The following is a 57352-nucleotide window of genomic DNA, read 5'->3' as shown; positions in this document are numbered from 1 at the left end:
CGCTGGCGTCGATGGTCTGGTCGGCCGTGAAGCCGGCCGGCGCGCTGCCCACCGCCAGCACTTTGCCGTCGGCGATGTAGAGGTCGTTCTTGCCGTCGATGCCGTTGGCCGGATCGATCAGGTGGCCGTTTTTAATGTGTAGTTTCATGCCTGCGTTCATCCCTGCGTCCCCGCCACTATGCTCATTACCGCCATGCGTACTGCGATCCCGAAAGTCACCTGCGGCAGTATCACCGCCTGCGGGCCGTCCGCCACCGCCGAGTCGATCTCGACGCCGCGGTTCATCGGACCCGGGTGCATGACGATCGCGTCCGGCTTGGCCAGCGCCAGGCGTTCCGGCGTCAGGCCGTAGCTCTTGAAGTATTCCTGCGCCGACGGCAGCAGCGCGCCGCTCATGCGCTCGTTCTGCAGGCGCAGCATGATGATGACGTCGACGCCCTTCAAGCCCTCTTCCATATTGGTGAAGGTGCGTACGCCCATCTGCTCCAGGCCGCCCGGCAGCAGCGTGTGCGGGCCGATGGCGCGCACTTCCGGCACGCCCAGCGTGGTCAGCGCGTGGATGTCGGAACGGGCCACGCGGCTGTGCAGGATGTCGCCGACAATCGCCACCGTCAGGTTGGTGAAGTCCTTCTTGTAGTGGCGGATGGTGTACATGTCCAGCAAGCCTTGCGTCGGGTGCGCGTGGCGGCCGTCGCCGGCGTTGACCACGTGCACGTGCGACTGCTTGGTGTCGTGCAGGTGCTTGGCGATCAGGTAGGGCGCGCCCGACTGCGCATGGCGCACCACGAACATATCGGCGTGCATGGCCGACAGGTTGTCGATGGTGTCGAGCAGCGATTCGCCCTTGCTGGCGGACGAGGCCTGGATGTTCAGGTTAATTACGTCGGCCGACAAACGCTTCGAGGCGATCTCGAAGGTGGTGCGGGTGCGCGTGGAGTTCTCGAAGAACAGGTTGAACACCGACTTGCCGCGCATCAGCGGGACTTTCTTGACGTCGCGGTCGGAGATGCCGACGAACGACGAGGCGGTGTCCAGGATGTGGTTGACGATGGACTTAGGCAGTCCCTCGATCGACAGCAAGTGCTGGAGCTCGCCGTGTTTATTCAGTTGCGGATTAAGCATGGTTTTATTCTATGGTTAGCGTAAATTTTCCATCGTCGGCGCGCTTGAGCACCAGCGCCTGTCCCGGCGGCACCTGCACGTGCGCGGCGACGAAATCGGCAGCCACCGGCAGCTGGCGCTCGCCACGGTCGACCAGCGCGGCCAGCATGATGCGCGCCGGACGGCCGTAGTCGAACAGCTCGTTGATCGCGGCACGGGTGGTGCGGCCGGTGTACAGCACGTCGTCCACCAGCAGCAGGTTGGCGGCCGCCACTTCGAAACCGATATTGGTCGGCTTGACGTCGGCGGGCAAGCCCTTCTTGGCGTAATCGTCGCGATAGAAGGACACGTCCAGCACGCCGCAGCGGGCGGACAGGCCGAGGTCGGCCGCGAGGCGCTCGGCGATCCAGGCGCCGCCGGAGTGGATGCCGACGATGGCGACATCGGCCACGCCGGCCAGGCCGGCTTTGACGTCGGCCAGCAAGGTCGCGTACAGCGCTTCGGCGTCGAGTTGGTTGGGGTTCAGTGTGGACATGGGATTCAGTGGGTGTCGAAATATTGTTGCAGGATGATGGCGGCCGCGCGGTCGTCGATGACCTCGCCGCGCTTGGCTGAGATCACGGCCGACGAATAGCGCTCGTCGACCAGTTCCACCGGCAGGCTGAAGCGGCCGTGCAATTGGTTGGCGAACTTGCGCGCGCGCGCCGTCATCTCGTGTTCGGCGCCGTCCGGATGCATGGGCAGGCCGACCACCAGCCGGGCCGGCTTCCATTCTTCCAGCAGCGCGCCGATGTCGGCAAAGCGGGTGGCGTTGTCGATGGCGCTGATGACTTTAACGGGCTCGGCCTGGCGGATCATCGTATTGCCCATGGCTACACCGATGCGTTTGACGCCGAAGTCGAAAGCGAAGATGGTCTCGATGGTCATTTAGGCGTGACCCGCCTCGGAGGTCAACATCAGCGGGTCGATGCCCAGCAGGCGCATGGCGGCCGTGTAGCGGTCTTCGATGGGCAGCTTGAACAGGATGTCGGGATCGGCGCCGACGGTCAGCCAGCCGTTGCGGCTGATTTCGTCCTCCAGCTGGCCAGGACTCCAGCCCGAGTAGCCGATCGACACCAGCATGCGCTGCGGGCCGTCGCCGGCGGCCACGGCCTCCAGCACGTCGATCGAGGTGGTGAAGGCCACGTCCTTGGTGACGGTCAGCGACGATGAATAGCGCTGGCCCGGCGTGTGCAGCACGAAGCCGCGGTCGTCCTGCACCGGGCCGCCGAACATGATGGGGGCGTCGACATCGACGCCGGCTTCCAGCTTGAGGTCGATGCGCTCGAACAGCACTTCCATCGTCATGTCGGTCGGCTTGTTGATGACCACGCCCAGCACGCCGTTTTCATTGTGCTCGCACACATACACCACGGTGCCGCCGAAAATCGGATCTTGCATGGAAGGCATTGCAATCAGGAAATGATTTGCCAGGTTGAGCGTCGTGGCCGTGCCGCTGCCGGTGGCTTCCAGGGGATCGCCGGTTTCCTGCAGCAGGCCGGGTACAGGGAGAGTTTTGCCGATTTTGCTTTTCTTCATATGCGTGTTCTTTCTGTGCTGCTGACAATTACTGTAGTATTCGCGCGGCTAGCAACTCTGTCTAAGCGATAGTTTACACTGAATTGCGGAAGCGGCCATGTTTGCGTTCCCCCACGAGATTGACACAGACTGAATGAAACTGAATTCCTCCCTGGTCTGGCTGCGCCGCGATTTGCGCGTTTTCGACCATGTCGCCCTGAACCAGGCGCTGCAGAACAGCGCCCGCGTGTATTGCGTTTTCGTCTACGACACCACCATCCTGGACGGCCTGCCAAGGCGCGACCGGCGGGTCGACTTCATCCATGCCAGCATCGCCGAAGTGTCGGCGGAATTGCAACAGCTGGGCGGCCACCTGATCGTCAAACACGCCGACGCGGCCGCCGCGATCCCGGCGCTGGCCGCCGAACTGGGCGTGGACGCCGTATTCTGCAACCACGACTATGAACCGCAGGCCATCGCCCGCGACGCCGCCGTGGAGCGCGCGCTGCGCGCCGACGGCCGCCAGTTCTTCAGCTACAAAGACCAGGTGATCTTCGAGAAAAGCGAAGTGCTGTCGCAGACCGGCGGCGTGTTCTCGGTCTACACGCCGTACAAGAACGCCTGGCTGAAGAGGCTCGACGCCGATCCGTCGGTGCTGGCGCCCTACCATATCGAACCGCACGCCGCGCGTCTGGCGCCGCCGCCGGCCGGCGCCCCGGCGCTGCCGACGCTGGCCGAACTCGGCTTCGAGCCCAGCAATCTGGCCGAACTGAAGATCCCGACCGGCATGTCCGGCGCGGCCCAGTTGTTCGAAGACTTCCTGCCGCGCATCGCCGGCTACAAGGATGCGCGCGACTATCCATCCGTGAAGGGACCGTCCTACCTGTCGCTGCACTTCCGCTTCGGCACGCTGTCGGTGCGGCATCTGGTGCGGACGGTGGTGGACCTGATGGCGCGCGGCGCCGGCGGCGAAGGCGCGCCCGTGTGGCTGGCGGAATTGATCTGGCGCGAGTTCTACGCCATGATCCTGTACCACAACCCACACGTGGTGGGCGGCGCCTACAAGCCCGCCTACGACGCCATCCAGTGGGAAACCGGACCGCAAGCCGACGAGCTGTTCGCCGCCTGGTGCGAAGGCCGCACCGGCTATCCGCTGGTCGACGCCGCCATGGCCCAGATCAACCAGACCGGCTATATGCACAACCGCCTGCGCATGGTCACGGCCTGCTTCCTGATCAAGGACCTGGGCATAGACTGGCGCCGTGGCGAGGCCTATTTCGCGCTGCACCTGAACGACTTCGACCTGGCGTCCAACAACGGCGGCTGGCAGTGGGCCTCGTCGTCCGGCTGCGACGCCCAGCCCTACTTCCGCATCTTCAACCCGGTCACGCAATCGGAAAAATTCGACAGCAAGGGCAAGTTCATCCGCCGCTACCTGCCGCAGCTGAAGGATTTGACCGACAAGGAAATCCACGCCCCATGGCTGGCACCACGCATGCTGCCGCTCGACTACCCCGAGCCGCTGGTCATGCACGACGAGGCGCGCAAGCGCACGCTGGAACGCTACGCGGTGGTGAAAAAGACGGACTGAAGTATTTGTGAGCGATTTGTGGGACGCTCGAAACGACACTGGGAACACCGGGACTGCCGCAAGCAGGCCCGACGTCACCATTCCCAATGTCTACAGGAGTTCCCATGTTGCAAGTACCAACCGCCCCAACCCCGCTGCTTGGTTCCATCGTCTGCACGCCCGCCGTGGCCGCCATCGGCGACAGCATCTGCGTCGAAGTGAAGGCGCCCAACGGCCAGTCCTACGATAACAACGAAAGCGGCAACATCTGCATCAACGGCGTACCCGGCTCCAAGCAGTACCTGGTGTGGAACCGCGCCGGCAAGAAGAGCATCACCGTCACCGCCGGCAAGCGCGGCGCCATCGAGAAGCTGAAAGCTGAAGTCCAGATCAACGCCCCGGCCGACGGCAAGCAGCCGCCGGTGCTGACGGTGCGCACCGCCCCGCACAATCCGACCGCGATGATACTGACGGTTCAGAATGCGCCCGAACGCCGCACCCAGGGCACGCCGCGCCCGCGCATCGAGATCAAGCCGCGCACCCCGGCCGTACCCTCCGGTCCCATCCTGCCGCGCAAGACGCCGATGAGCGCGCAGACCATCAGCGCGCGCGACGCCGCCAGCCATCCCATCCTGGTGAGCACCGCGCCGCCGCGCGCCGCCATCAACGCCGGCGGCGGCGCCACCGCCGCCGTCTACAACTGGCAGCTGGGCGCGGTCGCGCTGGGCAGCACCCATCCGACCTTGCAGCACGACTTCGCCGCCCAGCTCAATCCCAACCGGCCGCACACGGTGTTCCATGTGCAGGTGACGGTGCAGCAGCCGGGCGATGCGCCGCGCGTGATCCAGCGCAGCGTCAGCGTGGCCAATCCCTACTTCCTGGCGCGCCAGCGCGGCGTGCTGCAACCGCCGGTGGAAAGCAGCGACTTCAGCGCACAGTTCATCGACGGCAGCTACCGCGCCAGCTTCATCGTGCGCAATCCGGAGGCGTTCAACGTCGCGCTGAACAGCATGCAGCTGGAGCTGGCCTATGAAGACGGCCCGCGCGAATTCGAGCTGCGTCCCGCCAGCGGCTGCAACTTCACGCTGAAGGCCCAGGCCACCACCCGCATCGACGTCGCCATCCCGAAAGCGCAAATGCCGCAGCAGGCCATCGCCTTCAGCGTGCATTACAAGGGCACGGCGCCGAACGGCCTGCCGGTGCGTGTCAGCGCGCACTTCGACCTGCCCCAGCACATGAGCAGGAAGCTGCTGGTCAACGCCGCCGCGCAGACCATGCTGGACAACCTGGCCAGCAACCAGCTGGTCGCCAACCCCACCTCGATCACGCTGGAGGAAGTGTCGCACCTGGGCCGCTACGGCATGCTGCCAGTGCAGGCGCTGACGGCGATGGACATGCACGTGGAGCCGCCGTTCCCGGTCGAGGGCCAGGAATGCAATCCATGGAACCTGCCGGACCACATCCCCGACGGCATGTTCTGCATGCCGACCCAGGAAAAAAAATGGATGCAGATGAAGCCGCGCTTCATGAACGCCAAGAAGGGCGATTTGATCCTCAACCCCAGCAACGGCAGCCTGATCTCCGCCGTGCTGCAAACGGTGACGCCGCCGCAGCGCTATTCGCACTCCGGCATCATGACCCGCAACCATGACGAGATCACCCACTCCACCGCATCGGAAGACCGCCTGGTCGAATTCATCGGCGGCGACGGCGCCCGTCCCGACGTGCTCAAATACCTGTGGCCGGGCGTGGTGACGCAGACCGTCGAACACGCGGTCGACGGCGAAGACATGGTCGATCCCGAAACCGGCAAGAAGCATTCGATCGCCGGCTTCGCCACCATCGAATCGAAACTCGACCTGGGCGGCGTGGCGCCGGAGATCGTGCCGGCCATGGTGGTCAAGCCCGATCCGCTGAAGGAAACGCTGGAGATCCGCCAGACGCTGCACGGCATCGCCGACTTCGCCGCGCAGCAGGCCGGCAAGAGCCACTACCGCTTCTACTGCTACACCAAGCCCGCCATCGGCCTGACCGATAAGGCGCCGGCCAGCGCCAAGTGGGCCGCCAACACTTTCCCCACCGTGTGCTCGTCGCTGCTGTGGATGTCGATCCGGCAGTCCGGCGTGCCGATGGAAGGCGGCATGCTGGAACAGAGCGACCTGGCCGCCGGCGCGCAGATCGTGCCGTCGACGCCGGACGGCTTGTACGTCTACCAGTCCGACGAACGCATCGCCGCCGGCGAGATCCTGTACTCGAAGATCCACGAGATGGTGCTGGAGAGCGCCGGCTGGCTGGGCAACGCGCTGACCGACGCCGCCGACGATACCGCCAACCAGATGCTCAACGCCTTCGCCTCCGACTGGTGCGAGACCGACGCCAAGGACTCCGACGCCTGGCGCCAGACCGGCGACGCCAACGCCGTCAGCCCCGCCAACCTGTGCTTCTTCGACGCCCCACTGTACGGCTACGCGGAACCGCTGATCTACCGGCCGGCGCGCTTCGAGGAAGTGACCATCTACAAATGGAAGAAGGTGGCGCAGACCGGCACGCTGCACGGCGTGGTGCATTCCGAGGGCAAGCCGGCGGCCGGCGTCAACGTGCAGCTGTCGCAGAACCAATTCACCCACACCGCCGCCGACGGCAGCTTCACGCTGACCGGCGTACCGGTCGGCAGCGTGCTGGTGACGGCGGACAAGCAGGCGTGGCACGGCGAGGCGTCGGTGACGGTGGTGGCCAACAAGACCGCCGAAGTGACGGTGGACCTGAAACCGCCACCGCACTGGTTCCGCCGCGTGACCATCGACGGCTGGATGGCGACCACCGATTATGAATTCGCCGCCGCGGCTTATCCGCACAGTGTGGGCGACTTCTACAACATCGCCCAACTGGGGCCGTCGTCCAGCACCCATGTGGTCAAGGTGTTCGACCAGGTGGCCGACGACGCGATGGGACGCCTGATCCTGACGCTGGACCTGCTGGCCAACGACGTTATCCAGGTCAAGGCCACGCTGCGCTGCTACGGCGAAGGCTATGCCGACGGCGACAACTACCAGGAAGGCCATCTGGCGCCGTTCACCATCGGCCCGAACAAGGGCGGCACGTGGTGGATGTTCGTCGACGGCGACAACTACGCCGAGGCGCACTTCACGCTGACCAACAAGGTCGATCCGGTCTGACCCCCGCCGTCATTCCCGCGAAAGCGGGAATCCATGCGCCCATTTCGGACGCGTTCTATGGATTCCCGCCTGCGCGGGAATGACTATGGCCGCCCCTTGCAGCACGATAGTTGTCGAAATAAAAGATTTGTTCTTTTTATAATCAGACTTAAACTAGTGGTTCCGCGTAGTCCGCTTCAAGGAACCGCATCATGGCATCCCTCGCCAAAACTTCCCGTCCCGTCGCCCGCCTGATCGGCCGCCACAACGCCGTGCAGACCGTGCTCGACTCCCCCGCCACGCTGACCTGGATTTCCGCGCCTGCCGGCTCCGGCAAGACCAGCCTGGGACTGGAGTTCTGCGCAGCAGCCGGCCCCACCGTGGCCTGGCTGCGGCTGGACGAAGCGGACATCGACCCGGCCAGCTTCCTGCTGTACTTCGAACAGGCCATCGTCAACGGCGGCGTGGCGCCCGGCTGGCAACCGCCGCCACTGCTGCGCGAACACCTGCCCGCACTGCAAGGCTACCTGCGGCTGTACGCGCGCTCATTGGGCGCGGCGCTGGCGCCGGCCAGCTGCATCGTCATGGACGACGCCCACCGCTGCCAGGACGCGCCCTTCTTCCGCCAGTTCCTCGAAACGCTGGCGACCGAACTGCCGCCGGCCAGCAAGGTCGTGGTGCTGAGCCGCGCACTGCCGCCGGCCGCCTGCGCGCGCCTGCTGGCGCACGGCGACATGCATGAACTGGACAGCGCGGCGCTAGCCTTCACCCGCGACGAAACCGAAATTCTGCTCAATGTGCTGGGCATAGGCCACGCCGAAACCGTGGCCGACAGCGTCTACACTTTCACGCGCGGCTGGGCCGCCGGCATCGCGCTGGTGGCCTCATGGCTCAAGCGCCGCCCCGGCGCCGCGCTGGCGGCGGAGGATGTGCTGTCGGAAGCGATGGTCGGCTACCTGGCCGAGGAAGTGTTCAGCGCCTACACCGACGAGGAACGCGCCACGCTGCTGGCGGTCTGCTGGCTGCCGCACTTCAGCGGCGCGTGGGCGGCCGCGCTGTCCGGCGCACCGCACGCGGCGGACATCGTCGCCCGGCTGGCCGCGCAGGGTGCGTTGATCTACGAATACCCCGGCCGCCAGTACGCGCTGCATCCGCTGTTCCAGGGCTTCCTGCGCAAATGGGCCGCCACCCGCGTCGACGGCGCGCAGCGCAGCGCGTGGATCGCCGGCTGCATCGAGACCCTGCTGGCTGACGGCAGCGGCGACGCCGCCATCAAGCTGGCACTGGAGCACGGCATGCCCGAGCGCGCCGCAGGCCTGATCGAAGAACGCGCCGAAGCCATGCTGGCCAGCGCCCGCCACACCACGCTGGCGCGCTGGATCGACGCGCTGCCCGAAGCGCAGCGCAGCCCGTGGCACCACTACTGGCTGGGCATGGCCGTGTTCCTGAGCGACACCGCGCGCGCCCGCGCCGCCCTGCTCAAGGCGCTGCAAGCGTTCACGGAACGGCAGCAGCCCATGCACCGCTTCCTGGCGCTGGGCGCCATCATCAGCTCCTACTTCTTCGACGGCGCAGCCGAGCAGCCGCTGCGCGCCTTCCTGCAGCAGCACGTCGACCCGGCGGCGGACTACGAGCGCCTGCCCGATCCCAGCCAGAAGGCGCACCTGACCCACGCCGTCTGGAGCGGCTTGTTCATGACCGATCCCGCCCACCAGGACATGGACCTGTGGGAGCAGCGCGCGCTGGACGTGGTGCGCCAGTCGTCCGATCCCACGCTGAAGGTGCGGCTGGGCGCGATGCTGGGCCAGCACTACTACCAGTCCGGCCGCTACGCCGCGGTACGCGCGGTGCGCGTGCTGCTGGACGCCCTGCCAGAAGCGGCCTCACTGCCACCGTATGCGCGCTACCTGTCGCACCTGGTGCAGATGTACGACGCGCTGGCGGGCATGGACCACGCCCGCTTCGACGGCGTCTTCGCCGCCTGCCGCGCCAGTTCGGAAAGCAGCGGCATCCGCATCATGGACGCCCACTACGTGCTGCTGTACGCGGCCGCCTGCCTGCTGCGCGGAGAACTCGACAAGGCCGCCGCCGCGACCACCGAAGTGGCCGCGCAAACGCCACCCCAGCATCACAACCTGGTGGCCCATCTCCAGCTGACGCAGACCTGGCTGGCCAGCTGCCAGGGCGACGGCCACGGCGCGCTGGAACATGCGCGGCTCGCGCACGAAGCGGCGCTGCGTTTCGGCAGCGTGCCGTACGAGATCTACGCGCAGACGGCCAGCTGCGTCGCCTACACGCTGCTGGACCGCGCACGCTGCGCGGCCGAAACCGCCGTGCTGCGCCAGCATGCGGCCGACTACAACTCGCCGCTGGCGGAGACCTGGGCCGACCTGCTGGAAGTATGGTTGCTCATCACCGGCGCCGACGGCCAGGCGCAAACGCTGCAACAGCTGCAACGCGCGCAACCAGTGCAGCTGCTGCTGGCGCAGGACAAGCTGCGTCGCGCACTGAACCACATCGCATCGCAAGGCGGCGGCTACCTGACCTTCGCCACGCCGCGCATCCTGCAGCCGCTGTGCACCCACGCGCTGGCCGCCGGCATCATCCCCGGCGCGGCCAACATGCTGATACGCGCCTGGCGCCTGATGCCGCCGGACGATGCCGGCGACAACTGGCCATGGCCGGTGCAGATACGCAGCTTCGGCGGCTTCGAGCTGCGCATCGCCGGCGAGCCGCTGCGCTCGCAGGGCAAGTCCAAGCACCGCCAGCTCGACATCCTGAAACTGATCGCCGCGCACGCGCCCAACAGCATCTCGCTGGAGCGCGCCGCCGAACTGCTGTGGCCCGACGCCGACGGCGACACCGCGCGCCATGCGCTGGAGACCACGCTGTCACGGCTGCGCGCAACGGTGGGCGCCGGCTGCATCCTGCTGGAACAAGGCGCGCTGTCGCTGGCGCCGCAGCAGTGCTGGAGCGACACGGCGGCGCTGGAGCGGCTGCTGCCACGCCTGCACACGCTGACGCAGAAATGGGCCGACGCCGGCATCGACGCCGCGCAGTCGCACGAGGCGGCGCTACTGTCGGCCGCCACGCAGGTGCTGTCGCTGTATCGGGGAGAACTGCTGCACGGGGAAGGCGCGCCGTGGCTGATGGCGCGGCGCGAACTATGGCGCGGCAAACTGGCGCGCGCACTGGGCGACGCAGGGCGACAACTGGCGCAAGCCGGCCGCACGAGCGCCGCCGCGCAGCTGCTGGAACGGGCGCTGGAAGCAGACCCGTATTGCAAGGTGCTCAGCGCGGACCTGATGCGCCTTCATCTGGACGACGCGCGATTCGAAGAGGGATTGTCGGTGTATCGGCGCTATCAACGCATGGCATTGAGCGCCCTGGGCGCACCGGTGGCGCCGGAGATCGAAGCGCTGGCGCAGCAGCTGATGACCGTTGCGGCAGGCGCCGCGCAGTCCAACCCCGCCCACTACAGCGGCAAGGCCGGACCGACGCGAACTACATGATGTACTTCAGATGCTCGGCCGGGATATTCATGGCCTTGGCCAGTTCGGGATTGGCGCGGATCTGCTCCGCCGCGCCTTCCATCGCCGGCACCTCATGCACGTCGGCGCGAGTGGTGCGAGCCTCCGCCGCGCCGCCTTCGGTGCGACGCCCCACCTTCTGCATGTCCGGCGACAGGCGCAGCACCACGCCGCCTTTGTCGCGGGTTGCGTTGAGCAGCGTGCCGTTATGGTCGTTGTGCACATTCAGGCCCGTGTAGCCAGCCTCGCGCAGCAGCGCGGAGATGTCCTCGACCAGTTTTTGATCCTTATCCATGTTCATTTTCCTTTTAAGCTAAGAGCAGACCAAGCGACACATCGGCGCTGGCGTTTTGTACGAATGGGCCGGCAGTCTTGGTGCCGTTACCGGGCAAGAAATACGGCTTGGAGAATTTGACGTTGGCGATCGCCGACGTCAGTTGCGGCAGCAGATCCTGCACCTGCTTGCGCACAGCCGGCATGGCGGCCTTCAGCGCATCGGAAGCGGGACCGGCGCAGAACGGCGCACCGCCGTCGAACGAGAACCAGCTGCCGTCGACCGTCACATGCAGATGCTTCTGGCCGTCGAGGAACATGAACAGGAACACCGAGATGGTGCCGTCGATATCGCTGCAGAACCACGGGGTTTCGATATGGAAGTCGAAATTGACCTTGGCCAGCATGTCGAAAGGTTTGTGCGCGGCGGGCGACTGGGCGAAGTACGGAACGCTGATCCACGGCATGGCTTGCACGCGGATGCCGCTGGTGAGCGAAGCGCCGGCGGCGATCAGTTGCTTGGCGACCATGCCGACGTTGGCGTTGGTGTTAATCAGCTTGCCGAGATCGACCAGGTTCTCGCCGTTGGGACGGTGGACGGTGAACACGCCGCTGCCCGGAGCCGATTCGGAGAACGGCTGGTCTGCCGCGCTGACAGTATTCTGGCCGACAAAGACGCCGTTGAAGAACCCCTGTATGAATGAGTAAGTGCTAGTGACTGACATGATGCTTTCTTCCTGTAGAGATGTAGCGCCATCGATGGAATATCGTTGACCGCTGGAAGAACGATAATCTTGTCGTACCCACAAATGACTTGCAAATGCCCAGGGCAAGCTCGCGCCGCGCGTCACGCCAGCGGAGGTAGACTATGTGCTCGTCCAATAAAGGAGATGGAAGATGAAAAAGAACACGCTCTGCCTGTGGTACGACCATGACGCGGAAGAAGCCGCCCACTTCTACGCCCGCACTTTCCCCGACAGCACAGTCGGCGCCGTGCACCGCGCACCATCCGATTTCCCGGGCGGGAAAGCGGATACTGTTTTGACAGTCGAGTTCACCGTGTGCGGCATACCGTGCATCGGCCTCAATGGCGGCAAGGCCTTCAAGCACAGCGAAGCCTTCTCGTTCCAGATCGCCACCGACAATCAGGAAGAAACCGACCGCTACTGGAACGCCATCGTCGGCAACGGCGGCGCGGAGAGCGCTTGCGGCTGGTGCAAGGATAAATGGGGTCTGTCGTGGCAAATCACGCCGCGCGTACTGACCGACGCCATGGCCAAAGGCGGAGACGTCGCCAAGCGCGCGTTCGCGGCGATGATGGAGATGCGCAAGATCGATGTCGCCAAGATCGAAGCGGCGGTGCGCGGCTAAGCCGATACCTCCGGTGTTGTGTCGCAATACTTGCGATCCGTTCCAACACACGGATATAGCCAGCGGCAATAATCGAACTCTTGAAAAGGAGTCTGCGATGAAAAGAACTATTGCCCTGGCCTCGTTTATCCTGTTCGCGCCTTGTGTCGTGCAAGCTGCCGATCCCGAGCTATTTCACCTGGCCGTCGCGGATGTGCCGGTTGAAAACGGCAAGGTGCTCAACATGGAGTTTCAGGAAGTCGCGCGCGAGGCAGAGACATCCACCGTGCAGGTGACGCGGCGCTCCGGCGGATCGGTATCGTCGTCCATGTTCATCCTGCGCGGCATGTGCGGGCTGGCGCGTGCGCGAGGCAAGAAAAATTTCGTCCCCGAGCAGGTCGTGGGAGACACCAATCGCTTCACCGTGACCTTCCCCGACACACCGCCCGATCCCGAATCCCGCAAAGGCTTCACGATGGCTCAGTGTGATCTGATGCGGTACTGATATCGCCGTCGAACCAAACGTCTTCATAGTTCGGGGCAAGCAGCACGCGCCAGCCTGGTGGCAAAGCCAGGTAAGGGACGATTTCCGGGCAACGTTCAGCTAAATGTTCAACGTGAAGTGGCTGATAAAAATCGTCATCCGTTGAATACTCACCGCAGTAAATATACCAGCCGCACGTACCGTTTTCCGGGCGAAGTCGCACGGCGTGAAGCGGCACATTTCCTAACGTCCCTAGCGCAATCCCCACCTTTTCCCCAAGATCGGGTGGCATGTAATCCGTGCCGAAACGTCGGCAAATTTCGCTTGAGTCGTTTTGCATAATTAAGCAGATTCGGTGTATTGGGTTCTGAATGGCGGCTTCTGACCAAGAGACATCAAGCAAAAACGAAAGCAGAAACTATAGCTACGGCCATAATGCTACCAACGAGACCTATCTCCAAAATTCGGATTCTTGGCCTGGGCTTTTCGATCTTAAAATAGCCTATCAATCCTAGCAAACTGCCGCCTGCAGAAAATACGCCGCCAACGACAACACAAAGGGAAAGCAAGGCGACGATAGCGGTCCCGCAAACAAAGCCGCCATTGCCAGCCTGCGTCCTGGCCCACTGTGAGAACAGCCAATTCTGATACGCGAAGTAGACCAACGGAGCAATGGATATAGCACCGAGCATTAGAGACCAGAATCGCAAAGACTTCACTAGTTTAAAAAGTTTCATCAAAAAAATCAGCGCTTACTTTTCTGGCGGTGGGGTCAAGTCTGACATTCGGACACGAAGTCAGCCATATAGGGACTAACAGTAGAGCTCGTGTCCGAATGTCAGACTTGACCCCGCTGCTCGACGGCGGTCTTGATATCGATGAGGTCTTGCATGACGGCCTTCTTCGCCACGCCTTTGAAGAATAAGCTCATTGGTATCGACATCAGTTTCGCAACCACGCCTTGAGGCTGAGAGATGTGCGTCTCCGCCAGCGTGGCGCCGTCGCTGCTCTCGGCTATGCGCTTAATGCACAGGAAGACAAAGCCATCGCTTTCCGCTTTGGTGGTGTAGGTCTCGTTCTCGACCGCCTCGGTGATCCACTTTTCCGCTGTAGCTGGTTTTCCGAACAGCATGCGGGTTTCACGCCACCGCAGTCCTACCAGCCCGCTCGCCGGCTTCTCGACGATCTCGATATCGTCAATGCCGCTGATGGTTTTCGCGGCATTTTCGATATCGGTGATCGTGGCCCAAACTGCGGCCCTGGATGCGTTGATCGCAATTTGAACATCAACAATCACGACGCTGTTCCGCGCAACAGCCCCTCGATCGCATCCAGCAGCACCGGCTCCTGGAACGGTTTGCCGAAGTAGGCGTTCACACCCAGTTGCAGCGCGTAGTTGCGGTGCTTGTCGGCACTGCGGGATGTAATCATGATGATGGGGATGTCCCGCGTGCGCTCATCGCCGCGCACGTTGCGCGTCAGGTCGAAGCCGTCCATGCGCGGCATCTCGATATCGACCAGCATCAGGTCCGGCCGGACGCCTTGCAGCTGCTCCAGCGCGTCCACACCGTCCTTCGCCAGCACCACGTTGTAGCCTTCGCGCTCCAGCAGGCGCTGCGTCACGCGGCGCACGGTCATCGAATCGTCAACCACCATGATCGAGCGGCCTTGCTGGCCAGGCGCCGGGCTGTCGCCAACCGCTTGCGCAAAGTGCTGCTTCATCTCGGGATGATGCGCGAGGTGCTGCGCCAGCGCCACCGGGTTCAGGATCAGGACGATGTCGCCGGAACCCAGCACCGTGGCGCCGGCAATGCCGACCATGCGCGCCAGCTGCGGGCCGATGTTCTTGATGACGACCTCGCGGTTGCCCAACACTTCATCGACACGCACCGCCAGCCGCTCGTTGCCGTTCTTGAGCATCATCACAGGAGCCGAGCGCTGCGCAGGCGGTTGCGCCGCCGCGTCGCCCAGCAATGCAGGCAGGTAGTGCAGCTCGGCGTGCTGGCCCTGGATAGGCACATAGCCGTTGTGGTGCGCTTCAACCAGCGCGGCGTCCTTCATCTGCAGCACCTGCTCGACCAGGATGGCCGGCAGCGCGTAGGTCTTGCCTGCCGCGGAAATCAGCACGACCTGCGTGACGGCCAGCGTCAACGGCAGATGGATGGTGAAGCGCGTGCCTTTGCCGCGTTCGGAGAACATGTCGACGCGCCCGCCCAGCGCCTGCGCTTCCGACTGCACGACGTCCATGCCGACGCCACGGCCGGACAGCTCCGTCAACGATTCGGCGGTGGAGAAGCCGGGTTCGAAAATCAGGTCGGCGATCTGGGCGTCGGTGACTTCTTCGTCTTCTTGCAGCAGGCCGTTGCTGATCGCCTTGGCGCGGATGCGCTCCAGATCGAGGCCGGCGCCGTCGTCGGTAAATTCGATGACAACCTCATTGCCCTGTTGCGTGACCTGCACCAGCAGTTCGCCGGTTTCGTTCTTGCATGCTTCAGTGCGGGCAGTACGCGATTCCACGCCGTGCGCGATCGCGTTGCGCAGCAGGTGTTCGAATGGCGCGGCCATGCGTTCCAGCACGCTGCGGTCGACTTCCACCGCGCTGCCGCGGATGTCGAGGTTGACGCGCTTGTCGACTTCCTTGGCGCTCTGGCGGGCGACGCGGAACAGGCGTTCGGAGATGCTGGCGAATGGCACCATACGCACGCGCATCAGATCGCGTTGCAGGTCCCGTGTGAGGCGGGCTTGCAGCACCAGATCGTCGCCGGCGCTGTCGACGCTGCGGGTCAGGCTTTCGTGGAAGGAGGCGACGTCGTTGACGCTTTCCGCCATCATGCGGGTCAGTTCCTGCAGGCGCGTGAAGCGGTCGAATTCAAGCGGGTCGAATTCGCGCTCGCTGGAGATCGACATGCGGGAGGCGATCTGCGATTCTGCCTGCATTTCGACTTCGCGCAGTTGGCGGCGCAAGCGGGTCAGGTTTTCGGAGAAGTCGAATAACGAGGCACGCAGGGTTTCGACTTCGTTTTCCAGCTTGGAACGGGAGATCGATACTTCGCCGGCCTGGTTCACCAGGCGGTCGAGGATGTCGGCGCGGACGCGGACCAGAGGGGACTTCGTGCCGGTTTGCAGGTCGTCGGCCGGGGTGTGCGGGGAGGCTGCGGCTCCTGCAGCGGCGAGGCTTGCTGCGGCTGCGTCGCCGGCGGTGCTGGCGGCGCCGGTGGCGTCTGCGGTGAGGTCCGTGGCGATGTCGCTGGTGCCGGCGATGGCTGGCGTGCCCGCGTCCAGTTTGGTGACGTCGGCGGCCAGGCCGGTGCTGACGGCTTGCTGCAATGCGTCCGGGTGTTGGAGCTGTTCGAACAGCAGCAGTGCGTGGTCGTAGTGAGCCAGCAGTTCGTCGAACGCTTGCGGCGTGGCGGAACCGGCGTGCACCATGTTTTCAATGTGCGTTTCGATTTCGTGGGCGTGCTGGCCCAGGCGCATTGCGCCGGCCATGCGGGCGCTGCCCTTCACGGTATGCAGGAGCCGCAGCAGGCTTTGGGCGTGCGTGGTGTCGGCAGGGGTGTGCTGCCAGGCGCGCAGCGCTTCGCCGACTTGCGGCAGCAGATCCGCGCCTTCTTCCAGGAAGACGGGCAGCAGGTCGGCGTCCAGTTCGTCGTGGAAGATGGCTGGGGCGGCAGCCAGGATTTCGGGTTCGGCAGGAGGGAGTTCGAGGATCTCGGCGTCTAGCTCCGGCTCGGGTTCCGGTTCGGGCGCCAGCTCAGGCAGCGGCTCTGGCTCTGGCTCCGGCTCCGGCTCGGGCGGCGGCGCGACGAATGGCGGCGGAAGCTCGGACTCTGGCTCTGGCTCCGGCTCGGCGACAGCGGGCGCTGGCGCCGGTTCAGGTTCCTGAGCCAGCGGTTCTGCTATCTTGAGCGGTGGCTCGGCGAAGGCATCGTCAAACGCGGCGTTGAACAGGTCATCGATGCTGTCATCTGCACGCGCTTCGGTCTTTTTCGACGCAGGCGTAGCTGCGGGCGCATCCGATTCCGGCACGCTGCCGCTGATCGCATCAAACGTCTCGCGGAACAGCTTGTCCATCGCCGACTCCACCGGCGCAGGCGGCGCAGACGTGATGTCGTGCATCGTCTCCGCGACCAGATCGTCCAGTCGTGCCTCGATATCGTTGCTGGCCGCAGGCGGTGCAGCTTCCAGCTCCGCACGCAGATCGTGCAGCGCCGTAATCAACTCCGGCTGCGCGGCCGGCATGTCGCCCGCCGCAAAACTCTGCAGCATCTGGCGGATGCGTTCTATCGTAAAGTCCAGCAGATCATGCTGCACCTGATCCAGATGCGGCGCAGGCGGCAGCAAGGCCTGTAGCGTGGACTCCAGCGCCAGCGCCAATTCGCGCAAGGCCTTGAAACCCACCGTGCCCGAAGTACCGGCCAGGGTATGCGAAGCCTGCAACGCCTCCGCGTTCACCGGCCGGCGCGGCTCATGGCGCCATTCGCCAAAGTCCTGCGTCAGCAGGCGCACCAGTTCATCCGTCTCGTGCAGATAGATGTTGTACAGCGGCAGAGCGATTTCCAGCTCGCCGATATGCTTGACGTTGTCGTCGCGCGGCACCAGCGGCGCGATGGTCGGGAACTCGATGACGTTGCCGACAGCGGTAACCACCGGCGGCGCAGGCAGCTCCGTCAAAGGCGGCAGCTCGACCGCCTCCGGCTCTTCAGTGGCAGCAAAATCTGGCTCCTCAACCACGGCCTGCGCGGCCTCCTCCACCGGCACCGGTGAAGGCTCCGCAGCCGACGGCGCATCGATGACGAACCCGCCGCCATCCTGCACACGCGCAGCCGCAGCCACCAGCGCCTCTGCATTGCGCGCTGAAACGCCAGTGGCGACCAACTCCGCCACCCACGCCCCCATCTGCCGCGCCGCCTCGTTCAGCAAATCAAATAGCGCATCCGTCGCCGGCCGCGCTTCCGCCAGCCACACATTCATCACCCGTTCAATGCCATGCGCCGCATCGGCAAACTGGTTCAGGCCCACCATCCGCCCGCTGCCCTTGAGCGTGTGGAAGGAGCGCCGCAGCATGGTCAGGTTCTCTTCACTGCCCGACTCCGCGCGCGGCTTGGCCAGCGTCGCATCGACGAACTGCAGCACCTCCTGCGCCTCGGAGATAAAGATCTCCAGCAGCTCCGCCTCCACCGCCGCATCGCTGCTGGCCGGCGCTGGCGCCTCGACCGGCATCGCCACCGGCGCGGGCGCAGGCACCTGATCCTCCAGCACCGGGATCGATTCCGAAGCCGGCATCTTCTTGAACGGCACCGAACGGAAAGTGCCATGCTCCGCATCGAACGCAAAGCGCTCGCGTGCACCGGCCGCGTTCTGCGCCAGCATATCAACAAAGAAGCCCAGCGCACCGACGTTCTGCGCGATATCGTCCAACGCCTTCGGCTCCAGCGACGGATCGCCCTCGCCCGACGCCAGCGCATGCACCGCCGCCTTCACATGCCGCGCCGCTTGCGTCGCATCGTCCTGGTCCAGGATCGCCAGCGCGCCCTGCAACTGGTGCAGCACCGGATCCAGGTCCACCAGCGACGGCCGCTTCGACGGATCGGCGTAGTACTCATCGAGCACCTTCTCCACCTGCCGCAGGCCGGTTTTCATCTCCATCGCCAGCGCGACGACCGTGTCGTCCTGCTGCATTTGCTGCGCCAGACCGCTCTGCCATTGCGCCGGTTCCGGCGGCGTGTCGCCGGACACCAGCGCCAGCAAGCGCGCGCCTATCGTATCGGCATGCGCCGCGAAATCGCCGGGCAAATGGCGGATCTGCTCCAGCCCATGCTCGGCAAACAGCAGCGCGGTCGCCATCTCCAGCGCCAGCTCTTCGCTGCGGCCGGCGGAGATGGCGGTGCGCGCCACATCGGCCAGCTGCCGCAGCAGCACGCTCAGCGCGGGTATCTCCAGCTGATCGCAAGCCCCGGCCACCTCGGCCAGCGCACCACCGAAGGCCGCGTCAAGCGACGGATCGATTTCCGCTCCGGCCAGCCTGTCCCAGCTTGCCTTGGCCTTGGCCATGCCGGCCTTGGCGCGCTCCAGCGCATCGAGGTCAATCTGGCCGTAGCGACGGCGTTCATAATCGGATGGCACCAAACCGTCCAGCGCAAACACGCGACGCAACTGCTGCACCGTTTCCGACGCCGACGCAGGACCGGCAGCGGCGATGAAGAACAGCGCGTCACGCAGCATCGCATCCGGCTGCGCGGCGGCGCCCTGGCTCAAGCGGCGTATCTGCAAATTGATCAGGCCAAACAGCTGCTTGACATACAAGCCGCCCGCCAGCTCGCCGCTGGCCACCAGTTCGGCGAAAGCCTGCATCGCCAGCCAGAAGGTGTGCGCCTTGGCGTCCTGCTGCGCGGCGGCGACCAGCTTCACGGCGTCGAGCAGCGCGGCGGCATGCTCCTGCTGTTGCGCCGCTTCGGTGCTCTTCAGGTATGGCAGCAGCGATTTTTCAAACCGCTGGCGATACGCCGCATAGTCGACGACCGGCGCCTCGCCCACAGGCGGCAGCCCAGCGCCGCGCGACAGATCGGGATAGAACAGATCGGCCGGATGGATGCGCTCCACGCCCATCATCTCCTGCACCGCGCGGTAGTACGGGAACAGCTTGACCGGCTGCGACGGCGCACCTTCCAGCAGCTCCTGCAAATACTCGACCAGCGCCTGATACAGCTCCGCCAGCGTCTGCGCATGGTCGGTGCTGCATTTGAGCGTGCCGGCCTTGAAGCGGTCCAGCGCCTCCTCGGCCACCTGCGTCATCAGGCCGACGCCGTCCACGTCCACCATCATCAGCGCGCCGTGCGCCTGATGCAGATGCGACTTGGCGTGCTGCAGCTGGGTCGCCTGATCTTCCGGCGCCCGGCCACCCGCTTCGAACAGGGCGGTTTTCGAGCGTGCCAGCGACTCGCGGATTTCCACCATCACCCACGACAAAGGGCCGGTATCGAACTGCGGTTGCGGCGGATTCGGAAAATCAGTTGTGGTCATGCTTGCCTCGGCCTTTCAATGATGGGCGGTTCAGGACGCGATACGGAATCGCGCCACCGAGTTTTTCAATTCCTGCGCCAGCACTGACAGCTTGTGAATCGATTGCGCGGTTTGCTGGGTGCCGTCCTGGGTTTGCTCCGTCACCGTCAAAATATGTTGGATGTTCTGCGCCACGCCGCTCGCCGACGTGGCCTGCTGGCCGGTCGCCATCGAGATGCCGGAGATCAGCTCGGCCAGGCGGTTCGACACCTGCGAGATGTCGTTCAGCGCCGCGCCGGCCGCGTCGGACAGGCGCGCGCCTTCGACCACGCCCTGCGTCGACTTCTCCATTGCCGCCACGGCGTCGTGGGTATCGGTTTGAATCGTGCGTACCAGCGCGCCGATCTGCTTGGCCGCTTCGGCCGAGCGTTCGGCCAGGCGCTGCACCTCTTCCGCCACCACCGAGAAGCCGCGCCCCGCCTCGCCGGCCGATGCGGCCTGGATCGCCGCGTTCAGCGCCAGCACGTTGGTCTGTTCGGTGATGTCGGAAATGAGTTCGGTGATCTCGCCGATCTCCTGCGACGATTCGCCCAGGCGCTTGATGCGCTTGGACGTATCCTGGATCTGCTCGCGGATTTCGTGCATGCCCTTGATGGCGTTTTCCACCGCCGTCGCGCCCTGCTGCGCCGCCGCCACCGATTGCCGCGCCACGTCGGCCGATTCGCTGGCCGAGCGCGATACGTCGGTAATCTCGTTGGCCATCTTGACCACCGTGGCCGACGCATCCTGGATCTCGCGCGACTGCTGCTGGGATGCCAGCAGCAGATCGCTGGAGATGCTCTGCGCGTGGGTGGACGCCTTGGTCACCTGCTCGGCGGTGGCGGTCACGCGGCCGACCAGGCCGCGCAGCTCTTCCACCGTGTAGTTGACCGAGTCGGCGATGGCGCCGGTGATGTCCTCGGACACCGTGGCCTGCACCGTCAAGTCACCGTCCGCCACTTCCTGCAGCTCGTTCATCAGGCGCAGAATCGCCGCCTGATTCTGGTCGTTCATGGCCTTGGCTTCCTCTTCCTTGCGCTGCGACTGCTGGCGCATGGATTCCGCTTCCTGGCGGCGGCGGTCGGCGCCACGGGTGCGGTTGTACGAATCCATCAGCAGCACGCGGCCGATGGCCGCCGCCGACACCAGCGTCAGCATGCCGCCGGCCACCATCAGCCAGAAGGTCATGCCCAGCGAATCCTGGTCTTCGCGGTAGGCTTGCTGGAGCACCGACAGGCGCTGGCGCAACGCCTCGTTGTCATTGAAGATCAACTGTTCGGCGTTCTTGGCGGCGCCGAATTTATCGAGCTTGTCGAGGATGGCCGACACCAGCTTCTGGTATTCCTCGAATTCGGTTTTCAGCGCGGTGAACTTGTCGCGCAGGTCCGGCTCGCGCACAGCGGCCAGTCCCAGCGGCGCGCTGCCGTTGAGGAAGCCGTCGACGGTGTTACGGAACACGGTGGTGTCGCGGCCCAGCTGGAACGCGGTTTCCGAGCTGATGCCGCCGGCGGTGAGGAATTCGCCGGCGCTGCGGCTCATGCGCTGGGTCAGCATGGTCAGCTTGCCGAGCGCCGCGATCTCGCGCGCCGATCCGCCGCGCTGCACCTTGAGCGCGGAGATGTCTTCGGTGCGGTTGAGCAGGGCCGGCGACATGTCGTTGAGCTTTTTCAGCGTCTTATCGACGCCGCTCAAGTCGGCCTTCAGCAGCAGGATGGTGCCGGCCGCGATGTCGGACGGGCCCCACTGCTTGCGCGCCGCCGCCACCACGGGCGCCAGCGCGGAAATCGGTTCGCCGATCTCACGGCCCTGATAGCGGCCGCCGCGCGTCATCAGCGCGAAGTCGTTGCTCAATTCCTTGCGGCTTTCCTCCAGCTGGCGGAAGCCTTCGGCGCTGCCCTGCACCGCATTCGGCGTCGCCTTGCCGATGCGCTGCGAGTGCATCAGCGCATCGCTGGCGACCTGGGTCTGGGTGGAGCGGTTGGCGCTGTGGATGGTGTTGAGCGCGACGAACAAGGCGCTCAGCGCCAGGCTGACCGCCAATGCCGTCGAGAGTATGCTCAGCTGGCGCTGCGCCGGCAGGTGGCCGATCAGCGGCAGCTTGAAGCCGGTCCCCGGCTCGGCTGCGGCGACGGGAGCGCCGCCGCGACGGCCCAGCGCATCGCGCAGGCGCAGCGGCGCGGCGCTGTCCGCGCTATCGGCGGCGGCGGACGGCGGGTCCGCTGCGATGGCAGTGTGCAGAAACTGCGAATCGCCCGCTTCGCCCAATTCTGAATTCGCTGCCATGTCCTGGCCGGCATTCCGGTTGCCACGCGAGAAAAAACCCATCTTGAAAGCCATGCCACCCTCTCCGGATTAGTTGCGGTCTACACCAGTATGCCGCCCTTACAAACCAACTTGCAGAAAACGCGATTCACGTACCAGCTGCGCCAGGTCGATGCGGGTCCATTGCTGGCCTTCGCCGTCGGTGAAGTGCTGGCTGCTCCATTCGGGTCCGGCGCCGGCCGGCGCTTCCACTGCCTGCATATCTGTCAGCTTGCGCAGGCCCAGCACGCGTTCGGCCAGCAGCGCGCAATTGAAGCCCAGCGTGGGAGCGAAGGTAATCAGGCGGCGTTCGGATGCCGCCGCGTCGCCTGCGGCCTGGCCCTGGTAGCGCGCCAGGTCGATCACGCCGGTCAGATTGCCGCGAATATTGGCCAGGCCCTGATACCAATCCTGCGCCAGCGGCACCGGCGTCACCGGCTGCACCGGCACGATTTCACTGATCTGGGTCAAGTCCAGCAAACAGTGGCGGCCGCCGATCATCACGCCAAGCTCACGGCCGGCGGCAGCGGGACCGGTTTTGGCGGCCTGCATGCGCTCCAGCAGCTGCACCTGATACTGGCGCAGACGGCTGCGGCGTTCCGGGCCGGCCGGTGTGGATGGAGTGTCGGGCGCCTGGCTGCTCATCGCTTAGCCGAGGGCGGCGATTTTGGCCAGCAGCTCGGCCGCGTCGACCGGCTTGACCAGGTAGTCGCGCGCACCCTGGCGCAGGCCCCAGATACGGTCGGTCTCCTGGTTCTTGCTGGAGCAGATAATCACCGGCACGTCCTGCAGCTCGGGATCGCGGGCGATCGAGCGCGTGACCTGGAAGCCGTTCGCGCCCGGCATGACCACGTCCATCAGGATCAGCTGGGGTTTGTCGGCCTTGATCTTGGCCAGCGCCTCCTCGCCGTTTTCGGCGGTGGAAACGGTAAAACCGTTTTTGACCAGGATGTCGGTCAGGTAGTAACGCTCCGTGGGCGAATCGTCGACGATCAGAATTCTTTGTATGGTCATGGTATTCCCCTGAAGCTTATTCTTGTGTAGCGACGGCGCCGCCGCCGGTGTGCTCGCGCACAGCGGCCAGCAGGCTGTCTTTGGTAAAAGGTTTGGTCAGATAGGCGGCCGAGCCGACCATGGCGCCGCGCGCGCGGTCGAACAGGCCGTCCTTGGACGACAGCATCAGCACCGGCGTGGCGTGGAACTTCGCGCTTTTTTTGATCAGCGCGCAGGTCTGGTAGCCGTCCAGCCGTGGCATTAAAATATCGCAGAAGACCAGCGCCGGATGGTGGTCGTTGATCTTGGCCAGCGCGTCGAATCCATCCTCGGCCAGCACCACCTGGTAGCCTGCCTGGGTCAGGAAGATCTCGGCCGAACGACGTATCGTGCTGCTGTCGTCGATCACCATGATTTTCAGGGCATTAGCGTGCGGCGCGGTCGTCGTCATAATCGGTTCGCTGGAATGGTGGCTACACCATAGCATAGCCAGGCGGCGGCTGGCGCGATAGTCGCAATAGTGGCCATGCCTGGCCATGCGCCGTGCAGCCGGGGGCGGGGAATCAGATGGCTACCATCTCGAAATCGTCCTTGCGGGCGCCGCATTCCGGGCAGCTCCAGTTCATCGGCACGTCCGCCCAGCGGGTGCCCGGGGCGATGCCTTCGTCCGGCAAACCGGTTTCCTCGTCGTAGATCCAGCCACAGATCAGGCACATCCAGGTCTGGAACTCCTGCGTTGTTTCATTGCTACTCACGTTCTGCCACCCTTCAATCAAGTAAAATGCTGAATTAGGTATCTTAATCTACCCGCCGTGCAAAACCAAACTTCTCCTCTCATATTAAGCTTCGGCGCCGCCGATCCGGCCGGCGCGATCGGCGTCCAGGCCGACCTGGCGGTATTTTCCGCCCTCTCCTGCACCGGCCTTGCCGTGACCACCGCGTTGCTGATCGGCGACAGTGCCCGCGTCGAAGACGCCCAGGACATCGACCCTGACTGGGTCTCCGACCAGGCACGCGTGGTGCTGGAGGATATGACCATGGCCGCCTTCAAGGTCGGCGCGCTGACCAATATCGAGCAGGTGGCGGCCATCGCCGAGATCCTGTCCGACTATCCGGATGCGCCGCTGATACTCGATCCGTTCAGCTCCCGCCTGCCCGATCCGGCCGACGCCGACGAAGCCGAGGAACTGCTGACGGCTTTGCGCCAGCTGCTGGTGCCGCAGGCCACGTTGCTGATGCTGTCGCAGGTGGAGCTGGGCCGGCTGGCCGAAACCTGGCGCGAAGGCGCCGAAGACACGATGGAGTCGGACGTCGAGCACCTGCTGGCCCTGGGCTGCGAATTCGTGCTCGTCACCGGCACCCAGGCCGGCGCGCCGCAGGGCGAAGCGGCCGCACCGAACACCCTGGCCAACACCCTGTTCGGCGCCGACGGCATGATCAGCCACGACGCCTGGCAGCACATGCCCGGCCCCTTCCTCGGCGCGGGCGGCACGCTGTCGGCGGCGATCACCGCCTTCATGGCGCGCGGCGCCGAAGTGCCGGGCGCGGTGGCGGCGGCGCAGGAGTACACCGTCGGCGCGCTGGCGCACGCCCATCGCTACGGCATGGGCAAGTTTATCCCGAACCGTTTTTTCCATATGCAGCAGGCTTTACCAACTTGATATTGAAGATGCCATCATGACTACGACTTCGCAGAACCAGGTTTCAAAAAACGACGAGTTGTTCGAACGCGCCCAGAAAACCACGCCCGGCGGCGTCAACTCGCCGGTGCGCGCTTTCCGCTCGGTAGGCGGCACGCCGCGCTTCATCACCCGCGCCGAAGGCCCGTACTTCTGGGACGCGGACGACAAGCGCTACATCGACTACATCGGTTCCTGGGGTCCGGCGATCGTCGGCCACGCGCATCCGGTGGTGGTCAAGGCGGTGCAGGAAGCGGCCGCGCGCGGCCTGTCGTTCGGCGCGCCGACCGAAGGCGAGATCCTGATGGCCGAAGAAATCTGCCGCCTGGTGCCGTCGATCGAGCAGGTGCGCCTGGTTTCGTCGGGCACCGAGGCGACCATGAGCGCGTTGCGCCTGGCGCGCGGCGCCACGGGCCGCGACAAGATCATCAAGTTCGAAGGCTGCTACCACGGCCACGCCGATTCGCTGCTGGTCAAGGCGGGCAGCGGCCTGCTCACCTTCGGCAATCCGACATCGGCCGGCGTGCCGGAGGACTTCGTCAAGCACACGCTGGTGCTGGACTATAACAATGTGGCCCAGCTGGAGCAGGCCTTCGCGGAATTCGGCGACGAAATCGCCTGCGTGATCGTCGAGCCGGTGGCCGGCAATATGAACCTGATCAAGGCCACCGAGGCCTTCCTGCAGGCGATGCGTACGCTGTGCACCAAGCATGGCTCGGTGCTGATCTTCGACGAAGTGATGTGCGGCTTCCGCGTGGCGCTGGGCGGCGCGCAGGAACTGTACGGCATCAAGCCGGACCTGACGGCGCTGGGTAAGGTGATCGGCGGCGGCCTGCCGGTGGCGGCCTTCGGCGGCAGCGCCGAGTTGATGAGCAAGATGGCGCCGCTGGGCGCCGTCTACCAGGCGGGCACTTTGTCGGGCAATCCGGTGGCGGTGGCGGCGGGCATGACGACGCTGAAGATCATCCAGCAGCCGGGCTTCTACGAGCAGTTGAGCGCGACGGCTGCGCGTCTGGCGGCCGGTTTGACCAAGGCGGCCAAGGATGCGGGCATCGTGTTCTGCGCGGATGCGGTGGGCGGCATGTTCGGCCTGTACTTCAGCGAGACGCCGCCGAACAACTACGCCGAGATGATGGCGGGCGACCGCGCGCGCTTCAACGTGTTCTTCCACGCGATGCTGGATGAAGGCGTGTACTTCGCGCCGGCCGCGTTCGAGGCGGGCTTCGTCTCGGCGCAGCACAGCGATGCGGTGATCGACGAAACCATCGCCGCCGCCGCCCGCGTGTTCAAGAAGCTGGCAGCTTAAATCTCGTCTTCCTCGTCCTCTTCGGACAGCTGGATCACGCCGGTGTTGAAGTTGTATTCGAACAGGTCGCCGTAGCGGCCCCACTCGATGGCCACGCGCAGTGCGCGCTCGGCCTCTTCTTCACTGAGCGTGAAGCGCAGCAGCTTGAGGAACAGATCCTCCGGCAAGTCGCCCGACTTGTCCTGCTGCAGACCATGGCAGATGTAGGCGATCAGCGGCACATGCTCCAGCAGCTGCTTGCCGAAGATCTCCTGGCGCTCGGTGTTGGTCGCCGCGGCGTAGCGGCCGCCCAGGTCCGTCAGCAGGATGTCGCCGTTGGTCAGGTAGGCAAAGCCCAGCAGGATCAAGCCATTCAGCACTTCCAGCAGCTCGGCGTCGGTCAGCTCCGTCTCTTCGGCCAGCTGCGGCAGGTCGGCGCGGCCGGAGAACGGCTCCTCGCCCAGCAGCTCCAGGATACCTTCCATGTGCGCGATGTCGGCCTGCGGCAGACGGTCGCCCAGCTGCAGCTTGACTTCCTTCTCGCTGATCAGGCCACGGCGGCCGGCGCCGGCGGTCATCAGCTCATACACCTTGTCGATCAGCTGGCGCACTTCCGGCCCTTCGGCCTTGCGCGGCTGCGGCAGCGATATCGGCAGCTCGGCGCGCACGCGGCCAGGGTCGCTGGCGAAGATCAGCACGCGGTCGGCCATCATCACCGCTTCCTCGATATTGTGCGACACCACCAGGATCGCCTTGGTCGGGATCTGGCCGGACTGCCACAGCTCCAGGATCTCTTCGCGCAGGCGCTCGCCGGTCAGCACGTCCAGCGCGGAAAACGCTTCGTCCATCAGCAGCACTTCCGGCTCCATCACCAGCGCGCGGGCGATGCCGACGCGCTGGCGCATGCCGCCCGACAGCTCGCGCGGCAGCGCGCCTTCAAAGCCCGACAGGCCGATCAAGTCGATCACCTTTTCGGCGCGGCGCGCGCGCTCGTCGGCCGGCATGCCCTGCGCCTCCAGCCCCAGCTCGACGTTCTTCTGCACCGTCAGCCACGGGAACAGCGCGAACGACTGGAACACCATGCGGATACCGCGCGCCGTGCCGTACAGCGGCATGCCGCGATACAGCACCTGGCCTTCATCGGCCTGTATCAGGCCCGCCATGATGCGCAGCATGGTCGATTTGCCGGAGCCGGACTGGCCCAGCAACGCGACGATCTCGCCTTCGTTCAGCGTGAAGTCCACGCCTTCCAGCACCGAGCGCGCGGAGCCGTCGGCGGCACGAAAGTGTTTGCCGACCGATTTCAGTTCGACGATAGGAGTGCTCATAATTCGATCCTAGAAATGCAGCCGGCTCTCGGCCATGGTGTACAGGCGGCGCCAGACGAAGTGGTTGAAGCCCATGACGAAGATGCACATGATGCCGATGCCCAGCGCGATGCGCGGGAAGTCGCCGGCGGTGGTCATCTCCTGGATGTAGCTGCCGATGCCGTGGGCCTTCAATGTGGTCGGCCCCCAGCTGACGTATTCGGCCACGATGCTGGCGTTCCACGAGCCGCCGGTGGCGGTGATGGCGCCGGTGACGAAGCTGGGGAAGATCGCCGGCAGCAGGTAGCGGCGCCATTTGAGCCAGCCGGTCAGACCGAAGTTCTTGGCGGCGTGACGCAGCTCGGTCGGTATCGTCGAGGCGCCGGCGATCACGTTGAACAGCAGGTACCACTGGGTACCGAGGATCATCAGCGGCGACAGCCAGATGTCCGGGTTCAGGTGGTAGCGCACGATCAGCACCACCGCCACCGGGAACACCAGATTGGTCGGGAAGGCGGCCAGGAACTGCGCCACCGCCTGCGTGCGCGAGGCCCAGCGCGGATTCATGCCGATCCACACGCCGACCGGCACCCACACCAGCGCGGCCAATGCCAGCAACAGGATCACGCGCGCCAGCGTGTACAGGCCAAGCACGAACACATGCCCTACTTCGGCCCAACCCACTTCGGTGCTGATGAAGTGGCCCAGGCTCCACAAGGCGTAGAACACCACGGCGGCGATCACCGCATCCCACACGCGCTGCGGCACCATCGACGGCTGGTCGCGGCGGGCGCGGATCGAGGTGCCGTCGTGGCCGAGGCGGAACAGCGCGATGGAGCGCGACAGCATGGCGCCGAACCATTCGACCATGGCCTGTGTGCGCTCGGTGCGGCGCAGCCAGGTGAGCAGCCACGATTGCTGCGCCGTGTCGCTGCCGGTTTCCTCGAAGCGGAACTTGTCGGCCCAGGCCAGCAAAGGGCGGAAGAACAGCTGGTCGTACATCAGCACCGCCACCAGCATGGCGCCGATGGCCCAGCCGATGGCGCCCATGTCGCTCTTGGCGATGGCCAGCGCGATGTAGGAACCGATGCCGGGCAGCTTGATGTCCTGGCCGGAGACGGAAATCGCTTCCGACGCCACCACGAAGAACCAGCCGCCGGACATCGACATCATCATGTTCCACAGCAGGCCGGGCATGGCGAACGGCAGTTCCAGGCGCCAGAAGCGCTGCCAGCCCGACAGCTGGAACACGCTGGCCGCCTCCGACAGTTCGGCCGGCACGGAGCGGAAGCCCTGGTAGGCGGAAAACGCCATGTTCCAGGCTTGCGAGGTGAAGATGGCGAAGATGGCGGCGCATTCCACGCCCAGCAGGTTGCCGGGGAAGAGCGCAATGAAGGCCGTCACGGTGATCGACAGGAAGCCCAGGATGGGGATCGATTGCAGGATGTCGAGCAGCGGCACCAGCACTTTTTCGGCCAGCCGGTATTTGGTGGTGAGGGCGGCGAACACGCAGCTGAACACCACCGACAGACCGAGCGCGATGAACATGCGCAGCGTGGTGCGCAGCAGGTAGTAAGGCAGGTAGCTCGGCTCCAGCGACAACGGCAAGGCCTGGCCCAGTTCATACGGGCGGGCCATTTGCTGGCTGCCGTAGGCCATCAGGACGAACAGCGCCAGCACGATGGGCAGCAGGGCCCAGTCCCAGCGGTTGCCGCCGGCTTCGACCACCTGACGGGGGAAAAATTGCCGTTTCTTGATCATGTATGTGCTTTCTTCGGCCAGAATACCCGATGCGAATGACCGGAGAATGACGCAGGCCGCCATTCTAAAGGATATCGTAAGTCAAATTTATTACAGTCGTGAAAGTTGGTGACTATTGGCGGCCCTAGTAGCGGGCATAATTCAGTGACTATCGAATCAATATTGCGGGTTATGAAACTGATCGCCGAAAAACGCTCCAAAACGGACAAGTACGACGTGCTGCGCTTCGTGCGCAACAATGGCAGCTGTACCGACACGGTGATGCCGCGCCAGGGTATTTTGCCGCATGACCTGCTGCATTATGTGGTGGAGTCGGCGCTGCCGCTGCGGCACGGCTTCCTCAGCCTGCTGGCGCGCGGCGCCGATGCGCAGTTCGTCATGGAGGCGGTGCACGACGCCGCCAACCAGGATGTGGCGACCGAGGCGGTGCAGGCGGAAGCGATCGTCGAGGGTTTGCAGGCGCAGCTGTGGTCGGGCAGGTTCGACGAGGCAGCCTTCCTGGCCGGCGCCGCCTCGGCCTGCACGGCGCGCGACAAGCAACCCTTCGACTTCAGCAAGATCGGCATCGACATCAAGGCGGCCCTGTACGACCGCGCGCTGTCGCTGAACGAAAAATGGAATACAGCGCCCTACTTCAGCACGCTGTCGCTGGAGTTCAGCCCGCAGCCGGTTTGACTTTGCCCGCGGTCTCGCAAGCAGACGAGGCCGGCGCGGCGCCGCGGTTCAGCAGCGGCACGGACATCAGCCAGCCGCGCAGGGTTTTCAGCAAAGAGCGCCCGCACTGTTCATTTACCAGCTGGGCCCGCTCCACGACTTCCTGCTTGCCCTGGCGATAGCGGAACGTACGGAAAGCGGAAGGCGGCGCGGCCGCCGCTTCCGCCGCTTGACCGAGGGCGATGTCCAGCGACATGGCCATCAGGCTTGCGCTCTCGGTCTTCAACTCCTGCCCCAGGTTGTCGTGCCAGTAAGCCGACAGGTCGCCGTGCTCGCGCACCTGGGACACCACCCGCACCATGTTCTGGTAACTGGGCTGTTTCGGCGCCGCGCCCGGCTTATAAATCTGCACCTGGTTTTCCAGCACCAGCGCGCTCTGGTCCTGGGTCATGTAAAACACCGGCGTGCTTTCCACCACCCAGCCTGCACCGCCCGCCTCCTCGGCGCCGATCACTTTGCGGTCGTGGCCAAAGGCGGTTTGCGGCAGTGCGCTCGCCAGCAGTTCGCGGTGGCCATAGCCGGTCAAAATACCCTGATAGGGCAGCAGCACCTTGTCTGCCTCGATCTCGATCTTGCTCTTCTCGTCGTTGCGGCTGGAATTGACCAGCGCACTGTGCGTCGCGATCGCGACCAGCAGTCCGGCCACGCCCGGCGCCGGATACAGCATGGTTCCCGGTCCTTGTCCGGCGCCGTCAAGATTGAGCACGCCCTTGAAAGCGACCTGGTCCTTCTGAGGCAAACGCAGCGCCCAGTCCGGCGACGGCATTTGTGCGGATGCCACGCCCGACAGGCATGCCAGCACGCCTGCGCGCAGGAGAATATGCGAAATGGTCATGCTAGCTCTTCCTGGCCACGACAGCGGCCTGCAGGGTATTAGTTGACGAAGGGTTGCACCAGGCTGTCGCGGGCGCCTTCGATGGCTTGGAAGTAAGCGTTGCTCAGGCTGGGGAAGGCTGGCGCTTCGTCCCAGGCGCCGTTGGCGCTCTTGCTTTGCTTGAGCGGCAAGTACCATTCATAGGTATTGGTTTTCAGGTCGACCAGATAGGCGGAACCGGTCACCACACCCTTCGGATCGCTGGTCGGCACATAGGCCGAGTAATTGCGCGAGATCCCCACTTCGACGATGTCGATCACCAGTATCTTATCCAGCTTGTATTTTTTCTGCAGCGCAGAAAAGTCTTTGAGGGCCAGGTTGGGGCCCTGGGTCGAGGCGTTCGGCAGCTCGGCGATCTTGACGGCGTCATCGATCACGGTGACCTTCTGACCTTTCTTGCGCAGCACGTCCGCCAGCTCGCCTTTGACGAGCAGCAGGTCATCCGACGGCAGGGCCTGGGCGTGTTTGGTGAGCGAGGAGTTGGCCATCGATGCGGCCGCCATGCACAGCAGGCATCCAGCGCCAGGGAAGCTGGTGTCGACTTTGGGCAGCGTGCCCATCATCACGCCGATGTGCGCATCCCCCGCCGATGGCAGCGCCGTCGGGCTCAAGGCCACGGGCATTTGCGGCGCGGTGGCACAACCGGTCAGCAAGGCAAGGCTGGACAACAACGTGAGGAAGATACGGCTTTTCATGAATGGTTCCTGGAAGTGGATGGGATGTATGGTTGTATATTGCTAAAACCATTATATCCCACAGGAAACTAATTTCCAGAAACCATATAAAATAAAATTACCAAATATGGCAATATTTTTATTTCAGCCATCCACGGCGGCGGAAGTACCAGAACGGGGCGATGGCGCTGGTAATCATCAGCACGATGGCGAACGGGTAGCCCAGCTGCCATTCCAGCTCCGGCAGCCACTTGAAGTTCATGCCGTAGATCGAAGCGATCAGGGTCGGCGGCAGGAAGGCCACGCTGGCCACCGAGAAGATCTTGATGATCTTGTTCTGGTTGATGTTGATGAAGCCGACCGTGGCGTCCATCAGGAAGTTGATCTTGTCGAACAGGAAGGACGTGTGGCCGTCCAGCGATTCGATGTCGCGCAGAATCTGGCGCGCTTCCTCGAACTGTTCCGAATTGAGCAAACGCCCGCGCATCAAAAAGCTGACCGCGCGCCGCGTATCCATCATGTTGCGGCGGATGCGGCCGTTCAAGTCTTCCTCGTGGGCGATGGCGTTCAGCGCGGCGGCCGCGTCCTGGTCGGTGAACTCTTCCTGCAGCACCCGGCCGCTGACTTCTTCCAGGTTCTGGTAGATGCCTTCGAGCGCGTCGGCCGAATACTCGGCGTCGGTCGCGTACAGGTCCAGCAGCACGTCCATGTAGTCGGCGATCGAGCCGGGCCGCGAGCGGGCGCGCATGCGCACCAGGCGGAACACCGGCAGATCGTCGGTGTGCACCGAGAACAGCATCTTGCGCGCCAAAATAAACGCCACCGTGACGATGCGCGACGGGCCGTCCTCTTCTTCCAGCAAGAAGTCGGTGCGCAGGTGCAGGTCGCCGTTTTCCGCTTCGTAGTAGCGGGCCGACGCTTCGATGTCCTTGACCTCGTCCTCGCCCGGCAAGGTGACGCCGTAGATGGCCTTGACCCATGCGCGTTCGTCGTCCGTCGGGTCGGTCAGATCGACCCAGACCGGCTCGACCTGTTCCAGATCGCCGCGACTGTCGATGGGCACTTGGTTGAGCCGGCCATTCTGGAGAACGAAAACATTAATCATGGGTACGCGAGCCTTCTGGAAACAGCGCAAGTGTACCCGCAAAGCCCCTGCCGAGGCCAGCCTGCCATGCGGTTTTTCAGCCTAGCGGGTCGCTTTTTCTATCATTTTGTCGGTGGCCGACTGCGGGGCGGCGTCGGCCGGGTCCGGCTTGGCTACTTTGGGCGCTTCGATGCCGCGCGTGTCGATGGCCTTGACCACCTTGCCGTCCGGGCAGGCAACGTCCGACAGCACCGTCTTGCCATCGATGACGCACTTGCGCAGCACGCCGGCCGGCGCCGCCGGCACGGCCACGGCCGAAGCCGAAGCCGATGAAGCAGCCGCAGCACTCGCAGGCGCCGGCTTGCCAGTCAGCTTGGACAGCCCTTCGGTGAAGAAGTTGCGCTCATGGCGGGCCGACATCAGGAAAGCCATCGCTATCGCCGCCAACGAAGCCATGATGATGGCCACCTGTATCAATCCGAGTCCACGCTGCTTGCTTAACATCGCTGCCTCCTAGGGTAGTTCAGCCGATCCCATGCGGCGCAGGATCACGCCGGTGCGCCGCGCCAGATAGCCCGAGTCGCGGTGCTTGTCGAAGAAACGCGGATTGGGCAGCATCACCGCCAGCTTGGCGGCCTGGGCCGCGCCCAGGTTGGCCGCGCTGATGCCATAGTAATGCCGCGCCGCCGCCTCGGCGCCGAAAGTGCCGGTGCCGAACTCCACCACGTTCAGGTAGATCTCGAAGATGCGCTCCTTGTCCATCAAGGTTTCCAGCATGTAGGTGATGACCAGCTCCTGCCCCTTGCGCACATAGCTGCGCGAGCCGGACAGGAACAGATTCTTGGCCAGCTGCTGGGTGATGGTCGAGCCGCCGGACACCACCTTGTGTTTCTTGTTGTTCTTCTCGTAGGCCTTTTGCAGCGCCTCCCAGTCGACGCCCTCGTGCTCGGAGAAATTGGCGTCCTCGGAAGCGATGATGGCGCGCTTGAGGTTGTTCGAGATGCGGCTGTACGGCACCCACATCTGCTGGATATTGGCGTTGGGATTCTTCTCGCGCAGCGCCGACTGCTGTTCGCGCATGAAGCTGGTCATCGACGGATTATGGTCGACCCACCACCAGATCTGCAGGAAGAAATACAGCTGCACGGCCAGAACCAGCAGCAGCGGCACGATGAAGATCCACTTCACCCAGCGCCATTTACCCGCCTTGGCCGCGCTCATAGTTGGTCCCGCAGCGATTGCAGCACATCGGCGGTGGCCGGCTGCACGCCGCGCCACAGGCTGAAGGCTTCGGCGGCCTGCTCGACCAGCATGCCCAGGCCGTCACGCAAGCGTGCGCCGTGCTGGCCGGCGAACTGCAAGAATACGGTGGGGGAGGCTGCGTACATCATGTCGTAAGCAAGCGCGCCGGGCGCGAATACCGACGCTGGCACCGGCGGCAACTCGGCGCTCAGGCTGGCCGAGGTGGCGTTGATGACGAGGTCGAACGCGCCGTCGAGGTCGGCATAGCCGCAGGCCGACACCACGCCCTCGCCGCCCAGCGCGGCGAACTGCTCCACCAGCGCCTCGGCCGTCGCCACGGTGCGGTTGGCGATGACCAGCTGCGCCGGACGATGTTCCAGTATCGGCAGCACCACGCCACGCGCCGCGCCGCCCGCGCCCAGCAGCAGCACGCGCTGGCCGATGATCTGCACGCCGGCATTGTTGACGATGTCCGCCACCAGCCCGGCGCCGTCGGTGTTGTCGCCGACGATGCCGTCTTCGGTGAAGTGCAAGGTGTTGACGGCGCCGGCCGCGCGCGCGCGGATGGTCAGCGCCTGCGCCACTTTCACCGCATCCAGCTTGAACGGCACGGTGACGTTGGCGCCTTTGCCGCCCTCGGCGATGAAGGCGTGCACGGCGGCGGCGAAGCCGTCCACCGGCGCCTGCCGTTTTTCATACGTCAATTCCTGCCCGGTCTGCGCCGCGAACGCGGCGTGTATCTCGGGTGATTTGCTATGGGCAATCGGATTGCCGAATACGCAGTAGCGGTCCATCAACGTCCTCCGCCGCTCAAGTCGGCTTGTAATTTGTCTTCGCGGGTGAATTTGAAAGTCGTGACGATCACCCACAGATCGTCGCGGTCGCTCGACAGCATGTTCGGCGGGAACTTGCCGAACGGCGCGGCCCGGCGCACGATGTGCATGGCCGCCTCGTCCAGCGCCGGATTGCCGGAGCTGCGGTCGACCTTGATGCCGCCATCCTTCTCGTAGATCGTGCCGTCCTGGAACACCGGGATCGACAGCACCAGCTGGCCGTACAGCTTGCGGCCATTGGTCTGCGGGAAGTTCAGCGTACCGATGTCTTCGATGCGCTTCTGGATCGATTTATAGTACATCGCATAGCCCACGCCACGCGTGCTCGGCGTGATGAAGGTTTTCTTCGGACGCTTGTTCTGGTCCTCGATGGTTTCGCTGATCTCGGCGGCGCGGCGGGCGATGGCCTTGCTGGCGTCCAGCAGGTCGGCGCCGGTCGGCAGCGGATCGGGCTTGCTCTTTTCCGTCACCGGCGGCGCGGTCACGGGGATCTGTTTGGCTGCTTGCGTCAGCAGGTTCTTTTGCTGCTCTTCCAGCTCGGCGATGCGGCGCTTGGCGGCCTTGATGCTGTCGCCGGTTTCCATCTTGCGCATGTCCGGCAGCGGCGATTTGGAACGGCCCTTGTCGACCGTGCCGCCGCCGTCCAGATTGGCCTGGGCCAGCGCGTCGGCCTTCAGCGGCGCCTTGCTGTGCTTGGCGTTCACCAGTATCACTTCCAGCCCCGGATCGGTGGGTTTCACCGGCGCCGGCCTCGGCGCGACAAAGTGCACCGCAAGCAAGGCGCCATGCGCCATCAGCGAGAGGCCGATGGCGAAGTACAGCAAGCGATTTTCTTTGAAAGACTTCACGCGAGGCCGGGGTAGAAAAGATAGGGCTGATTTTACGTCAAAGCAAGCGCGGGGCTGCGGCTTTTATTCTGCCGCCGGCTCCTCGGCGGCCGCCTCGACCGCCACTTCCGGCGCATCCACCGCTTCTTCCGGCGCGTCGCTGACTTCCTCTTCCTCGTAGTCCAGCTCGGCATCGGCGGCCACCGTATCGGTGGTCGGGATTTCCAGGATGCGGGCTTCGATGGTCAGGTCGACCTCGTCCCAGCGCAGGATGTCCAGCTTGACCTGGGCGCCGCGCGCCACCTGCGGCATGCCCGGCAGACGGATAATCAGCGGAATATCGACCAGGCGCAGCACCTCGTCCTTCAGCACCACGGCCTCGACCTGGCGCGCCTCCTGCTGGCCCAGCCAGCGCAGGCACCAGTAGCGTTCCATGTTGGACTGGTGGTCGCCGTAGGCGGCGTAGGCGGCGTCGAACTGCGAGACGATCGCGAACAGGCCGGCGTCCTTGTGCTTGAAGTAAGCCACCAGCGGCGCGGTCACGCCGTGCTCGGCGCAGGCCAGGATCTGCCACTGGTTGACCAGGTCGGTATAGCGGCGCAGCGGCGAAGTGCTCCACGCGTACTGGTCCACGCCCAGGCCCTGGTGCGGCGCCGCATGGGTCAGCATGCGCACCTGCATCTTGGCGGCCCAGCCGCCCACGCCCTGGCCCTGGCTGCGGTAAATGCCCGGCACGCCATGGTCGTGCATCAGCTTGCCCCAGGTGCTGTTGGCGAAGATCATCAGCTCGGCGACGATCTTGTCCAGCGGCGCACCGCGCTTGCGGCGGCTGACGGTGACGACGTCGTCTTCGACGTAGAAGTTGAAGTCGACGCGGTTGTTCTGTTCCGGCTTCAGGCCGAAGCCTTCGCGCTTGACCATGCGCGCCGCTTCCAGCACTTGCGCCCATTGCCAGATCAGGCCCAGCGATTCCTTGTGCGGGTAGTCGCCCTCGCCGCTGGCCAGGGTTTCCTCGTTGACCAGGTCGTCGAGGTCGTTGTGGCGCAGGTTGTTCGCGATCGGCACCATTTCGGCGCGGGTCTCGGTGGCGATCACCGACCAGTCGGCCGGGTTCAGCGTGGCGTACAGCGACAGCGCCGGGCAGGTCTTGCCTTCGGCCAGCGTGAACGCTTCGACGATGGAATCCGGCAGCATGGTGATCTTATCGCCAGGCATGTAGACGGTGGACATGCGCGCGCGCGCCATCTTGTCGACCGCGTCGTCCGGCTTGATGCCCAGGCCCGGCGCGGCGATGTGGATGCCGATCTTGACGTTGCCGTCGTCCAGCCTGGTGACCGAGAAGGCGTCGTCGATCTCGGTGGTGGTGACGTCGTCGATCGAGAACGCTTGCACGTTGGCCAGCGGCAGGTCGGTCGGCGGCACCGGCACGGCGACTTCCGGGAAACCGGCGCCGCGCGGGAAATTCTCGAACAGGAACTTGGCCATGTGCAGCGCCTTCGGCGACGCCACGCCGCCGGCCGCCAGCATCAGGCGCTGCGGATTGGTGTGCAGTTCGTTGCAGGCCGCTTCCAGCGCCTTGTATTCGATGGCGTTCTTGTCCGGCTTGAACAGCAGCTGCATGACGATGTTCTGCATCGAGGCCGGCAGCTTGTTGGCCTTCAGCTCTTCGACATACCCGGCCTGGATCAGCGCCTGCTGTTTCTTTTTCTCGATGCCGGCCTGGGCGGCGCGCAGCGATTGCTCGGGCGCGGCCTTGTAGCGGCCACGGCCTTTCTTGTAGAAGTAGATCGGCGCCGAATGCAGGCTCAGGATCAGGCCGGCGGCTTCGGCCGGCAGCGGCGCGTGGCCGAAGTATTCCGCGCCCAGTTCGGCGAAACCGAATTCCTCTTCGCCCGCCACTTCCCACAGGAAGTCGAGGTCGATGTCGGCCGCGACCGCCTTGGCCTGTTCCATCAAATCCGTCGGCGACGGCTTCTCGTACTGCAGCAGCACGTCCTTGATCTTGACCTTGGTGCGCTTGCCGCTGGCCATTTCAACCTGATAGGCCTCGCCGGCTTGCGTCATCATGGTGCCGACCTTGAAATCGCCGGATTCTTCGAAAAATAGATTCATTGCTAGCTTCTGTTCGTTGTTATTAGTTTCAATTCCAGCACGGAAGGCAGAAACACTTCCGTCACCAGCAGGGTACCCTGACGGCGCCTGTATAAACAGCGCCGTGCATATAATATGAGTTCTTGCGGACCATCCAGCCCCAACGCCTTGCGCGCGCGCTGCGCCAGGGGATGCCCTTCCCGCAATCTTGCAAATTCCAAAACACCGCGCCGCACCTGCGGGTCGCCGAACAGCGTCGTGCCCAGCGAGCGCTCGCCCAGTGCGCTGAACAGGGGCCAGTCGGTGGCCGTGGCCGACATCGGCACCACCGTGTGCGCGAACACCACAGGCGTATTATCACACCGCAGCAGCACTTCCCTCTCCCAGACGCGGCCGGGGCGATGCATGCCGATCGCGGCCGCCTCGTCCGTCAGGCAGCGCGCGGTGGTCTGATGCAGGCACTGCACGCGGAAGGCATCGCTGTGCGCCTTCAGCTTGGCGGTCAGCGAACCGTCGGCGGTCAGCCACTGGCGGTAGGCCGGCGGCGCGTTCAAGGCCAGCACGTGCGGCTGCCACTGCGTCTGCCGCAGCGAAGCGCCTCGCGTAGAAACCGTCACTGCCGTGCCTCGATACCGCAAAACTCCAACACAGACTCCACATAGTCGGGGAACTCGGAAATGCCATGGTCGCTGCCTTCGATCACATGCTGGCGCGCGCCAGCATAGTGCGCCACCATGTCGCGATAGTCCAGCACTTCGTCGCCGGTGGCGGCGATCAGGAAGTAGCGCTCCGGGCGCGTGACGGGGTTGACGGCCAGCGCGCGCAGCTCTTCTATATAGTCGCGCTTGAACTCGAAGGGTTCGTCGGAGTGGAATTGCGTGGTCACGCCGACGTGCTTGTCCAGATCCTTGAGCGGCACGATGGCCGGGTTCAGCAACACGGCGCGGCAGCCGATGCGCTCGGCCAGCCAGGTGGCGTAGTAGCCGCCCAGCGAGGAACCGACGATGGTCAGCTCGCCGGCGGGAATGCCGTCTATTAAAGAGAGCGCCAATTCCATCGCCAGTTTCGGCGAGGCCGGCAGCTGCGGGCAGATGAACTGTTCCGACAGGCCCAGCGCCGCCATGCGTTCCGCCATCACGCGCGCCTTCATCGATTTCGGCGATGAACGGAATCCGTGCAGATAAAGAATCATCGCGCCAGCGCTTCCAGGATCTTGTTGTGTACGCCGCCGAAGCCGCCGTTGCTCATCACCAGGATCTGGTCGCCCGGCTGCGCGGCCTTGACGATGGCGGCCACCAGCACGTCGATGTCTTCATAGGCGCTGGCGATCTGGCCCAGCGGCGCCAATGCGTCGCCCAGACTCCAGCCCAGCGCCTGCTGGCTGCCGAAGCCGAACACCAGGTCGGCGTCGGACAGGCTGCCCGGCAGCGCATCCTTCATCGCGCCCAGCTTCATGGTGTTGGAGCGCGGCTCCAGCACGGCCAGGATGCGGCTTTGTTTGCCCACCTTCTGGCGCAGGCCGCCGACGGTGGTGGCGATGGCGGTCGGGTGGTGGGCGAAATCGTCATAAACAGTAATACCGTTTACCACGCCGCGCACTTCCATGCGGCGCTTGACGTTTTCGAAGCTGGCCAGCGACTTGGCCGCCTGCGCCACCGGCACGCCGACGTGGCGGGCGGCGGCGATCGCGGCCAGCGCGTTGGCGCGGTTGTGCTTGCCGGTCAGGCTCCATGCCACGTGGCCGGCGACTTCGCCGCCGAAGATCACGTCGAAGCTGCCGTCATCGTATTCCTTCATCGCCCAATCGGCGCCTTTGCTGCCGCCGAAGCTTTCCTTCTCGCTCCAGCAGCCGCGCTTGAGCACGCGCTGCAGCGCGGCCTCGTCGGCGTTGAACACGACCCGGCCGATGCCGGGCACCGTGCGCACGAGATGGTGGAATTGGGTTTCGATGGCGCCCAGATCGGGGAAGATGTCGGCGTGATCGTATTCCAGGTTGTTCAGGATCGCGGTCTTGGCGTGGTAGTGCACGAACTTGCTGCGCTTGTCGAAGAAGGCGGTGTCGTACTCGTCGGCTTCGATGACGAAGAAGATAGAATCCTTATCACCTTGCATGCGGGCCGAGACGCCGAAGTTCATCGGCACGCCGCCGATCAGGAAGCCGGGCGCGTAGCCGGCGTCTTCCAGTATCCAGGTCAGCATGGCCGAGGTGGTGGTCTTGCCGTGCGTGCCGGCCACGGCCAGCACCCATTTGTCTTTTAATATGTGGTCGCCTATCCACTGCGGGCCGGACACGTAAGGCAGGCCGCGGTTCATGATCTCTTCGATCAGCGGATTGCCGCGCGAGACGACGTTGCCGATCACGTACAGGTTGGGATTGAGCTGCACCTGCTCCGGGCCGAAGCCCTGGATCAGCTCGATGCCCTGGGCTTCCAGCTGGGTGCTCATCGGCGGATAAACATTGGCATCGCAGCCAGTCACGCGGTGGCCCGCTTCTTTTGCCAGGACAGCCAGGCCGCCCATGAAGGTGCCGCAAATACCGAGAATATGAATGTGCATAGTGATCAAGACGACGATTGAATACGGGATTTTACCCGACCCGCCGCCCTTTTCCCGGTTCAGAGTATTATCTGGTCCATGACGCCGAATGTTATCGAAGAAGTCCTGCTGCTGCGTGCGGAGATCGCCGCGGCCGCCGCACGCCTGATCGCCCAGGATGGCCACGACTACAACACCGCCAAGCGCAAGGCCGCCAAACAGATACTCGGCGACACCCAGCCGCCGCTGAACCTGCTGCCGGATAACGCCCAGATCGAGGCGGAAGTGCGCATCTACCAGTCGCTGTTCCATGCCGACACCCAGCCCGCGCGCCTGTTCCGGCTGCGCACGCTGGCGGTCGACATCATGGATGGCCTGGCCGCCTTCCACCCCTATCTGACCGGCGCCGTATTAAATGGCACGGCCGGCCTGCACGACGATATCCACCTGCAGCTGTTCGCCGACAGCGCCAAGGAGGTGGAAATCTTCCTGCTGAACCGCAATTTACAAATCGACATTTCCGAAACGCCCCACTTCAAGGGTCCGCGCTACGGCTCGGTCGAAACGGTCAGCTTCATGTGGCACAAGGAAGGCGTGCACGCCGCCTTGTATGAGCTGGACGACCTGCGCGGCGCCGTCAAGACCCGTGGCGACGGCAAATTGATGCGCGCCGATATCGCCGCCGTGCGCGCCCTACTAGTTAACAGTACCCAAGATAGCACCCAAGAAAACTCCAACCCGAATCCACCATGAATCAAAAACACCTCGCAGCCTATGTTGTTGTCGCTTTGCTATTCGGCGCCTCCGGCGCCTATGTCGGCCTGAATAAAAAAGCAGCCGCGCCGCCGATCACCACCGCCCAGCCGGCCGGCGTCACCGGTCCCGTCGACGGCTTATATAAGCTGACGCTGCCGGACGCCAAGGGCGTCGCCCAAGCCTTGGGCCAGTACAAAGGCAAGGCTACGCTGGTCAATTTCTGGGCGCCGTGGTGCGGTCCGTGCGTGCAGGAGATGCCGGAGCTGTCGGCGCTGGCCGCCGGAGAAGAGGGTAAGAAGCTGCAAGTTATCGGAATTGGTATAGATTCGGCAACAAATATCGCCGAATTTAACGACAAGTTCAAAATCACCTATCCAGTCTTCGTCGCCGGCATGGCCGGCACCGAGCTTTCCCGCAGCTTCGGCAATGCCGCCGGCGGGCTTCCCTACACGGTGCTGATCGGCGCCGACGGTCAGGTCAAGAAGACCTATCTGGGCCGTTTGAAGTTTGACGAGCTGCGCAAGGATCTGGCAACTCTGTAAATAGTTTTACAAGTTTTTTTCTCTTGCCAATGCCGACGGTTGGCGGCAAAATGCGGAACTTTCGCGGAAAACGGTCCTGAACCCATGGCAAAAAACCTCCTCCTGCTCAACGGTCCCAACCTGAATTTACTGGGAAGCCGCGAGCCAGAGGTCTACGGCGCTAGCACTTTGGCCGACATCGAACACGCTGCCCAGGCACAAGCCCAGGCGGCGGGCGCGAGCTTGTCCTGCTTTCAGAGCAACCACGAAGGGGCGCTGATCGACCGCATCCATGCCGCCAGAGCGCAAGGCGTGGACGCCATCGTCATCAACCCGGGCGGCCTGACCCACACCAGCGTGGCCTTGCGCGACGCCCTGGCTGGGGTGGCGATACCGTTTGTTGAAGTGCATATTTCGAATATTTACCAGCGCGAGTCGTTTCGCCACCACTCATTTCTTAGCGCGATCGCTATAGGTACTATTTGCGGACTGGGTATCGAAGGATATCGGTTTGCCATCGACTTCGTTCTTAAAAAGCGATAATCTACGCGATCTGCGCGCAATTCCGCGCGGCTCCGCTCAAAAAGCGCTGCCGCTCACACTTACATAACAAAGACATTCCTGGGGGTTACATGGATTTACGCAAGCTGAAGACCTTGATTGATTTGGTCGCAGAATCGGACATCGCCGAGCTCGAAGTGACCGAAGGCGAGAGCAAAGTACGCATCGTCAAGTCGTCCGCCATGCCGCAAAACCAAATGGTGATGATGCAGCCGCAAGGCATGCCGCAATACCACGCAGCTCCGGCGCCAGTTGCCGCCGCCCCGGGCGCCGTGGCCGCCGCCCCCGTTGTCGCCGCCGAGCCGACCGGCCACGTGGTCAAGTCGCCGATGGTTGGCACCTTCTACCGTTCGTCCGCGCCAGGTTCGCCAGCGTTTGTCGAAGTGGGCGCCACCGTCAAGGAAGGCGATACCCTGTGCATCATCGAAGCGATGAAGCTGCTGAACGAAATCGACGCCGACAAGTCCGGCACGATCACCCAGATTCTGGTCGAGAACGGCCAGCCGGTCGAATTCGGCCAACCGCTGTTTGTGATAGGCTAAGACCGGCCTGCGCCCTCCCCATCGGTGACGGGCGCGCCGGCTTGGTCCGCATTCCCTCCTCTACCTGACGTTACCGGCCCGCCGGTGCTCACAGACATACGCGAACCTATCATGTTTGAAAAAATCCTCATCGCCAACCGTGGCGAAATTGCCCTCCGTATCCAGCGCGCTTGCCGCGAACTGGGCATCAAGACGGTTGTGGTCCACTCGGAAGCAGACAAAGACGCCAAATACGTGAAGTTGGCGGATGAATCGGTGTGCATCGGTCCTGCGCCGTCGACGCTCAGCTACCTGAACATGCCGGCCATCATCAGCGCCGCCGAAGTGACGGACGCGGAAGCGATCCACCCGGGCTACGGCTTCCTGTCGGAAAACGCCGACTTCGCCGAACGCGTGGAAAAATCCGGCTTCGTCTTCATCGGCCCCCGCTCCGAATCGATCCGCCTGATGGGCGACAAGGTCTCGGCCAAGCAAACCATGATCAAGGCAGGCGTACCGTGCGTGCCGGGTTCGGACGGCGCGTTGCCGGACGATCCAAAGGCTATTGTGCAAATTGCGCGCAAAGTCGGCTACCCGGTCATCATCAAGGCGGCCGGCGGCGGCGGTGGCCGCGGCATGCGCGTGGTGCATACCGAAGCGGCACTGATCAACGCCGTGGCGATGACCAAGACCGAAGCGGGCACCGCCTTCGGCAATCCGGAAGTCTATATGGAGAAGTACCTGGAAAATCCGCGTCACGTGGAAATCCAGATCCTCGCCGATGAACACAAAAACGCCGTCTGGCTGGGCGAACGCGACTGCTCGATGCAGCGCCGCCACCAGAAGGTCATCGAAGAAGCACCGGCGCCGGGCATCCCGCGCAAGCTGATCGAAAAGATCGGCGACCGCTGCGCCGAAGCCTGCCGCAAGATCGGCTACCGTGGCGCCGGCACCTTCGAGTTCCTGTATGAGAACGGCGAGTTCTACTTCATCGAAATGAACACCCGCGTGCAGGTCGAACACCCTGTGACCGAAATGATCACCGGCATCGACATCGTGCAGGAACAGATCCGCATCGCCGCCGGCGAGAAGCTGCGCTTCCGCCAGCGCGACGTGATGCTCTCCGGCCACGCCGTCGAGTGCCGCATCAACGCCGAAGACCCGTTCAAGTTCACGCCGTCGCCAGGCCGCATCACGTCCTGGCACGTGCCGGGCGGCCCGGGCGTGCGCGTCGACTCGCACGCTTATGCGGGGTATTATGTACCGCCGCACTACGATTCGATGATCGGCAAGGTGATCGCTTACGGCGCCACCCGCGAACAGGCGATCCGCCGCATGCAGATCGCGCTGTCGGAAATGGTGGTCGAGGGCATCCAGACCAACATCCCGCTGCACCGCGAGCTGATGGTCGACGCCCGCTTCATCGAAGGCGGCACCAACATCCATTACCTGGAACAAAAGCTGGCAGACATGCCAGACCTGCATAAACTGAGTTTGAGTAACAAGGCGCCACAATAATGAGCTGGACTGAAATCGTCATCGAAATCGCCCGCGACCACGCGGAAGCACTGTCGGAAGCCCTGATGGACGTGGGCGCGCTGTCGGTGTCCGTGGAAGACGCGGACGAAGGCACGGACGCGGAAAAACCGCTGTTCGGCGAGCCGGGCATGGAACCGACCGAAGCGGCATGGGATCACAGCCGCGTGGTCGCCCTGACCGACGAAGATGACGACCAGGCCGTGATCGTCGCGGCCGCCGCCGGCCAGATCGGCCTGACGACGCTGCCGAAGTTCACCACCCGCAAGGTGGAGGAGCAGGACTGGGTGCGCTTGACCCAGTCGCAGTTCGCGCCCATCCACATCGGCAAGAACATCTGGGTCGTGCCGAGCTGGCACGAAGCGCCGGACGCCAACGGCCTGATCCTGGAACTGGATCCGGGCCTGGCCTTCGGTACCGGCTCGCACCCGACCACCCGTCTGTGCATGGAGTGGCTGGAAGCGAATCCGGCACCGGGCAAAACCGTGCTCGACTACGGTTGCGGCTCCGGCATCCTGGCCATGGTGGCCAAGAAGGTTGGCGCGGGCGAAGTGGTCGGCGTGGACATCGATCCGCAGGCGATCGAATCGGCGGCCGACAATGCCCAGCGCAACAAGTGCGAGATCGAGTACTTCCTGCCGGACACCTTCGCGCAATCGAAGCATGCCACGCAGCGTTTCGACATCGTCGTCGCCAACATCCTGTCCAGCCCGCTCAAACTGATGGCCCCTATGCTGTCGGGCCGCGTGGCCGACGGCGGTGCGCTGATCCTGTCCGGCGTGCTGGCGCGCCAGGCCGAGGAAGTGGCGGCAGCCTATGCCCCGTTCATCAAGCTGGGCGTATGGGCCGAGCAAGACGGCTGGGTGGCCCTGCACGGCCGCCTCGGCAGCGACGTGGTTCCAGCGGCGCGCTAACCACAGCAATGGCGCTCGCCACAAAATGCCCCCACTGCAACACGATATTTCGGGTCGCCCATGACCAGTTGAAATTACGTGGGGGCATAGTGCGCTGTGGCTCCTGTAATGAAGTTTTTGACGGCAACGCGGCCCTGCTTGAGCCGCTCGCCGCGCCGGCAACGGCGCCTGCACCAGTCCAACTCCCCTCTCCGCTGCCCGAACCGGTCGCCTTCGATGAGAAGATGGCCGCGCTGGATACCCGCGCCGCCGAAGCGCTGAGCAGCGACGAAGCCGAACCCATCTACACGCTGGAGCTCGATACCGCGCTGGACGCGGCCGACACCGCTGAAGCTGCCGAAGCCGCAGAGGCCATCGAGGCTGCCGCTGCGCCCGCTGCCGAAGCCGCTGCGCCGCCGGACGCCGAGCCGGCCGACACCATCGCGCTGCCTACCGAGGCGGCCAGCCTGCCGCCGGCGGTGGAAGAAGCGCTGGACCTCGATCTGAACGTGGAGGCCGAGCCCGAGCCTGCGCAGCCCGAACCGGCCATAGAAGCCGCCATCGAGCCCGAGCCGGCCATTGAGCCAACCGTCGAACCAAGCGCCGAGTCCGCCATCGACACGGAATGGACCGACGACGAACCGCTCGAAAACGCGCTCAGCATCGAAGCCATGTCGGACGAAGAACTGGAGGCGGCGCTGGCTGCCGAACTGGCCGTCCTGGAACAAGACAGCACCGAACCGGCCGCCGACACCGCCCCGGCGCCCGACGCCTTCACCTCCGTCCTGCCCGCCGAACGCCTTGAGCCGACACTGGACGAACCGGCGCCCGCCGACACCACCGCCGTGCCGACCGAAGCCGCGCGCTTCAACGAGCTGGAAGAGGTCGACGAAGAAGCGCTGGTGCAGCTGTCGACCGCCGGCCTGGCCGAGGCGCAATCCGCGCGCGCCCACGCCCCCCCGCAGGCCGACGCGGCCGACACCGACGCCGGCAGCAGCACCGACACCGACAGCCCCGACACCGAAGCCGAAGAGCCCGGCTTCATCAAGCGCGAACGGCGCCGCCAGAAGTACGGCAAGGCCGCGACCATCGCCATGAGCCTGGGCTCGCTGCTGCTGCTGACGACGCTGGCGGCCCAGGGCCTGACCACCTTCCGCAACCAGATCGCCGCCGCGCTGCCGCCGCTCAAGCCGGCGCTGACGGCCGCCTGCAACGCGCTCGGCTGCAAGATCGAACTGCCGGCCCAGATCGACGACCTCAGCATCGAACAGGGCGAGCTGCAAACCCTGAGCGACACCAGCTTCTCCTTCACCACCCAGCTGCGCAACCAGAGTGCCACCGCGCAAGCCTGGCCGCACATCGAACTGGTGCTGGACGACGCCAACGACAAGGCCGTGCTGCGCCGCGTGTTCACGCCGCGCGAGTACCTGGGCGCCGATGTCGCGCTGGACAAAGGCTTCGCCCCGCACACCGAACAATCTGTCAAACTGTACTTTGAACTGAACCAGCTGAAAGCATCCGGCTATCACATCGCAGTCTTCTATCCATAAAGACCACACCATGACCCAGACCTCCCTGATTTGCGGCTCGATCGCAATTGACACCATCCTGCAATTCCCCGGCCGCTTCGACAGCCTGCTGCTGGCCGACCAGCTGCACAAGGTGAACGTATCCTTCCTGGCGCCGACCATGCGCACCGAGTTCGGCGGCTGCGCGCCCAACATCGCCTACAATCTGCAACTGCTGGGCGGCCATCCGCGCATCGTCGGCGTCATGGGCCAGGACAACGCCGCTTACATGGAGCGATTCCGCAAGCTCGGCCTGTCCACCGACAACATCCTGATCAAGCCGGAAGCCTACAACGCCCAGTGCTTCGTCACCGCCGACGAAGACAACAACCAGATCAACGCCTTCCACCCGGGCGCCATGTCCTACGCGCACGAGAACGAAGTCGCCAAGGCCGGCCCTGCCGCCATCGCCATCATCTCGCCGGACGGCCACCTGGGCATGAAGAAGCACGCCGCCGACCTGGCCAAGCTGCAGATCCCGTTCATCTTCGACCCGGGCCAGCAGCTGCCGATGTTCAACGGCGACGAGCTGATCGAGTTCATCGACAAAGCCACCTACGTCACCACCAACGACTACGAAATCGAACTGCTGATGGACCGCACCGGCCTGACCGTGCCGGAAATCGCCAGCCGCCTGACAGCGCTGATCATTACGCGCGGCGAAAACGGCTCGGAGATCCACACCGGCGGCCAGCGCATCGAGATCCCGGCGGTGCCGGTGGCCGAGGCGGTGGACCCGACCGGTTGCGGCGACGCCTACCGCGCCGGCCTGCTGTTCGGCATCACCAACGGCTGGACGTGGGAAAACACCGGCCGCCTGGCCAGCCTGCTGGGCGCGATCAAGATCGCCAGCAAGGGCGCGCAAAACCACAAGCCGACCGCTGCCGAGATCGCCGACCGCTTCGAAGCCGCCTTCGGCTACCGCTACTGATCAGCTCGCACTAAGCAAAAGCCCCCATCAGCCTGAGTGCACTCAGGCTGATGGGGGCTTTTTTTCGTCCGCGGCGGTTTAGCGTCCGCTAAACAGCATGCCCAGCACCAGCAGCGCGATCTGCAACACGATCAGCGCCACCAGCAGCGACAGGTCCAGGTTGCCGACCAGCGGCACCACGCGGCGGATGGGCCGCAGCAGCGGCTCGTTGAGCGCGCGCACGAACGGCGCAAGCGGCGCATGCGGGTTCACCCAGCTGAAGATCGCCTCGATCACCAGCAAGGCCATGAAGCCGTACAAAATCCACTGCAGAAAACGCTGTAAGGCCATCAGCAGCACCAGCGGCGTGGTCCAGCCGGCCAGGTACATCACCGAGGTGGCCAGCAGCACGATCAGGAACGCACCGATCAGGCTGGCCCAGTCATAGCCGCCCACACCGGGCACGATGCGGCGCAGCGGGCGCACCAGCCAGTCCGACAGCTGGAACGTAAATTGGGCCACCGATGCCGGTGGGCGGACGCGGATCGCCTGCATCCAGAAACGCAACAGCAAAGCCCCGCCCAGCAAGGTGGCGATGGCGTCGACAATCAACACGAGAATACTAAGCACGAGTTCCCTCCAAAAAAAAGCCGCTGTGTGATTGTCTCACACAGCGGCCCATTGCCTCAGCAGGCATCCAAGCTATTTAATTAGCTAGGACGGGTGCTGGTTGGGAACGGCCATGCTGCGGCCGGTGCCAACACGGTTTTTGCTGCAGGAGCGGCGGCCGGAGCTGGAGCGGCTGGCTTGGCGACAGCTTCCTTCTTCGGTGCAGCAGCCTTTTTCGGGGCAGCTTTTTTCACAGCTGGCTTGGCAGCAGGAGCGGCGGCTGCCACTACTGGTGCGGCCGAAGCAGCGGCTGGAGCGGCGGCCGGTTTAGCGGCGACCTTCTTGGCGACTGGCTTCTTGGCAACCGGCTTAGCGGCTGCCTTAACTGGCTTTTTTGCTGCTGGCTTAGCCGCTGCCTTTGCAGCCGGTTTGGCTGCTGCTTTTACCGCTGGTTTTTTGGCGACAGCTTTTTTGGCTGCTGGCTTGGCTGCTGCTTTAGCGGCTGGCTTGGCTGCCGGTTTGGCGGCGACCTTTTTAGCTGCTGGCTTGGCGGCTACTTTTTTCGCTGCTGGTTTGGCGGCGGCTTTTTTAGCTGCTGGCTTGGCGGCTGCTTTAGCGACGACTTTTTTAGCTGCTGGTTTAGCGGCTACTTTTTTCGCTGCTGGCTTGGCTGCTGCTTTTTTAGCTACTGGTTTAGCGACAGCTTTTTTAGCTGCTGGCTTGGCTGCTGCCTTGGCGACGACTTTTTTAGCTGCTGGTTTAGCGGCTACTTTTTTCGCTGCTGGCTTGGCTACGGCTTTTTTCGCTGCTGGCTTGGCTGCTGGTTTAGCGACAGCTTTTTTAGCGACTGGCTTGGCAGCGGCTTTTTTCACTGCTGGCTTGGCTGCTGCTTTTGCTGCTGGCTTGGCGGCTGGTTTAGCGGCGGCTTTTTTAGCGACTGGCTTGGCAGCTGCTTTTTTCACGGCTGGTTTAGCGGCTGGTTTCGCTGCTGGTTTAGCGGCAGCTTTCACTGCTGGCTTGGCGGCGGCTTTCGCTGCGACAGGCTTTTTCGCTGGGGCGGCGGCTTTAGCGGCCGGTTTCTTTGCTGCTGGTTTCTTTGCGGCTGTTGCCATTTTTAGTTCTCCTTCATCGGGGATGGGAAAAATTCATTACAAGATTTAAACCCGTCCGGCCCGGAATTAGGCCAGGCGAATTATTCATCGGCGCAAACGAACAACGGTTTGCGCTAATGAATTCGGCACCAGCTGAACTGCTGCAACCCCTCACGAGTGCAGCACTTCAGCCATCGACCTGCGCGCCGACCGTGGCCGGTCCGGCGTTCAGGTACAAATCTTGTTGCGACGTTTTGCGGGTGGTCGGGCGTGTACTCAGCTCCATGGACCTACGTCGCAGCCATTCACGGTTTTCGTTTTCAAACAAAAAACCGCCCAGCCCGAACCTAATCAGGCAAGACGGTTGAACAAAAACGGAGTGGTCTTGTGCATATCTGTGTGAATCTGTATCCCGTATCGCGATCATTTCTGCGGCGTGTGCGACGTCAAATTTATGCACACTTCAAAACACGCATTTTCAATCTCGTAAAGTACACGAAAACCTTGTCGGTGCGCAACCAGCACGATAGATATTCATGCGCTTTTTTTCGCGTTAAGCTCGTCAACTCACATACGCACGCCGATTCGGCATGCCCGCTTGCGTCGTCGCGCTGCGATGTGCGCGCTCAATCGAGTTCGAAAAAACGTTCGCGGCGTCGCGCGAAAAAAGTGCGCTTGAAAGCGCGCCTTGTGCCGTCTGGGTTTCTGCGATGCCGTCATCGCCGGCGGAAAAATCCGCGCCGCCCACTTCCGAATTCGAGAGCGCTTGCGCATCGCTTGCGCGCCGCTGCTACTCACTGTTTTAAATTCGTCGCGATTATGAGACAGAGTGCGGCGAATGGCAAGCAGAATACTGCGGTGCGCGTCAGCGCTGATGCGCTGCGATGCGGATCGCAGCGGTGCGTGTGCATCGCGCGCGCAAACAGCGAGCGTGTCGTCGCGTGATGCGGCGCGTTCCGCGTCGCCGTTTTTGCGGCGGCGTCCGCGCGGCCGCGACGCGCTTCGTCAGCGCACGCAGTGCGCGCGACGAGCCGCAGCAGACTGGCGCTGCTGCGCTTCGCGTCGATGAAGTCGGCCAGTGTGCGCGGTGTGTTTACGCTATGAGTTAGCGGCGGACAGTCGCTGTCGCGCTATGAGCCGCGCGGCGCAGACAGCAAAGTTAAGGAGTAAGATCTTAATCATTAAGGAGGCATATGCTCGTTGGGAGGCAATATGTTTGACTTTATGATGGCGACCGCACCAGAGATCTGCGCCGAACTCGGACGCCGTTTGCGCGCGCGGCGCTTGATGCAGGGATGGTCGCAAGTGGAGCTGGCCGAACGCGCAGGACTCTCCGCCGGCACGATCAAGAATCTGGAATCCAAGGGACAGGCCTCGCTGATGTCCTTCATCCAGATCATCGCAGCGCTTGGATTGGCGGACGATCTGGGCGAACTGTTCCGCCTCAAGATCGTGTCGATCGCCGCCATGGAAAAAGCGGAGCGGGCAAACCGCAAGCGCGCTCCGCGCAGAGCAGTCAAATGAGACTGCTGAACGTCATCTTCAACGGCTGGGGCGAACATTGGCTGCTCGGCGTCCTGGCCGACAACGGCAGGGACATCCTGTTTGAGTATGCGCCGGAAGCGCTACGACGCGGCATGGAACTGTCGCCACGCCATCTGCCACTGCGCACGGAAGGGTTCAGCGGCTTTCCGCCGCATCAGCAACGGCTCCCCGGTCTGGTGGCCGATTCGCTTCCCGATGGCTGGGGTATGCTGCTAATGGATAAACTGTTTCGCAAACAGGGACGGACACAGAGCGGCATCTCGCCGCTCGACAGGCTGGCGTTCGTCGGCGACCGCGGCATGGGTGCGCTCAGCTATGAACCACCCGATCCGCTACAGCTATCACCGGAGGACCTGCGCCTGCTTGACCTGGCGAGAGCGGCGCAAACGCTTTTGCAGGGCAAGGACAGCGCCATCCTCAAGCAACTGGTCCTGCTGGGAGGATCGCCACACGGCTCCCGGCCCAAGGTACTGGTGCGCTTCGATCCAGCCAGCGGCCAAGTCAGCACGCTGGACGATGCTGCCGGCGGCGAGCCGTGGCTGGTCAAGTTCCCCGCGCAGAACGAGCATAAGGAAGTCTGCGCGGTCGAACATGTGTATGCCGAACTGGCGCGGAACTGTGGGCTGGAGATGCCGGTGACACGCCATTTCGATCTGGACCGGCGGCTGGCCGCCTTCGGCGCCCGGCGCTTCGACCGCGAAGATGAGATGCGCGTGCCGGTCCACACGCTAGCCGCCCTGCTGCATGTCGACTTCCGCCTGCCATCGGTCGACTACAGCACCTTCCTGCGCGCCACGCGTTTGATGACCGGCGATCAGCGGCAGGTCGACGCCGCATTCCAGCGCTGCGTCTTCAATGTGCTGTTCAATAACCGGGACGACCACGCCAAGAATGTCTCATACCGGATGAACCGCGACTGGCACTGGCAGCTATCGCCATGCTATGACCTGAGCTTCAATCCCGGCCCTGGAGGCGAACATCAGATGGCGATCATGGGAGAGAGCCGCGCGCCCGGCCTGGCGGACCTGCTACAGCTGGCGGCGGATACCGGCGTCACAAAACGGTACGCACGCGGCGTCATCGACGCGATGGCGGCGCAGACCGGTCTTTGGGCCGCTCTGGCCCACAGCGCCCCTATCCGGGCCGCCACGGTCAAAGCCATCGGCCGCGCAATCCACGCCAATCGCGACCGCCTGAAATGAAAAAAGCCTGGCAACCGCCAGGCTTTTTGCGTTGGTACGCTACCGATTAATCCCAGTTCAGCGCGCCGCCGGTCTGGTATTCGATGACGCGCGTCTCGAAGAAGTTACGCTCTTTCTTCAGGTCGATCATCTCGCTCATCCATGGGAACGGGTTCTCTTCCTGGTCGAACAGCGTCTCCAGGCCGATCTGCGTGGCGCGGCGGTTGGCGATGAAGCGCAGGTAGCCCTTGAACATGGTGGCGTTCAGACCCAGCACGCCGCGCGGCATGGTGTCTTCGGCGTAGGCGTATTCCAGGTCCACGGCCTTCAGGAACAGCTGCTTGATCTCTTCCTTGAAGGCTGGAGTCCACAGCAGCGGATTTTCCATCTTGATCGTGTTGATCAGATCGATGCCGAAGTTGCAATGCATCGATTCGTCGCGCAGGATGTACTGATACTGCTCGGCGGCGCCCATCATCTTGTTCTGGCGGCCCAGCGCCAGGATCTGGGTGAAGCCGACGTAGAAGAACAGGCCTTCCATCAGGCAGGCGAACACGATCAGGGACTTCAGCAGCTGCTGGTCGCTGTGCACGGTGCCGGTGGTGAAGGCCGGGTCGGTCAGGGTGTTGATGAACGGGATCAGGAACTCGTCCTTGTCACGGATCGACTTGACTTCGTTGTAGGCGTTGAAGATCTCGCCCTCGTCCAGACCCAGCGACTCGACGATGTACTGGTAGGCGTGGGTGTGGATCGCCTCTTCGAAGGCCTGGCGCAGCAGGTACTGGCGGCATTCCGGGGCGGTGATGTGGCGATAGGTGCCCAGCACGATGTTGTTGGCGGCCAGCGAGTCGGCGGTGACGAAGAAGCCCAGGTTGCGCTTGACCAGACGACGCTCGTCTTCGGTCAGGCCGTTCGGGTTCTTCCACAGCTCGATATCGCGCTGCATGTTCACTTCCTGCGGCATCCAGTGGTTGGCGCAGCCGGCCAGGTATTTGTCCCATGCCCACTTATACTTGAACGGCACCAGCTGGTTGACGTCGGTTTTGCCGTTGATGATGCGCTTGTCGTCGGCATTGACGCGGCGCGCGACTTGCTCGGCATTGGCTTCGCCGGTGGCCAGTGCGGCTTGATTGACAGCTTGCGGTGCGGCCGATGCGGCCTCTTCGTCCCAGGACAGCGACATGATGGTTTTCCTTCTGAAATCTATCTGTATATATTAGTACCTCCGTCATTCCCGCGAAAGCGGGAATCCATACTCAGCATGGATCCCCGCTTTCGCGGGGACGACGGTCGGCGGTTATGGTGTTACTGGCAGGCTTCGCATTCCTCGAAACCGTCGTCGCCAGGACGCAGGTAGCAGGCGGCGCCGTCTTCCTCGGCAGCGGCCACCGGAGCCACCGCTGCCGGCGTAGCCGCAGCGATCGCGCTGGCCGACATGCCGCCATCCACCGCCACCGCGTTCAGCGCGCCGGTCTTGGAGGTCGACTTCTCCGTATGGGTAGCGGAGGTGGTGCGCAGGTAGTAGGTGGTTTTCAGGCCACGCAGCCATGCCAGCTTGTACGTCTCGTCCAGCTTCTTGCCCGATGCGCCAGCCATGTAGATGTTCAGCGACTGCGCCTGGTCGATCCACTTCTGGCGGCGGGATGCTGCTTCCACCAGCCAGGTCGGCGACACTTCGAACGCGGTTGCATAAATGTCACGCAGGTCTTGCGGGATGCGGTCGATCTTGGCCAGCGAGCCGTCGAAGTACTTCAGGTCGGAGATCATCACTTCATCCCACAGGTCGCGCGCCTTCAGGTCGCGCACCAGGTAGGAGTTAATCTCGGTGAACTCGCCCGACAGGTTGGACTTCACGTACAGGTTCTGGAAGGTCGGTTCGATGCAAGCCGACACGCCAATGATATTCGAAATGGTCGCGGTTGGAGCGATCGCCACGCAGTTCGAGTTACGCATGCCGAACTTCTTGATGCGGTCGCGCACCGGAGTCCAGTCCATGGCAGCCGAGGTATCCTGCTCCAGGTAGCCGCCGCGTTCGTCGGCCAGCAGCTTGATCGAGTCCTGCGGCAGGATGCCGCGATCCCACAGCGAGCCTTTGTACGACTGATAGTGGCCGCGTTCTTCAGCCAGTTCGGTCGAAGCCAGGTAGGCGTAGTAGCACACCGCTTCCATCGAAGTGTCGGCGAAGGACACGGCTTCGTTCGACGAGAACGGAATGCGCATCATGTGCAGGCAGTCCTGGAAGCCCATCACGCCCAGGCCCACCGGACGGTGACGCATATTGGCGTTGCGCGCTTTGTCGACGGCGTAGTAATTGATGTCGATCACATTGTCCAGCATGCGCATGGCGGTGCGGATGGTCTTTTTCAGCTTGACGTGATCCAGCTTGCCCTCTTTCATATGGGCTGGCATGTTGACCGAACCCAGGTTGCAGACGGCGATTTCGTCAGGGCCGGTGTTCAGCGTGATCTCGGTGCACAGGTTCGAGCTGTGGACCATGCCGACGTGCGACTGTGGCGAACGGATGTTGCATGGGTCTTTGAACGTGATCCATGGGTGGCCGGTTTCGAACAGCATCGACAGCATCTTGCGCCACAGGTCCAGCGCGGCGATCTTCTTGAACACGCGGATTTCGCCGGCGGCGGCCTTGGCTTCGTAGCCCAGGTAGGCTTTTTCGAAAGCCTTGCCGACCAGGTCGTGCAGGTCAGGGGTGTCGGATGGCGAGAACAGGGTCCACTCGCCTTTTTCCATCACGCGCTTCATGAACATGTCCGGGATCCAGTTGGCGGTGTTCATGTCGTGGGTGCGGCGGCGGTCGTCGCCGGTGTTTTTACGCAGGTCCAGGAACTCTTCGATGTCCATGTGCCAGGTTTCCAGGTAGGCGCAGACCGCGCCCTTGCGCTTGCCGCCCTGGTTGACCGCGACGGCGGTATCGTTGACCACTTTCAGGAACGGCACCACGCCTTGCGATTTGCCGTTGGTGCCCTTGATGTGGGCGCCCAGTGCGCGCACAGGGGTCCAGTCGTTACCCAGGCCGCCGGCGAACTTGGCCAGCAGGGCGTTTTCCTTGATGGCGTCGTAGATGCCTTCCAGGTCGTCCGACACGGTGGTCAGGTAGCACGACGACAGCTGCGAACGCAGGGTGCCCGAGTTGAACAGGGTCGGGGTCGACGACATGAAGTCGAAGGTCGACAGCAGGTTGTAGAACTCGATGGCGCGCGCTTCGCGGTCGCTCTCGTTCAGGGCCAGGCCCATGGCGACGCGCATGTAGAACGCTTGCGGCATCTCGATGCGGACATCGCGCACGTGCAGGAAGTAGCGGTCGTACAGGGTTTGCAGGCCGATGTAGCCGAACTGCAGATCGCGGTCGGCGACCAGCGCCTTGGCCAGGCGGGCCAGGTCGAACTCGGCCAGCTTGGTGTCCAGCAGTTCGTTGGCGATACCCTTGGCGATGTATTGCGGGAAGTAGGTCACGTATTCGGCGGCGGCGGCGGCTTGCGCGACTTCCTTGCCGAAGACTTCTTTACGGATCGTGTGCAGCAGGATGCGGGCCGTCACTTGCGAGTAGGCCGGATCTTTTTCCATCAGCGCGCGGGCGGCCAGGATGGCGGATTTGTGCAGTTCTTCGACCGGTACGCCGTCGTACAGGTTCTTCAGCGTTTCAGCCAGGATGGCGTCGGCGTCGACGTGCTTTTCCAGGCCGATGCAGGCGGCGTTAATCAGGCCGGTGACGCGGTCCATTTCCAGCGGCTTGCGCTCGCCGTTTTCCAGCACGTGGATTTGCGGTGCTTCGATGGCGGCGGTGGCGCCCTGGGCTTCCTTGGCCAGACGGCGCTCTTCCATGTGCTTGGCGCGATACAGCACGTAGGCGCGGGCGACATCGTGTTCGCCGGAGCGCATCAGCGCCAGTTCAACCTGGTCTTGCACGTCTTCGATATGGAAGGTGCCGCCCGATGGCTGGCGGCGCACCAGCGCGGTGACGACGCTGGCGGTCAGCTGCTCTACCAATTCGCGGATGCGGGCCGAGGCGGCGCCCTGGCCGCCGTTCACGGCCAGGAAGGCCTTGGTGACGGCGATCGCGATTTTCGACGGTTCAAACGCGACGACCGCGCCGTTACGGCGGATGATGCGGTAGTCACCGAGGTCGCTGGCGGCCGTGACCGGGCTGCTGGCGGTGCTCGCAGCGGCTGCTGGTACCAGCGCTGGATTGATGGTGATGTCTTGAGTAGATTGCATTTAAGCTCCCCGATAACAGCGTGCAGTCAGTGCTGCGCGACGTAATGTTGTATAAAAAAAGGCCAAAATGAAGCGACCAGCCAAACCTGCCTGGCTGGTTAAACTGCAATAAAATGGGTAGTGAACTGGCCTTGACGGCTTGCAAATAGTTTAAGAACCAGTGTCATGAGAACTACTATATCTAGTGATTGGTGTGAATCGATACACTGATTGTAGTGGTCAGATAATCGTAAGACAAGTGGAAATTTTGCCGTTTCAGGCAATTTTTCTATTGACTTTGCAGGAGGCCTTTTGCGAAGCGCAATCCGGCGCTAGCGCCCACTAACGCGGGCTCATCCAGTGCCTTTTGATTAAGCAGCGCCTGCCAGCTTTTTCGATAATATTCCCAATCAAACAACGGTCCCGGGTCGGTTTTCCGGCCCGGCGCGATGTGTTCATGGCCCTGTACATCGGTCAGCGGATAGCGCGACTGCAGCGCCAGCGTCAGCACGGCCAGCGCCTGGTACTGCGCCGGCTCGAAGCCGCTGTCGTCGGTGCCTTCCAGCTCCACGCCGAGCGAATAGTCGTTGCACTTTTCGCGTCCGCGAAACACCGACAGACCCGCATGCCAGGCCCTGTCGTTAGCAGAAACATACTGCATCACGCGGCCGTCGCGGCGGATGAAAAAGTGGCTCGACACCTTCAGCCCCCGCAGGTCCGCGAACGAGGGGTCAGTATTATAGTCCAAGCGGCCGGTGAACAGGTCGGACACGTGCGGACCGCCGAATCGGCCGCCCGGCAGGGAGATGTTGTGGACCACCAGCAGCGTGATGTCGGCGGGGTCGGGACGGTCGTCGGCGTGCGGGCTTTCGTAGCGGATCGCCTCGGGCCACCAGCCGTCGGCGCCCAGTGGCGGCGCGCTCACGCCTCCGGCTCCTGGATGTTCAGCTTCTGCATCTGGTAGCGCAGCTGGCGGAAGCTGATGCCCAGCAGATGCGCGGCCTGGGTGCGGTTGAACTGGGTCTGCGCCAGCGCGCGCAGGATGATGTCGCGTTCGATCTGGTTCAGGTAGTCGGGCAGGCTGCTGGGCAGCGCGTCGAGATGGGGCAGCGGCGGCAAGCCGGCGGCGGCGGCGACAACGGCGGCCGGCGAGCCGGCGGTGGCAGCCGGCGCCGGATCGGCCGGCG

At 63.8% G+C, this 57352-nt stretch carries 52 protein-coding genes (1 of these 52 cut by a window edge); 18 read left to right on the top strand and 34 right to left on the bottom strand.

Going from position 1 to position 57352, the window contains the following annotated elements; all coding sequences use genetic code 11:
- The 5 genes in view from GEV02_RS16470 to GEV02_RS16450 are tightly spaced (at most 8 nt apart) and all read right to left on the bottom strand, a layout consistent with a single transcriptional unit that may run on beyond the window.
- Positions 1–148, bottom strand: the start of a protein-coding gene (locus GEV02_RS16470; RefSeq protein ID WP_152839017.1) for a dihydroorotase. The gene continues 1154 nt to the left of window position 1, outside the view; the window shows 148 of its 1302 coding nt (coding positions 1–148); its start codon is at positions 146–148; its stop codon lies off the left edge, out of view.
- An 8-nt stretch (positions 149–156) separates the two neighbouring features.
- A complete protein-coding gene (locus GEV02_RS16465; RefSeq protein WP_008452016.1) occupies positions 157–1122 on the bottom strand; it encodes an aspartate carbamoyltransferase catalytic subunit in 966 nt (321 codons plus the stop codon).
- A gap of 4 nt (positions 1123–1126) precedes the next feature.
- Positions 1127–1636 carry a bifunctional pyr operon transcriptional regulator/uracil phosphoribosyltransferase PyrR gene (pyrR, locus tag GEV02_RS16460; RefSeq protein ID WP_008452017.1) on the bottom strand — a complete coding sequence of 170 codons (510 nt, stop codon included), beginning with the start codon at positions 1634–1636 and terminating at the stop codon, positions 1127–1129.
- A gap of 5 nt (positions 1637–1641) precedes the next feature.
- On the bottom strand, positions 1642–2028 hold the full coding sequence (ruvX, locus tag GEV02_RS16455; RefSeq protein WP_008452018.1) for a Holliday junction resolvase RuvX: 387 nt from the start codon (positions 2026–2028) through the stop codon (positions 1642–1644).
- Positions 2029–2679, bottom strand: coding sequence for a YqgE/AlgH family protein (locus tag GEV02_RS16450; RefSeq protein ID WP_008452020.1), 651 nt, complete (start codon positions 2677–2679; stop codon positions 2029–2031).
- 133 nt (positions 2680–2812) lie between these two features.
- On the opposite strand from GEV02_RS16450, the gene GEV02_RS16445 reads away from it, so the two are divergent.
- From GEV02_RS16445 to GEV02_RS16435, 3 genes are all read left to right on the top strand, one after another.
- On the top strand, positions 2813–4249 hold the full coding sequence (locus GEV02_RS16445; RefSeq protein ID WP_152839016.1) for a cryptochrome/photolyase family protein: 1437 nt from the start codon (positions 2813–2815) through the stop codon (positions 4247–4249).
- A 104-nt stretch (positions 4250–4353) separates the two neighbouring features.
- A complete protein-coding gene (locus GEV02_RS16440; RefSeq protein WP_152839015.1) occupies positions 4354–7404 on the top strand; it encodes a carboxypeptidase-like regulatory domain-containing protein in 3051 nt (1016 codons plus the stop codon).
- 191 nt (positions 7405–7595) lie between these two features.
- Positions 7596–10895: a BTAD domain-containing putative transcriptional regulator gene (locus GEV02_RS16435; RefSeq protein WP_152839014.1), complete on the top strand. Its 3300-nt coding sequence runs from the start codon at positions 7596–7598 to the stop codon at positions 10893–10895.
- On the opposite strand, the gene GEV02_RS16430 is transcribed toward GEV02_RS16435, so the two are convergent.
- Positions 10888–11208, bottom strand: a complete 321-nt coding sequence (locus tag GEV02_RS16430; protein WP_152839013.1) for a hypothetical protein — start codon at positions 11206–11208, stop codon at positions 10888–10890. The genes GEV02_RS16435 and GEV02_RS16430 overlap by 8 nt on opposite strands.
- 13 nt (positions 11209–11221) lie before the next feature.
- Positions 11222–11911: a hypothetical protein gene (locus GEV02_RS16425; RefSeq protein WP_152839012.1), complete on the bottom strand. Its 690-nt coding sequence runs from the start codon at positions 11909–11911 to the stop codon at positions 11222–11224.
- Between the two features lie 172 nt (positions 11912–12083).
- On the opposite strand from GEV02_RS16425, the gene GEV02_RS16420 reads away from it, so the two are divergent.
- Entirely contained in the window at positions 12084–12557 is a 474-nt protein-coding gene (locus GEV02_RS16420; RefSeq protein ID WP_152839011.1) for a VOC family protein, read from the top strand.
- A 97-nt stretch (positions 12558–12654) separates the two neighbouring features.
- Positions 12655–13041, top strand: a complete 387-nt coding sequence (locus GEV02_RS16415) for a hypothetical protein (RefSeq protein ID WP_152839010.1) — start codon at positions 12655–12657, stop codon at positions 13039–13041.
- On the opposite strand, the gene GEV02_RS16410 is transcribed toward GEV02_RS16415, so the two are convergent.
- From GEV02_RS16410 to GEV02_RS16375, 8 genes are all read right to left on the bottom strand, one after another.
- On the bottom strand, positions 13007–13360 hold the full coding sequence (locus GEV02_RS16410) for an immunity protein Imm33 domain-containing protein (RefSeq protein WP_152839009.1): 354 nt from the start codon (positions 13358–13360) through the stop codon (positions 13007–13009). The genes GEV02_RS16415 and GEV02_RS16410 overlap by 35 nt on opposite strands.
- A gap of 498 nt (positions 13361–13858) precedes the next feature.
- Positions 13859–14317 (bottom strand): SRPBCC family protein, encoded by a 459-nt coding sequence (locus tag GEV02_RS16405; protein WP_152839008.1) that lies wholly within the window; start codon positions 14315–14317, stop codon positions 13859–13861.
- Positions 14314–20043 (bottom strand): hybrid sensor histidine kinase/response regulator, encoded by a 5730-nt coding sequence (locus tag GEV02_RS16400; RefSeq protein WP_152839007.1) that lies wholly within the window; start codon positions 20041–20043, stop codon positions 14314–14316. The genes GEV02_RS16405 and GEV02_RS16400 overlap by 4 nt, the downstream gene beginning before the upstream one ends.
- Before the next feature lie 30 nt (positions 20044–20073).
- Entirely contained in the window at positions 20074–22398 is a 2325-nt protein-coding gene (locus GEV02_RS16395; protein WP_235922804.1) for a methyl-accepting chemotaxis protein, read from the bottom strand.
- A gap of 45 nt (positions 22399–22443) precedes the next feature.
- On the bottom strand, positions 22444–23007 hold the full coding sequence (locus GEV02_RS16390) for a chemotaxis protein CheW (protein WP_152839006.1): 564 nt from the start codon (positions 23005–23007) through the stop codon (positions 22444–22446).
- Positions 23008–23010: 3 nt separating this feature from the next.
- Positions 23011–23376 carry a response regulator gene (locus GEV02_RS16385; RefSeq protein WP_008452046.1) on the bottom strand — a complete coding sequence of 122 codons (366 nt, stop codon included), beginning with the start codon at positions 23374–23376 and terminating at the stop codon, positions 23011–23013.
- 16 nt (positions 23377–23392) lie between these two features.
- A complete protein-coding gene (locus GEV02_RS16380) occupies positions 23393–23806 on the bottom strand; it encodes a response regulator (RefSeq protein WP_008452049.1) in 414 nt (137 codons plus the stop codon).
- Positions 23807–23918: 112 nt separating this feature from the next.
- Entirely contained in the window at positions 23919–24071 is a 153-nt protein-coding gene (locus GEV02_RS16375; RefSeq protein WP_043481419.1) for a rubredoxin, read from the bottom strand.
- 96 nt (positions 24072–24167) lie between these two features.
- On the opposite strand from GEV02_RS16375, the gene thiD reads away from it, so the two are divergent.
- Positions 24168–25016, top strand: coding sequence for a bifunctional hydroxymethylpyrimidine kinase/phosphomethylpyrimidine kinase (thiD, locus tag GEV02_RS16370; protein ID WP_328595833.1), 849 nt, complete (start codon positions 24168–24170; stop codon positions 25014–25016).
- 16 nt (positions 25017–25032) lie between these two features.
- Positions 25033–26340, top strand: coding sequence for a glutamate-1-semialdehyde 2,1-aminomutase (hemL, locus tag GEV02_RS16365; RefSeq protein ID WP_152839005.1), 1308 nt, complete (start codon positions 25033–25035; stop codon positions 26338–26340).
- On the opposite strand, the gene GEV02_RS16360 is transcribed toward hemL, so the two are convergent.
- Both GEV02_RS16360 and GEV02_RS16355 read right to left on the bottom strand, forming a co-directional pair.
- Entirely contained in the window at positions 26337–27647 is a 1311-nt protein-coding gene (locus GEV02_RS16360; protein WP_008452059.1) for an ABC transporter ATP-binding protein, read from the bottom strand. The genes hemL and GEV02_RS16360 overlap by 4 nt on opposite strands.
- Before the next feature lie 9 nt (positions 27648–27656).
- Positions 27657–29387 (bottom strand): ABC transporter permease, encoded by a 1731-nt coding sequence (locus GEV02_RS16355; protein WP_152839004.1) that lies wholly within the window; start codon positions 29385–29387, stop codon positions 27657–27659.
- Between the two features lie 171 nt (positions 29388–29558).
- Between GEV02_RS16355 and GEV02_RS16350 the strand changes: the two genes are divergently transcribed.
- Positions 29559–30062 carry a hypothetical protein gene (locus GEV02_RS16350; RefSeq protein ID WP_152839003.1) on the top strand — a complete coding sequence of 168 codons (504 nt, stop codon included), beginning with the start codon at positions 29559–29561 and terminating at the stop codon, positions 30060–30062.
- On the opposite strand, the gene GEV02_RS16345 is transcribed toward GEV02_RS16350, so the two are convergent.
- The 11 genes from GEV02_RS16345 to mpl all read right to left on the bottom strand — a co-directional run bounded on the left by GEV02_RS16345 (position 30043) and on the right by mpl (position 40282).
- Positions 30043–30936 carry a hypothetical protein gene (locus GEV02_RS16345; RefSeq protein ID WP_152839002.1) on the bottom strand — a complete coding sequence of 298 codons (894 nt, stop codon included), beginning with the start codon at positions 30934–30936 and terminating at the stop codon, positions 30043–30045. The two genes, GEV02_RS16350 and GEV02_RS16345, sit on opposite strands and share 20 nt — an antisense overlap.
- Positions 30937–30974: 38 nt before the next feature.
- Positions 30975–31670: a hypothetical protein gene (locus GEV02_RS16340; protein ID WP_217433141.1), complete on the bottom strand. Its 696-nt coding sequence runs from the start codon at positions 31668–31670 to the stop codon at positions 30975–30977.
- A 118-nt stretch (positions 31671–31788) separates the two neighbouring features.
- Complete coding sequence (corA, locus tag GEV02_RS16335) at positions 31789–32754, bottom strand: magnesium/cobalt transporter CorA (protein WP_152806761.1); 966 nt, start codon at positions 32752–32754, stop codon at positions 31789–31791.
- An 81-nt stretch (positions 32755–32835) separates the two neighbouring features.
- Entirely contained in the window at positions 32836–33237 is a 402-nt protein-coding gene (locus tag GEV02_RS16330; protein ID WP_152839001.1) for a DUF4124 domain-containing protein, read from the bottom strand.
- Positions 33238–33246: 9 nt separating this feature from the next.
- A complete protein-coding gene (gene mtgA, locus GEV02_RS16325) occupies positions 33247–33954 on the bottom strand; it encodes a monofunctional biosynthetic peptidoglycan transglycosylase (RefSeq protein WP_152839000.1) in 708 nt (235 codons plus the stop codon).
- Entirely contained in the window at positions 33951–34769 is an 819-nt protein-coding gene (aroE, locus tag GEV02_RS16320; protein ID WP_152838999.1) for a shikimate dehydrogenase, read from the bottom strand. Before aroE ends, mtgA begins: the two co-directional genes overlap by 4 nt.
- Complete coding sequence (locus GEV02_RS16315) at positions 34769–35602, bottom strand: TonB family protein (RefSeq protein WP_152839233.1); 834 nt, start codon at positions 35600–35602, stop codon at positions 34769–34771. Before GEV02_RS16315 ends, aroE begins: the two co-directional genes overlap by 1 nt.
- A gap of 117 nt (positions 35603–35719) precedes the next feature.
- Complete coding sequence (locus GEV02_RS16310) at positions 35720–37747, bottom strand: ribonuclease catalytic domain-containing protein (protein ID WP_152838998.1); 2028 nt, start codon at positions 37745–37747, stop codon at positions 35720–35722.
- 2 nt (positions 37748–37749) lie between these two features.
- On the bottom strand, positions 37750–38343 hold the full coding sequence (locus tag GEV02_RS16305) for a chorismate--pyruvate lyase family protein (protein WP_328595832.1): 594 nt from the start codon (positions 38341–38343) through the stop codon (positions 37750–37752).
- Positions 38340–38918: a YqiA/YcfP family alpha/beta fold hydrolase gene (locus tag GEV02_RS16300; RefSeq protein ID WP_152838997.1), complete on the bottom strand. Its 579-nt coding sequence runs from the start codon at positions 38916–38918 to the stop codon at positions 38340–38342. The genes GEV02_RS16305 and GEV02_RS16300 overlap by 4 nt, the downstream gene beginning before the upstream one ends.
- Positions 38915–40282, bottom strand: coding sequence for a UDP-N-acetylmuramate:L-alanyl-gamma-D-glutamyl-meso-diaminopimelate ligase (gene mpl, locus GEV02_RS16295; protein WP_152838996.1), 1368 nt, complete (start codon positions 40280–40282; stop codon positions 38915–38917). Before mpl ends, GEV02_RS16300 begins: the two co-directional genes overlap by 4 nt.
- A 78-nt stretch (positions 40283–40360) precedes the next feature.
- Here mpl and GEV02_RS16290 point away from each other — a divergent pair, with 78 nt between their 5' ends.
- The 8 genes from GEV02_RS16290 (at position 40361) to GEV02_RS16255 (ending at position 47548) form a co-directional block, all read left to right on the top strand.
- Entirely contained in the window at positions 40361–41014 is a 654-nt protein-coding gene (locus tag GEV02_RS16290; protein WP_152838995.1) for a hypothetical protein, read from the top strand.
- Complete coding sequence (locus GEV02_RS16285) at positions 41011–41559, top strand: TlpA family protein disulfide reductase (RefSeq protein WP_152838994.1); 549 nt, start codon at positions 41011–41013, stop codon at positions 41557–41559. Before GEV02_RS16290 ends, GEV02_RS16285 begins: the two co-directional genes overlap by 4 nt.
- 84 nt (positions 41560–41643) lie before the next feature.
- Positions 41644–42081, top strand: coding sequence for a type II 3-dehydroquinate dehydratase (aroQ, locus tag GEV02_RS16280; RefSeq protein WP_152838993.1), 438 nt, complete (start codon positions 41644–41646; stop codon positions 42079–42081).
- A gap of 89 nt (positions 42082–42170) precedes the next feature.
- Positions 42171–42641, top strand: a complete 471-nt coding sequence (gene accB / locus GEV02_RS16275; protein WP_152838992.1) for an acetyl-CoA carboxylase biotin carboxyl carrier protein — start codon at positions 42171–42173, stop codon at positions 42639–42641.
- A gap of 111 nt (positions 42642–42752) precedes the next feature.
- Positions 42753–44138 carry an acetyl-CoA carboxylase biotin carboxylase subunit gene (gene accC / locus GEV02_RS16270; protein WP_008452097.1) on the top strand — a complete coding sequence of 462 codons (1386 nt, stop codon included), beginning with the start codon at positions 42753–42755 and terminating at the stop codon, positions 44136–44138.
- Positions 44138–45070: a 50S ribosomal protein L11 methyltransferase gene (gene prmA, locus GEV02_RS16265; protein ID WP_152838991.1), complete on the top strand. Its 933-nt coding sequence runs from the start codon at positions 44138–44140 to the stop codon at positions 45068–45070. The genes accC and prmA overlap by 1 nt, the downstream gene beginning before the upstream one ends.
- A gap of 8 nt (positions 45071–45078) precedes the next feature.
- On the top strand, positions 45079–46599 hold the full coding sequence (locus GEV02_RS16260) for a DUF3426 domain-containing protein (protein ID WP_152838990.1): 1521 nt from the start codon (positions 45079–45081) through the stop codon (positions 46597–46599).
- 10 nt (positions 46600–46609) lie between these two features.
- Positions 46610–47548, top strand: a complete 939-nt coding sequence (locus GEV02_RS16255) for a carbohydrate kinase family protein (protein ID WP_152838989.1) — start codon at positions 46610–46612, stop codon at positions 47546–47548.
- 78 nt (positions 47549–47626) lie between these two features.
- Here the strand turns inward: GEV02_RS16255 and GEV02_RS16250 are convergent, their stop codons facing one another.
- Together GEV02_RS16250 and GEV02_RS16245 are read right to left on the bottom strand one after the other, a co-directional pair.
- The gene (locus GEV02_RS16250; protein WP_328595830.1) at positions 47627–48157 is read right to left on the bottom strand and encodes a YggT family protein; all 531 of its coding nucleotides are present in this window, start codon (positions 48155–48157) and stop codon (positions 47627–47629) included.
- 80 nt (positions 48158–48237) lie between these two features.
- Positions 48238–49248, bottom strand: coding sequence for a transcriptional regulator (locus GEV02_RS16245; protein WP_152838988.1), 1011 nt, complete (start codon positions 49246–49248; stop codon positions 48238–48240).
- Between the two features lie 1191 nt (positions 49249–50439).
- On the opposite strand from GEV02_RS16245, the gene GEV02_RS16240 reads away from it, so the two are divergent.
- On the top strand, positions 50440–50751 hold the full coding sequence (locus GEV02_RS16240; protein ID WP_152838987.1) for a helix-turn-helix domain-containing protein: 312 nt from the start codon (positions 50440–50442) through the stop codon (positions 50749–50751).
- The gene (locus GEV02_RS16235) at positions 50748–51974 is read left to right on the top strand and encodes a type II toxin-antitoxin system HipA family toxin (RefSeq protein ID WP_152838986.1); all 1227 of its coding nucleotides are present in this window, start codon (positions 50748–50750) and stop codon (positions 51972–51974) included. Before GEV02_RS16240 ends, GEV02_RS16235 begins: the two co-directional genes overlap by 4 nt.
- Positions 51975–52020: 46 nt before the next feature.
- On the opposite strand, the gene GEV02_RS16230 is transcribed toward GEV02_RS16235, so the two are convergent.
- The 4 genes from GEV02_RS16230 to GEV02_RS33290 form a co-directional block, all read right to left on the bottom strand.
- Positions 52021–53136, bottom strand: coding sequence for a ribonucleotide-diphosphate reductase subunit beta (locus tag GEV02_RS16230; RefSeq protein ID WP_070359809.1), 1116 nt, complete (start codon positions 53134–53136; stop codon positions 52021–52023).
- Between the two features lie 122 nt (positions 53137–53258).
- Positions 53259–56186, bottom strand: coding sequence for a ribonucleoside-diphosphate reductase subunit alpha (locus GEV02_RS16225; protein ID WP_152838985.1), 2928 nt, complete (start codon positions 56184–56186; stop codon positions 53259–53261).
- 268 nt (positions 56187–56454) lie between these two features.
- Complete coding sequence (gene ampD / locus GEV02_RS16220) at positions 56455–57090, bottom strand: 1,6-anhydro-N-acetylmuramyl-L-alanine amidase AmpD (protein WP_328595829.1); 636 nt, start codon at positions 57088–57090, stop codon at positions 56455–56457.
- The coding region (locus GEV02_RS33290) for a helix-turn-helix domain-containing protein (protein WP_235922802.1) at positions 57087–57352 on the bottom strand (266 nt) is incomplete at its 5' end. The genes GEV02_RS33290 and ampD, both read right to left, overlap by 4 nt.

Origin of the sequence: Rugamonas aquatica (assembly GCF_009380215.1) — a bacterium.
GTDB classification, from domain to species: domain Bacteria; phylum Pseudomonadota; class Gammaproteobacteria; order Burkholderiales; family Burkholderiaceae_D; genus Rugamonas; species Rugamonas aquatica_B.
This window is presented reverse-complemented; position numbering and strand designations above follow the sequence as displayed.

Excerpts from the sequence above, each read along its gene's own strand:
- GEV02_RS16255 (WP_152838989.1), top strand. The coding sequence starts at position 46,610 with ATGACCCAGACCTCCCTGATTTGCGGCTCGATCGCAATTGACACCATC.
- GEV02_RS16420 (WP_152839011.1), top strand. The coding sequence starts at position 12,084 with ATGAAAAAGAACACGCTCTGCCTGTGGTACGACCATGACGCGGAAGAA.
- GEV02_RS16395 (WP_235922804.1), bottom strand. The coding sequence starts at position 22,398 with ATGGCTTTCAAGATGGGTTTTTTCTCGCGTGGCAACCGGAATGCCGGC.
- GEV02_RS16260 (WP_152838990.1), top strand. The coding sequence starts at position 45,079 with ATGGCGCTCGCCACAAAATGCCCCCACTGCAACACGATATTTCGGGTC.
- GEV02_RS16380 (WP_008452049.1), bottom strand. The coding sequence starts at position 23,806 with ATGACGACGACCGCGCCGCACGCTAATGCCCTGAAAATCATGGTGATC.
- GEV02_RS16235 (WP_152838986.1), top strand. The coding sequence starts at position 50,748 with ATGAGACTGCTGAACGTCATCTTCAACGGCTGGGGCGAACATTGGCTG.
- GEV02_RS16340 (WP_217433141.1), bottom strand. The coding sequence starts at position 31,670 with ATGAAAAGCCGTATCTTCCTCACGTTGTTGTCCAGCCTTGCCTTGCTG.
- GEV02_RS16385 (WP_008452046.1), bottom strand. The coding sequence starts at position 23,376 with ATGACCATACAAAGAATTCTGATCGTCGACGATTCGCCCACGGAGCGT.
- ruvX (WP_008452018.1), bottom strand. The coding sequence starts at position 2,028 with ATGACCATCGAGACCATCTTCGCTTTCGACTTCGGCGTCAAACGCATC.
- GEV02_RS16425 (WP_152839012.1), bottom strand. The coding sequence starts at position 11,911 with ATGTCAGTCACTAGCACTTACTCATTCATACAGGGGTTCTTCAACGGC.
- GEV02_RS16290 (WP_152838995.1), top strand. The coding sequence starts at position 40,361 with ATGACGCCGAATGTTATCGAAGAAGTCCTGCTGCTGCGTGCGGAGATC.
- GEV02_RS16300 (WP_152838997.1), bottom strand. The coding sequence starts at position 38,918 with ATGATTCTTTATCTGCACGGATTCCGTTCATCGCCGAAATCGATGAAG.
- GEV02_RS16355 (WP_152839004.1), bottom strand. The coding sequence starts at position 29,387 with ATGATCAAGAAACGGCAATTTTTCCCCCGTCAGGTGGTCGAAGCCGGC.
- GEV02_RS16350 (WP_152839003.1), top strand. The coding sequence starts at position 29,559 with ATGAAACTGATCGCCGAAAAACGCTCCAAAACGGACAAGTACGACGTG.
- mtgA (WP_152839000.1), bottom strand. The coding sequence starts at position 33,954 with ATGAGCGCGGCCAAGGCGGGTAAATGGCGCTGGGTGAAGTGGATCTTC.
- hemL (WP_152839005.1), top strand. The coding sequence starts at position 25,033 with ATGACTACGACTTCGCAGAACCAGGTTTCAAAAAACGACGAGTTGTTC.
- GEV02_RS16330 (WP_152839001.1), bottom strand. The coding sequence starts at position 33,237 with ATGTTAAGCAAGCAGCGTGGACTCGGATTGATACAGGTGGCCATCATC.
- GEV02_RS16360 (WP_008452059.1), bottom strand. The coding sequence starts at position 27,647 with ATGAGCACTCCTATCGTCGAACTGAAATCGGTCGGCAAACACTTTCGT.
- pyrR (WP_008452017.1), bottom strand. The coding sequence starts at position 1,636 with ATGTCCACACTGAACCCCAACCAACTCGACGCCGAAGCGCTGTACGCG.
- GEV02_RS16315 (WP_152839233.1), bottom strand. The coding sequence starts at position 35,602 with ATGGCGCATGGCGCCTTGCTTGCGGTGCACTTTGTCGCGCCGAGGCCG.
- GEV02_RS16225 (WP_152838985.1), bottom strand. The coding sequence starts at position 56,186 with ATGCAATCTACTCAAGACATCACCATCAATCCAGCGCTGGTACCAGCA.
- GEV02_RS16245 (WP_152838988.1), bottom strand. The coding sequence starts at position 49,248 with ATGGCAACAGCCGCAAAGAAACCAGCAGCAAAGAAACCGGCCGCTAAA.
- GEV02_RS16240 (WP_152838987.1), top strand. The coding sequence starts at position 50,440 with ATGTTTGACTTTATGATGGCGACCGCACCAGAGATCTGCGCCGAACTC.
- GEV02_RS16450 (WP_008452020.1), bottom strand. The coding sequence starts at position 2,679 with ATGAAGAAAAGCAAAATCGGCAAAACTCTCCCTGTACCCGGCCTGCTG.
- GEV02_RS16390 (WP_152839006.1), bottom strand. The coding sequence starts at position 23,007 with ATGAGCAGCCAGGCGCCCGACACTCCATCCACACCGGCCGGCCCGGAA.
- GEV02_RS16310 (WP_152838998.1), bottom strand. The coding sequence starts at position 37,747 with ATGAATCTATTTTTCGAAGAATCCGGCGATTTCAAGGTCGGCACCATG.
- GEV02_RS16440 (WP_152839015.1), top strand. The coding sequence starts at position 4,354 with ATGTTGCAAGTACCAACCGCCCCAACCCCGCTGCTTGGTTCCATCGTC.
- GEV02_RS16415 (WP_152839010.1), top strand. The coding sequence starts at position 12,655 with ATGAAAAGAACTATTGCCCTGGCCTCGTTTATCCTGTTCGCGCCTTGT.
- prmA (WP_152838991.1), top strand. The coding sequence starts at position 44,138 with ATGAGCTGGACTGAAATCGTCATCGAAATCGCCCGCGACCACGCGGAA.
- GEV02_RS16230 (WP_070359809.1), bottom strand. The coding sequence starts at position 53,136 with ATGTCGCTGTCCTGGGACGAAGAGGCCGCATCGGCCGCACCGCAAGCT.
- GEV02_RS16375 (WP_043481419.1), bottom strand. The coding sequence starts at position 24,071 with ATGTGCCTGATCTGTGGCTGGATCTACGACGAGGAAACCGGTTTGCCG.
- GEV02_RS16410 (WP_152839009.1), bottom strand. The coding sequence starts at position 13,360 with ATGCAAAACGACTCAAGCGAAATTTGCCGACGTTTCGGCACGGATTAC.
- corA (WP_152806761.1), bottom strand. The coding sequence starts at position 32,754 with ATGATTAATGTTTTCGTTCTCCAGAATGGCCGGCTCAACCAAGTGCCC.
- accC (WP_008452097.1), top strand. The coding sequence starts at position 42,753 with ATGTTTGAAAAAATCCTCATCGCCAACCGTGGCGAAATTGCCCTCCGT.
- mpl (WP_152838996.1), bottom strand. The coding sequence starts at position 40,282 with ATGCACATTCATATTCTCGGTATTTGCGGCACCTTCATGGGCGGCCTG.
- aroQ (WP_152838993.1), top strand. The coding sequence starts at position 41,644 with ATGGCAAAAAACCTCCTCCTGCTCAACGGTCCCAACCTGAATTTACTG.
- GEV02_RS16445 (WP_152839016.1), top strand. The coding sequence starts at position 2,813 with ATGAAACTGAATTCCTCCCTGGTCTGGCTGCGCCGCGATTTGCGCGTT.
- accB (WP_152838992.1), top strand. The coding sequence starts at position 42,171 with ATGGATTTACGCAAGCTGAAGACCTTGATTGATTTGGTCGCAGAATCG.
- GEV02_RS16430 (WP_152839013.1), bottom strand. The coding sequence starts at position 11,208 with ATGGATAAGGATCAAAAACTGGTCGAGGACATCTCCGCGCTGCTGCGC.
- GEV02_RS16400 (WP_152839007.1), bottom strand. The coding sequence starts at position 20,043 with ATGACCACAACTGATTTTCCGAATCCGCCGCAACCGCAGTTCGATACC.
- GEV02_RS16285 (WP_152838994.1), top strand. The coding sequence starts at position 41,011 with ATGAATCAAAAACACCTCGCAGCCTATGTTGTTGTCGCTTTGCTATTC.
- aroE (WP_152838999.1), bottom strand. The coding sequence starts at position 34,769 with ATGGACCGCTACTGCGTATTCGGCAATCCGATTGCCCATAGCAAATCA.
- GEV02_RS16345 (WP_152839002.1), bottom strand. The coding sequence starts at position 30,936 with ATGACCATTTCGCATATTCTCCTGCGCGCAGGCGTGCTGGCATGCCTG.
- GEV02_RS16465 (WP_008452016.1), bottom strand. The coding sequence starts at position 1,122 with ATGCTTAATCCGCAACTGAATAAACACGGCGAGCTCCAGCACTTGCTG.
- GEV02_RS16435 (WP_152839014.1), top strand. The coding sequence starts at position 7,596 with ATGGCATCCCTCGCCAAAACTTCCCGTCCCGTCGCCCGCCTGATCGGC.